The sequence below is a fragment of the Streptomyces sp. APSN-46.1 genome (assembly GCF_022815725.1).
In the GTDB taxonomy this organism is placed as follows: Bacteria; Actinomycetota; Actinomycetes; order Streptomycetales; family Streptomycetaceae; genus Streptomyces.
This window is the reverse complement of the sequence record NZ_JALGRF010000001.1, coordinates 1,395,715-1,451,984: the sequence shown is the minus strand read 5'-3', so window position 1 is coordinate 1,451,984 and position 56,270 is coordinate 1,395,715. Positions and strand designations below refer to the sequence as shown.

Below are 56,270 nucleotides of genomic sequence, written 5' to 3'. Positions count from 1 at the left end.
CGGTCCGGGAGCATGTGCTCCCGGGCCGGCCCCTTCGTGTTCGTTCAACACGGCGTGCTGTCGTCGGCTAGGCGGCCTGCGCCGCCGCGAGCGGCCGGTGTGGTGCGATGATCTGGCCGTCCGGCAGCAGCTCACCGGTGTCCTCGAAGAGCAGGACGCCGTTGCACAGCAGACTCCAGCCCTGTTCGGGGTGATTGGCCACGGGCTGCGCGGCCTCCCGGTCGGCGGAGTCTGCTGACGGGCACGCTGGCTGGTGCTGGCACATGGATGCGTTCTTTCGCTGCGGTGTGGTCTGTGTGCTGCGGCTCGAAGCCTTGTTCATGGCCGCCCCCCGTATCACTTCACTGATGTGGTGTGGTCAGGGTCCCAGTGTTGCCCTACGGACTTCCGTCCGCAGGGATTTCCCGGTAGCTGTCCTCATACAGTGATGACGCATCACTCCTGCGGGCGGTTCAGGTCAACTCCCCTGTCATTTCGGGTGGTTAGGTGGTGGCCCGAGTGGGCTAGGCCGAATGGGCCGTTCGGTTCAGTACGGCTCAAAGGAGTGGTCAGGCGGCCGGGGCGGCCAGTGACGGCGGCGCCGGAGGGGTGAGCCGGTGGGTCAGCACCGGCAGGAGTTCGGACACCGGGTGCGGTCGGTAGGCGGCGATGCCGGGCGGGGCCGGGGCCAGCGGAACGAGCAGATCCGCGGCGGCGGGCAGGCCGGCGGAGGGGTCGGCCCCCACCGCGCCGTGCAGCCACAGGGTCAGCATGTAGAGCTCCGGTACGGACAGCAGTCTCGGCTGGTAGTCCTTGCCGAGCGATTCTGCCTGACGCAGCGCGCGTTCCGTCGCGGCGACGTAGGGTCCCTCGAAGAAGTGGGAGAAGGTCCAGCCGTCCGGAGTCAGCCGGGTGTCGGCGGCGGCGATGAAACGGTCGCCGCTGCGGATCAGGAACCGCCAGCCGGTGAGCCGGGTGCGGGGCGGCCGGCCGCCGGCGGCCAGGTGGGAGGCGTGCAGCCGGTCGAGGACGTGCACCGGAAGCGGGAGTTCGGCGGTCAGGGGCCCCTGGAGTGCGCGCAGGGCCGGGGTGTGCGCCTCGTGGACGGCTGCGGGGGAACCGAGTGCCGCGAGGACGCTGCGCAGGGCGGGCGCGGGAGCCGGAGGGACGTGCAGCGGCATGGTGGGTCGCCTCTCACTTGGGAGACCGGTGGTACGGGGGAATGTACGGACGGCGCTGTCGCATTCTGGGGTCAGAGGGGGGCTGAGGGGCAATGGCCGCGCGCCAACTCTCTGCCTCGTTTGCGGAGTTTATACGACATGTGTTCACACAGTGTTTCGGCTAGCCGTCCCGCCTATTGCCGACAAGACGCTTACCGGTCCCGCTGTCATGGCTTTCATGCCGGTTGCGCGCAAACAGCCCGCGCTGACCTCGGAGGTTACCGGACAGGGGCTCGGCTGGAAAGCGCCGGTTATCCGGAATCGGCAATGTCGACGCGGAATGTGCACGGGGAGAGTTGCCGGGTGAATGTGCCGAAGCGCCCGTCGGCCAAACCGGCGCGCGCTCCCCGCCATGCACGCCCCCTCGGAGTTATCGATCACGGCGCCGGGGCATCATCGACCGTAACGCGCACCTGGGTGCCCATGGCCAGGGCCAGTCGAGGAGGGACGCTTCGATGGGGGAGAAGATCGTGGCAGGCGGATTCGACCTGTCCGATCGGCAGCGGTATCGGAGGAAGCTTCACGAGTGCCTTGAGGGACTGGAGCGGCTTCTGGCGGAGAAGAGGTTCGATCGCCCGAAGAACATGATGGGGCTGGAGATCGAGTTGAATCTCGCGGGTGCCGACGGGTTGCCGCGCATGGTGAATGCCCAGGTTCTGGAGCGGATTGCGAGCCCTGATTTCCAGACTGAACTCGGAATGTTCAACCTGGAGGTAAACGTCCTTCCGCACCGGCTCGGCGGCCGGGTATTCGACCAGCTCGCCGAGGAGCTGAGCGCGGGTTTGGCATATGCCCATCGACAGGCTTCGGAGATCGACGCCGGCGTGGTGATGATCGGAATTCTGCCGACGATCTCGCGCGCCGACCTCGTCACCGCCAACCTCTCGGCGGTGGACCGCTACTCGCTGCTGAACGAGCAGATCCTGACGATGCGGGGGGAGGACTTCACCCTCGACATCGACGGCGTCGAGCGGCTCACGTGGAGCACCGGGTCGATCGTGCCGGAGGCCGCCTGCACCTCCGTACAGCTGCATCTGCAGGTGACCCCGGCGCGGTTCTCGGACGTGTGGAACGCGGCGCAGGCCGTGACCGCCGTACAGATAGCCGTCGGGGCCAACTCGCCGTTCCTGTTCGGGCGCGAGCTGTGGCGGGAGTCGAGGCCGCCGCTGTTCACGCAGGCCACCGACACCCGGCCGCCCGAACTCCAGGCGCAGGGGGTGCGGCCGCGGACCTGGTTCGGGGAGCGCTGGGTGGAATCGGCGTACGAGCTCTTCGCGGAGAACGTCCGCTACTACCCGGCCCTGCTGCCCATTTGCGACGAGGAGGAGCCGCTGCGGGTGCTCGCCGAGGGCGGGGTGCCGGGCCTACAGGAGCTGACGCTGCACAACGGCACGATCTACCGGTGGAACCGGCCCGTATACGGAGTCGCCGACGGGGTCCCGCATCTGCGGGTGGAGAACCGGGTCCTGCCAGCCGGGCCCACCGTGGCCGACGTGGTGGCCAACGCCGCCTTCTACTACGGGCTGGTACGGACCCTCGCCGACGAGCAGCGCCCGGTGTGGAACCGGCTGCCGTTCGCCGAGGCGGAGGCCAACTTCGACGCGGCCTGCCGGTACGGGATCGACGCGCGGCTGCGCTGGCCGCGCCGCAGCCGGGGCGGTGGCGGGGGGCTGGCGAGCGTGCCCGCGGTACGGCTCGTCCTGGACGAGCTGCTGCCGATGGCGGCGGCCGGCCTGGACGCGTGGGGCATCGAGCCCGCCGACCGGGACCACTACCTCGGCATCATCGAGGAGCGGTGCCGGCGCCGGGTGAACGGGTCGACCTGGCAGGTGGACACCTACCACCGGGCGCTGGCCGCCGGGCTGGAGCGGGACGCGGCGCTCGCCGCGACGACCAGGCGGTACAGCGAGCTGATGCACAAGGGCGACCCCGTGCACACCTGGCCCGTCGGCCTCGCGGAGGATGAGGTGAGCGCCTCGGTGCCGATCGGGCGCTGAGCCTGAGCCTGAGCCTGAGCCTGGTCCGTACGGTCCGTACGGTCCGTCCGGTGATTCCGCCGCGGTGATCCCTCCGGCCCGCCGAAGAGGCAGTATGGGGTGGTCGCGAACGCGATGACGCGGCGGGATCAGGACGGGAGTCGGGTGTGCGGACGGAGTCGGAGCCGGTGCTCAAGGAGCTGCGCGGGATCGACCGCGGGATCCTGCGGACCGAGACGCTGCTCGTGCTGGCGCTGTCGCTGGGCGCGAGCGGGTTCTCGGCGCTGATCAGCTTCATCGGCTCGCTCACCAAGCCGGGCGGCCTCAAGGACCAGGCCGCCACGCTCAACGGCTCGTACGCCCCCGGCCGGCCCTGGCTGGACCTGGCCTGGCAGCTGTTCGGCATCGCGACCGCCCTGGTGCCGGTCCTGCTGGTCGCCCATCTGCTGACCCGGGAGGGCGCTCCGGGGCTGCGGGTGCTGGGCTTCGACCGGAGCCGGCCGTTGTGGGACCTGGGCCGGGGCGCGCTGGTCGCCGCCGGGATCGGGAGCGCGGGTCTGGCCTTCTACCTGGCGGCCCGGGCCACCGGCTTCAATCTGACGGTGGTGCCGGAGGCGCTGCCGGACGTGTGGTGGAAGTTTCCGGTGCTGCTCCTCTCCGCGGTACAGAACTCCGTGGTGGAGGAGGTCATCGTGCTGGCCTATCTGCTGCGCCGGCTCGACCAGCTGGGCTGGTCGCCGATGGCCGCGCTGCTGGCCAGCTCCGTGCTGCGCGGTTCGTACCACCTCTACCAGGGCATCGGGGGCTTCATCGGCAATGTGGTGATGGGCGTGGTCTTCGTCCTCGCCTACCGCCGCTGGGGCCGGGTGGGGCCGCTGGTCGTCGCGCACGCCCTGCTCGACATCGTCGCCTTCGGCGGCTACGCCCTCCTGGCGGGCCGTGTGGGCTGGCTGCCGACTCCCTAGTCCCCTGTTCCAGGGAGTCGGCGGCGTCGCCGGATCAGGGGCGGGTGAGCAGTTCGCCGTCCAGAACGGTGACCGCGTGGCCGGTCAGGAGCGTGCGGTCGCCGCGGAGGCGGACGGTGACGAGGCCCTGGCGGGCCCCGCCCTGAAGGCCGACGAGTTCGGTACGGCCCAGCCGCGCGGCCCAGAAGGGGGCCAGGGCGGTGTGGGCACTGCCGGTGACGGGGTCCTCGTCGATGCCGACGGCCGGGAAGAAGCCGCGGGAGACGAAGTCGTAGCCCCGCGAGGGGTCCTCGGCGGGCGCTGTGACGATCACCCCGCGCCCGGTGTAGCCGCGCAGGGTGGCGAAGTCCGGGGTGAGCTCGCGTACCGTCCGCTCGTCCGCGAGCTCGACGACCAGGTCGCCGATGTGCGCGGACGTGTCGTGGACCGAGGCGATCTCGGCGCCGAGCGCGCGGCGGACCGCCGCGGGCGGCTCGACCGGCGTCAGTGAGGACGTCGGGAAGTCCAGGGTGAGCGCGCCGTCCTCGGCGGCCTCCGCCGTGAGGATTCCGCAGCGCGCCGTGAAGCGGATCAGCCCGGGCGCGTGACCGCTCGCCGCCGGACCGAGCTGATTCAGGCTGAGCTGATTCAGGACGTGCGCGGTGGCGAGGGTGGCGTGGCCGCACATGTCCACCTCGGCGGCCGGGGTGAACCAGCGCAGCGCCCAGTCCGCGGTCCCGCCCGGCGGCAGGGGGTGGGCGAAGGCCGTCTCGGAGAGGTTGACCTCGGCGGCGACCTGCTGGAGCCAGGCGTCCGGGGGGAACCCGCCGTCGAGGAGCAGGACTCCGGCGGGGTTTCCGGCGAACGGGCGGTCGGTGAAGGCGTCGACGATACGGAGGCGCATGGCTGCGACCGTAGGCCGCGTTCTTGATCGTAGACAAACGCCAATCGCGGGTGCCTGGCCTTATCGGTCACCCAGTTTCCGATATATCGTTGACCCATCGCGATCGATCAGCGATAGTTGAGACATCGGAACAGAACACACCGATATCGAGATCGACGACGACGAAATGACGAGAGGAGCGCGGCCATGCGTTCACGCGGACAGCACGGACACGACCACGGACATGAGCACGGACGGGGTCACGGCCACTGCGGACCGGACCGTCGGGAGGAGTTCAAGGGGCGGCGCGCCGCCTTCGGCCCGTTCGGACCGCCGTTCGGCGGCGGCCCCTTCGGAGGGCGCGGCGGACGCGGCGGACCGCGCGGCCGGGCCCGGCGCGGCGATGTGCGCGCCTCGATCCTGGCGCTGCTCACCGACCGGCCGATGCACGGCTACGAGATGATCCAGGAGATCGTTGAGCGCAGTGGCGGGGCCTGGAAGCCCAGCCCGGGCTCGGTGTACCCGACCCTGCAGCTGCTGGAGGACGAGGGGCTCATCACCAGCGAGAGCGAGGGCGGCAAGAAGCTGTTCACGCTCACGGACGCCGGCCGCGCCGAGGCGGAGGCGGGCTCCGCCGCGCCGTGGGACGAGGCGGGGCGCGGCTTCGACCGCGAGGCGATGAGCGAGATCCGGACGGCCGGCATCGGCCTGATGGAGGCCTTCGGCCAGGTCTGGAAGACCGGCTCGCCCGAGCAGCGGGACAAGGCCGTGGCGGTCATCAACGACGCCCGCAAGAAGCTCTACCTGATCCTGGCCGACGAGCACTGACCCGGCCGGTGGTTCGAGCGCGCGCCCCGCGAGGTTTCTCGCGGGGCGCGCTGTCGTCCGTACGGGTGGCTGAGCGGGCGGGGCCAGGGCCGGGCGGGCCCGGGTGAGGTCGGGCAGGGCCGGGTGAGGTCAGGCGACCAGGCCGGCCAGCTTGCGGAGCGACTCGTTCAGCGCTGCCGTGGCCGAGTCCTTGAGCTTGCCCGCCATCAGGGAGACGGCGGCTCCGGTGAACTCCCCGTCGATGCGGACCGTGGTGGCCTCGCCGTCCGGGACCAGGGTGTACCGGGTGAGGATGGCCACGCCCATCGGGCCCTTGCCCGTGATGGCGAAGACGCGCTCGTTCTCCAGCTCCGAGACGGTCCAGGCGACCTCGGCCGGGAAGCCCATCATCTTCATGTTCTCCTCGAAGGTGGCCCCGACCGCGAGGGTCTCGGGTCCGCCCTTGGGGAAGTTGGTGTGGGTCATGCTCCACTGGCCGTACGCCGCCCAGTCCGTCAGCTGGGCCCAGAGCTTCGCGGCGGGCGCCTCGATGCGTGATTCCGCGGTGACTTCGGCCATGCGACCACCCCTTCTCGTCGGGTACGTGCGGCGGAACGTAGCCCCGGCGCGCGGAACATTCAATACTGACGACCTGTCAGAAATCCCCCTGGCCGGTCACGGTGGTATCGAGTGCGTCTCAACAGGTGTCATGACCGTGACGGTGCTGACCGGCCCTGTCATGATGGCCCGATGCAAGCGTCAGGGAAGAACGCCGGCCTGGGCCTCGCCCTCGTCTCGGCGTGTGCGTTCGGTGGTTCGGGAGTCGCGGCGAAGCCGCTGATCGAGGCGGGCCTGGACCCGCTGCACATGGTCTGGCTCAGAGTGGCCGGGGCGGCTCTCGTGCTGTCCCCGCTGGCCTGGCGGCACCGGGATCTGGTGCGCCGCAAGCCGTTCCTGCTGGCCGGCTTCGGACTCGTCGCCGTCGCGGGTGTGCAGGCCTTCTACTTCGCCTCCCTGTCCCGCATCCCCGTCGGGGTGGCCCTGCTGCTGGAGTACCTGGGCCCGGCGCTGCTGCTCGGCTACATCCGGTTCGTACAGCGCAAGCCCGTCACGCGGGCGGCCGCGGCCGGGGCGGCGGTGGCCGTCGTGGGCCTGGCGTGCGTGGTCGAGATCTGGGCCGGGCTGAGCCTGGACCCGCTCGGGGTGCTGCTCGGCCTCGCCGCGGCCTGCTGCCAGGCGTTCTACTTCGTCTTCGCGGACCAGGGCACCGACGGGGACGACGTGCCCGACCCGCTCGGTGTGATCGCGTTCGGCATGATCGTCGGCGCGCTGGTGATGACGGCGATCGCCCGGCCGTGGCAGATCGACTGGCAGGTGCTGGGCGGGCGGGCCGCGATGGGCGACACGATGATGCCCGCGCTGGTGCTGCTGGGCTGGGTGGTGCTGATCGCGACCGTCTTCGCGTACCTGACCGGGGTGGTCTCGGTGCGCAAGCTCTCGCCGCAGGTGGCCGGTGTCGTGGCCTGCCTGGAGGCGGTCATCGCGACCGTGCTGGCGTGGGTACTGCTCGGCGAGCACCTCTCGACGCCGCAGATCGTGGGCGGCGCGCTGGTGCTGGGCGGGGCGTTCATCGCCCAGTCCTCCCGGCAGACCCCACCGACCCCGCCGACCCCGCCGGGAGCGGCGGACCCGGCGGCCGCGCCGGAGCGCGAGAAGGCGCGAGCCGCGTAGGGTGGCGATCATGCATTCGACCGTGCTTCCGCCTCCTGCCGCCTAGCGCGGGCGGCTGCCACTCGTAAGAGACCCGTGCCCGGGGAGTTCCCGGGCGGGTTCGTGCTGCTCGCGAAGCGATGACCTGCATCTTTCATCCTTCACGCATGCGCGGAGACACACGTGTCGAATCCTTCGCCCGCTTCTGGGCGCAGTCTGCTGTACCTCGTCATCGCCGGAGCCGCGTGGGGCACCGCCGGGGCGGCGGCTTCCCTGCTCTTCCTGGCCAGTGACCTCGGGCCGATCTCCCTCTCCTTCTGGCGCTGCGCCGGCGGGCTGGTGGTGCTGCTCGGGGTGCTCGCCGTACGCCGGCCGCGGGGGCCGAGGCGGCCGCGGCCGTCGGCGGCTTCGCTGATCGGGACGGGGCTGATGTTCACGCTGTTCCAGGCGGCGTACTTCGCCGCCGTACGGGAGACCGGCCTCGCGGTCGGAACCGTCGTGACCCTCGGCGCCGGGCCGGTGCTGATCGCGCTCGGGGCGCGGTACTGGATGGGCGAGCGGCTCGGCCGGGGCGGGATCGCCGCCGTCGTCGGCGCGCTCGCCGGGCTGGCCGTGCTGGTGCTGGGCAGCGGGGGCGGTGAGGTGCGGCCGCTGGGCGTCGGCTGGGCGCTGCTGTCGGCCGCCGGGTACGCGGGGATGACCCTGCGGGCCCGCCGGCTCGGGCGGCGCGGGGCGGGCGGGGACCCGCTGATCACCACCACCTGGTCGGTCGCGGTGGGCGCGGTGTGCCTGCTGCCGCTCGCGGCGGTGGAGGGGCTACTCCCGCACACCGCCGAACTCGGGCGGGTGCTCTGGCTGCTGGTCTACGTCGCCACCGTGCCGACGGCCCTGGCGTACGCGCTGTACTTCACGGGCGCCGCCGCGGTGCGGTCCGCGACCGTGTCCGTGATCATGCTGATCGAGCCGGTCAGCGCGGCGGTGATCGCCGTCCTGCTGCTGGGGGAGCGGCTGACCGGGGCCGTGGTGCTGGGCACCGTACTGCTGCTGACCTCGGTGGGCGCGCTGATCGCGGACGAGGCGCGGCGCCCCGTGGACGGGCCGCGGGCGCGGCCCGTCCGGGCGGCTCAGAGCGCCGCGAGGTAGTCCGGGGCGGCGATGCCGGGGGCCAGGTCGGCGGACGGGACGGGGGCCCCGTACGTCGGCCCGACCGGGACCACGCCCGCCCAGTGGGGCAGGTCCAGGTCCTCGGCGTCGTCGTTCGGCCCGCCGGTACGGATCTTCGCGGACACCTCGGCGAGGTCCAGCCGGATCACCGCGGTGGCCGCGAGCTCCTTGGCGTTGGAGGGCCGGGAGTCGGCCGAGCGGCCCCGGACGACCTGGTCGACCAGGGCGTCCAGGGCCGTCCGGCACTCGGCCTCGTCGGTGACCTGGTAGGCGGTGCCGTGTACGACCACCGAGCGGTAGTTGAGCGAGTGGTGGAAGGCGGAGCGGGCCAGCACCAGGCCGTCGACGTGCGTCACCGTCACGCACACGGGCAGGCCCGGGTCGGCCTTCCCGGCGGCGAGGAGGGGGCGGGAGCCGGTGGAGCCGTGGAGGTAGAGCGTCTCTCCGACCCGGCCGAAGAGCGTCGGCAGCACCACCGGCGCGCCGTCGCGGACGAAGCCGAGGTGGCATACGTAGGCCTGGTCGAGTATCGCGTGCACCGTCTCGCGGTCGTAGTGCGCCCGCTGGCGGGCGCGGCTCGGGACGGTGCGGTCGGTCGGCTCGTAGGTGCCGGTGGTTTCTGTCGACTCCGTCGTGGTGGTGGCGGTCATGGTGCGCGCTCCGTTGTATTAGTGCATAATGTGGTTTGTGCTAGGAGAGTATCGAATCACAGGGCGGCGCGCATCGGATATCGCGGCCAGCGTCGAAGCGGGCGTGGGCTCGGGCGCGCTCGCGCCGGGAGCGCTGTTGCCGCCGATGCGGGAACTCGCGGGTGTGCTGGGGGTGAACCCGAACACCGTGGCGGCCGCGTACCGGACGCTGCGCGAGCGCGGGGTCATCGAGACGGACGGGCGCCGCGGCAGCCGGGTACGGGCGCGGCCCGCCACGGCGCCGCGCGACGCGCTGCGGATGGAGGTGCCGGCGGGCGTACGGGACCTCCAGACGGGGAATCCGGACATCGCGCTGCTGCCCTCGCTGGAGGCGCCGCTGGCGGCGGCCGCGCGGCGGTACGCGCGGGCGCCGACGCTGTACGGCCAGGAGCCGGTGGTTCCGGAGCTGGAGCGGCTGGCCCGGGCCGGTTTCGACGCGGACGGGGTGCCGGCCGGGCCGGTGGCGGTCACCTCGGGCGCGCTGGACGGCATCGAGCGGGTGCTGTCCGCGCACCTGCGGCCGGGGGACGCGGTGGCGGTCGAGGACCCGGGCTGGTACAGCGTCCTGGACCTGGTGCCGGCGCTCGGGCTGCGGGTGCTGCCGATGGCGGTGGACGATGACGGGCCGGTCGTCGCGGCGGTGGAGCGGGTGCTGGCCGAGGGGGCGCGGGCGCTGGTCGTGACGACGCGGGCGCAGAACCCCACCGGCGCGGCGGTGAGCGCGGACCGGGCGCGGGAGCTGCGGGCGGTGCTGGCGCGGTATCCGCAGGTGCTGGTCATCGACGACGACCACGGGCACGGCATCGTGGACCTTCCGCCGCACGCGCTCGGCGGGGTCACCAGGAGCTGGGCGTTCGTACGGTCCACCGCCAAGGCGTACGGGCCGGACCTGCGGCTGGCGGTGCTGACGGGTGACGCCGTGACGCTGGACCGGGTGCGGGGGCGGCAGCGGCTGGGCCCGGGGTGGGTGAGCCGGCTGCTGCAGTACGCGGTGGTGGAGCTCTGGAGCTCCGGCGCGGTGGACCACGTGGCGGTGGCCCGCGCCTACGGGGAGCGGCGGGACGCCCTGGTCGCGGCGCTGCGGGAGCGGGGCGTACGGGCGCACGGGCGCAGCGGTATGAACGTGTGGGTGCCGGTCGCCGACGAGACGGCGGTGGTGGCCAGGCTGCTGACCGCGGGCTGGGTGGTGGCGCCGGGGGGCAGGTTCCGGGTGGAGTCGGGGCCGGGGGTGCGGGTCACCGTGTCCGGGCTGCGGGTGGCGGAGGTGGCGGAACTCGCCGACGCGCTGGCCGCGGCGGTACGTCCGGCGACGGGCGGCCGCGGCGCCTGACCCGCGGGCCCGCCCCGCGCCGCGCCCCTGTCCGGGGCGCGGCCCGCGCGCCGCCCGGGGCTCCGCTCAGTGTCGGCGGGTCTGGGTCAGGGCCGCTCCCGCCAGGACGATCGCCGCGCCCACCGGGGTGTTCCAGTGGAGCTGTTCGCCCAGCAGCAGCACGCCCGCCGCGGTGGCGATGACCGGGATGAAGTACGCGACCATCTGCGCCGTGGTCGGTCCGACCTCGGTCACCAGGCCGTACTGCATCTGCAGGGCCATCCCCGTACCCAGGGCGCCCAGGGCGATCACCGACAGGGTCGGCCACAGCGGGAACGACGTGGGCGCTGATGTGAACAGGGCGCTGACCAGCAGCAGTTGCAGCGTGGACACCAGGAGCTGCGCGCCGGTCAGGGCCACCGGCGAGCCCGGGGTCGAGGCCAGCGTGCGGCGGACGTAGATCCAGCCGATCGGGTAGCAGAGCGAGGCCAGCAGGGCGAGCGCGGCGCCCTTGGCGTCGATGCCGGAGAAGCCCTGCCAGGCGCCGAGCACGGTGAGCACGCCGAGGAAGCCCAGGCCCAGGCCCGCGAAGCGGCGGCGCGTCGGGCGGTCCTCGGACAGGGCGACCAGCGACAGCGCCATGCCCCACAGCGGGGAGGTGGCGTTGCAGATGCCGGCGAGGCCGGAGGGGATGCTCAGCTCGGCGTACGCGAAGAGGGAGAACGGCGCGGTGTTGAGCAGGAGCGCCGCCACGGCGAGGTGGCCCCAGGTGCGGCGGCCCCGGGGCAGCCGCTCCCGGCGCACCAGCAGCACGGTGAGCAGGGCGAGCGCGCCGAACAGGACCCGTCCGAGGGCGACCTGGAAGGGCGCGTACGCCTCCGTGCCGACCTTGATCAGGAGGAAGCTGAAGCCCCAGACGACGGAGAGGACCGCGAAGCGCACGCGCCAGTCGAGGCGGGCGCCGCGGGCGGGGGCCGCGACGGGGGAGAGGGCGGGGCGGGACGTGGTGGGTGCGCTCATGAGGAGCACTCTGCTCCGCTCAACCTCGTAGGACAAGCGAGATTTTTTGGCGAAGACGGCGTAGCATCGCTTACATGTTGAACTTGGAGAGGCTGCGCACCCTCGACGCCCTCGCACGCCACGGCTCGGTCAGCGGCGCGGCCGACGGACTCCACGTCACCACCTCCGCCGTGTCCCAGCAGATGGCCAAACTGGAGCGCGAGGTCGGCCAGCCGCTGCTCGCTAAGAACGGGCGCGGGGTCCGGCTCACGGACGCCGGGCGGCTCCTCGCCGATCACGCGGCCCGGATCATCTCCCAGGTGGAGCTGGCCCAGGCCGATGTGGAGGCCCAGCGGGGCTGCGCGGTCGGCGAGCTGCGGATCGGGGCGTTCCCGACCGCCATGCGCGGACTGCTGCCCCAGGCGCTGACCGCGCTGCGCGCCGGGCACCCGGAACTGCGGCCCCTGGTACGCGAGCAGGAGCCTGAGGAGAGCATGGCGGCGGTCGTGCGCGGGGACCTCGACCTCGCCCTCGCCATCGACTGGCACAACAAGCGGATGCCGGTGCCGACCGAGCTCACGCGCACGCATCTGCTCGACGACTCCTGCGAGATCGCGGTACCGGCCGGGCACCGGCTGGCCGGCCGCGACCGGATCTCCCTCGCCGAGTTCGCCGAGGACGACTGGATCTCGTGGAAGGAGGGCCAGTTCTGCCATGAGTGGCTGGTCTACACCCTGCGCGGTACCGGAATCGAGCCGCGCATCGCGCACATCGCCGAGGAGCACCACACCCAACTGGCCTTCGTGGAGGCCGGGCTCGGGGTGTGCGTGACGCCCCGGCTCGGACGCGGCCCGGTGCCCGCCGGGGTCCGGTTGCTGCCGGTGTGCGACGCGGTCCGCCGCCACGTGTACGCCGTCTGGCGCGCGGACGCCGACCGCCGGCCCTCGATCCGGGCCGCCGTCGAAGCCCTCAAGTCGGCCGCCCGCGACGTCTAGGCTGCCGCCATGGAGTCCTACACGATCGGTCAGGCGGCGCGGCTGCTTGGTGTGAGCGTCGACACGGCCCGGCGCTGGGCCGACGCGGAGCGCTTCCCCACCCGCAGGGAAGGCACCCGGCGGATGGTCGACGGGCCCGACCTGGCGGCGTTCTGCGTGCAGGCCGCGCAGGAGGGCGCGGACGGCGAGGAGGCCCCGTACACCTCGGCGCGCAATGCCTTTCCCGGCATCGTCACCGCCGTCAAGCTCGGCACGGTCGCCGCCCAGGTCGAGATCCAGGCCGGCCCGCACCGCATCGTGTCGTTGCTGACGCGCGAGGCGGTGGAGGAGCTCGGGCTCGAAGTGGGTGCGCGGGCCACGGCGCGGGTGAAGTCGACCAGCGTTTTCGTCGACCGGCCCTGAACCGCCGGCAGCGACGTAAGGGTTTCGTCATCGGGCCGGGGGTGTGGCGCGGCGGCCGCAGGCGGTTGGATGGAAGGACGCGCCGGCGCTGCCGGCGGCATCGGGTCGAAGGGGATGGTCGTAGTGGTGCGAGGCAGATGGCGATGGGTGCTCCTCGGGGTGGGCGTGGTCGCGTTCGGGGCCGGGCTGTACTGGTTCCAGCCGTGGAAGCTGTGGGAGAACGCGACCGTACGGGAGGCCCTGCCGGGCCCGTCGGCGACCGGAGCCGCCGCGCCCTCGGCCGTGCCCTCGGCGGCGCAGCCCCGCACCGTGGCCGAGGGGGCGTTGATCAGCCATGAGCACACCACCACCGGCACCGCGAAGGTGATCCGCCTCGGCGACGGCTCGTACACCCTGCGCCTGGAGAACCTCGACACCAGCAACGGCCCCGACCTGCGGGTGTGGCTGACCGACGCCCCGGTCAAGGAGGGGGTGGACGGCTGGCGCGTCTTCGACGACGGCAAGTACGTCAGCCTGGGCAAGCTCAAGGGCAACAAGGGCGACCAGAACTACGAGATCCCGGCCGGGCTGAACCTGTCCGAGTACACCAGCGTCGCCATCTGGTGCGACCGCTTCGACGTGTCCTTCGGGGCGGCTCCGCTCGCGTCGCACGCGTAGGCCCTGTCCGGGCGGTCTTCGTGGATTGGTCCGAGCGCCGGAGTGGCGTTCTTCGCCCGGGCCGTCCGTGCGGTTCAGGGACGGCGCTCCCGGTTGGCGTGGGCGGATCGACGGCGGTGGCAGACTGGCCGGTGATCCGCCGAAGGGAATACCGCGTTGTCCATGTTCAATAACCTCCGCCGGGCCGTGAGCCGCGGCTACCGGCGGGCCGTCGACCTCAGCCACCCGGCCCGCTCCCCGCTCGGCAGCGCGGTGGTCAACTGCGTGGTCTACCAGGGCGGCGTACGGCAGGACGGCTGTGCCGAGGTCGAGGAAGCGCTGCGGCGGGTGCGCAAGACGGGCGACGGGTTCGTCTGGATCGGCCTCCACGAGCCTTCGCAGCAGGAGCTCGCCGGGCTTGCCGCGCTGTTCGGCCTGCACCCCCTCGCCGTCGAGGACGCGGTCAACGCGCACCAGCGTCCCAAGGTGGAGCGCTACGACGACACCCTGTTCGCCGTCTTCAAGACCGTCCGCTACGTCGAACACGAGGAGCTGACGGCGACCAGCGAAGTCGTCGAGACCGGCGAGCTGATGGCCTTCACCGGCGAGGACTTCGTCATCACGATCCGGCACGGCGGCCGGGGCACGCTCGGCCCGGTCCGGGAGGAACTCGAAGCCTCGCCGGAGCAGCTGGCCAAGGGGCCGGCCGCCGTACTGCACGCGATGGCCGACCACGTCGTGGACGACTACGTGGCCGTCACGGACGCCGTGCAGAACGACATAGACGCCGTCGAGACCGCCGTGTTCAGCGAGCACGGGGGACGCGGCGACGCCGGCCGGATCTACCAGCTCAAGCGGGAACTCCTCGAACTCCGCCGGGCGGTGGCCCCGCTGAGCCGTCCGCTCCAGCAGCTCGCCACGCAGCCGATACCGGTCATCCCGCCGGAGATCCGTACGTACTTCCGCGACGTCTCGGACCATCTCACGCGCGCCACCGAGCAGATCAACTCCTACGATGCGCTCCTCGACTCCATCCTGCAGGCGCACCTCGCGCAAGTGACCGTCGCGCAGAACGAGGACATGCGCAAGATCACGGCGTGGGCGGCGATCGTCGCCGTGCCGACCATGGTCTGCGGGGTCTACGGCATGAACTTCGACAACATGCCCGAACTGCACTGGACTTACGGGTACCCGGCCGTCGTCGGCGTCATGGCCGTCGCCTGCTTCATCATCCACCGGGGCTTCCGGCGCAACGGCTGGCTCTAAGACTTGATCCGCAATTCACCAGAGGGTGAGCTGTGGACTGCGGCCGGGGCGGTGTCCGGGCTTTCCGGCGTGGTCACGCGCGGGGCGTGTCTCATCCGGGGTCGCTCGGTTCCGCTGTCCGGCGGTTCGGGGAGCAGAGGTCTCACGGTGTTGCCGTGGGACTGCCACGCGTCCCGGCCGCCGGGGCGGTTTCGGGCTCGGTGTGGTTGACTCCCGCAGCGCTTCTTCCAGCGCATGTGCATAGGTGATCTGTGCGTGCCCGGACGCTGTGGTGTCCAGGTACGCGGACTTCGGGTCGTCCACATCTTCGAAGCGGACGAACGCGGCCAGCGCGGCGGACACGAGGTCCCGCTTGCCGACGAGCCCGCAGGCGAGGCACTTGTGCTCCCGGTCCCGCAGCGTCTTGCGTACCCGCTCGCCGCACAGGCAGTGCTGGGACAGGGCCGTTGACCAGGTGGAGGCCCGTACGAGCTTGCCCCCGGCGGCTTCGCACTCCACCTTGAGGGCGGAGATCAGCATCCCCGGTGTGGTCTGGGAGAGCCGCTTGCCCCACAGCCGGTACCAGGTACGGATGTCGCAGTCCTCGACTACGAGCACGGGGCCGTGGGCGGCGATAATCTCACGGGCGACCAAGCGGGCGCGGCGCCTGCGGTGCTCGGCGATGCCGGCGGCGTGTTCGCCCTGGCGGGCCCGCTGCTCGCGGTACCGGTTCGACAGGGTGTCGCGCCGGTATTCCTGCTTCGGTACCCCATCCGACCGGGCGTCGCGGGCACCACCGGGCACCGTCACCGCCTTGGGCTTGAGCCCGTTCTCGGCACGCCTGGAGGCGCGTGCGCTCTGCTTCTTCGACAGCCCGTACTGATGGGCGTTCGTCGCCCGCCGTGAGCGCTCCAGCGCCCGCGCCCGGCCCCGCCGCTTCTTCGCCTGCTTCTCCAACAACCGCTGCTCGGCGTCGGTGAGCCTGATCTCGGTGGACACGGGCGCGCCGGTGGTGAGGCCGGCGGGGAAGGAGACGATCGACAGGTTGGAGACGTTGCCGTCCACCCCGCCGATCCGGTCGAGCTGGGCGGCGCGGTCGCGCATGGCCCGGACGGCGGGGGCAGTGTAGCCGGGGCCGAGGACCATCATGTGCGCCTCGTACACCCAGCCGCCCGGCGCGGACGCCTTCCGGCGCCGTACCAGGTCCACCTTGTGCCAGGCCAGCGGGTTGGACAGGAAGTGCCGCACCCGCGCCCACTGGCCGGGCCGCTGCGGAATGCGAACGGGGAGAACGAGGTCACCCCGGTTGCCGTCGGGTCCTCCGGCGAACACCACGGCGAGCGGGCCGGTGTGGTCCCACCACGTGGCCTTGCGCATGCCGGGCTTGCCCGCAGTGGTGAGCTTGCCCGTGGGCACCCGGCCGGCCGGCACGGTCGGCTTCGGCATCCGGTGCGGCTGCGTCAACGCCTGCTGACCGCCGTCGGTGTAGGCCATGGCATGGCCGGTCAGGGTGCCGACCAGGCGGAAGGTCTCCCACTTGTTCTCGGTCGTGTGGGAGCGGGCGCGGCCCGGAATCCGGATGAAGTCGTGCCAGCGGCCGGTCTTCGGCCGTCCGAACCGGGTGCCGGTGGCGTCGGGGAACAGGTGCCGCTGCACGCCGTTCCACACCTCGTCAGCCATGTGCATGGCCAGGGCCTTGGAGGCGTGATGCTTCAAGTGCCCAGAGCCTTCAAGGTGCTTGTACGCGCACCGCTCCAACCCTTCGCGGGACAGGCCGAGGCGCTGCCGCACTGCCTTTCCGCTGTCGCGGTCGCGCTCACACTTCGCGGCCCAGTAGGCATCGACCTTGGCGCGGGCATCGCGCTGCACGGCGCGCTTGATCGACCACATCGCGCCGTACAGCTTCTCCAGCCGGGCGAGGTCGGCGGGATCGGTGACGGCCAACGGCAGCACCATGATCGAAACGATCCCGTCGTCGGGCTTGGTCCACTTCGGGGCCTTGTTCTTCCCCCGGAACTTCCGCGCCTGGTCAGCCCGCACTCTTCGTCACCCCCTGTCGCGATTACCTCACTTACGGTACATCATTTCGTGAGGTCAGCTTCCGAAGACTCGATAGGTCGGTCCTCAGTGGAGGGAGCGAAGCCGCCCCAAGCCCGGGGATTAATTCGCCTATCCCGTGTCGAAGGTCAACGTCACCAGCCTGCGGCAAAGTTCCTTGCCGTACTGGACCGGACTGCCGGTCAAAGCGCTCCTCACCCTGGTCGCCCGCGTCGCCGCCCTTTCTGCCCCGCCGCGGGCGGCCGTGGGCGCTCTGCTGGACACCGGGTACCCCCGGCCGCCCTCGCCTCACACCGTCGATCGCCGAGCTCCACAACCTCGAGATCGGCACCGTCTGAATTACGGATCAAGTCTTAGTGACTCGTTCCGGCGGGGAGAGGGGTGTTCCGCGCTCCGGATATCTGGTAGGAAAGTTTCCTAACGGAATCGGACCTCAACCCCCGTATGGAGGCCCTGTGTTCACCTCCCAGCGCAAGACCATGGCGATCGGCGCCTTACTCGGAACGGTGCTCCTCGCCGCCCCGGTCGCGGCGCACGCGACGGCGGCCCCCGCCACCGCCCCCACCGCGGCGGCAGCGGCGGTCGCCGCCGTCGGGCTCGACGACCCGGCGAAGAAGGACATCGCCATGCGGATCGTCTCCAGCGCCGAGAACTCCTCGCTCGACTGGAAGGCGCAGTACAAGTACATCGAGGACATAGGCGACGGCCGCGGCTACACGGCCGGCATCATCGGCTTCTGTTCCGGCACCGGCGACATGCTCGACCTCGTCGAGTACTACACGCAGGTCAAGCCGGGCAACGTCCTCGCCAAGTACCTTCCAGCCCTCCGCGAGGTGGACGGCAGCGACTCGCACGCCGGGCTCGACCCGAACTTCACCAAGGACTGGGCGAAGGCCGCCCAGGACAGCGAGTTCAAGAAGGCCCAGGACCACGAGCGCGACCGGGTCTACTTCAACCCCGCCGTCAAGCAGGGCAAGGCCGACGGGGTCGGCGTGCTCGGCCAGTTCATCTACTACGACGCCATCGTCATGCACGGTGACGGCACCGACTCCACCAGCTTCCGCAACATCCGCAAGCGCGCCCTGTCCAAGGCCAAGCCCCCGGCCCGGGGCGGCAGCGAGACGGCCTGGCTGAACGCCTTCCTCGACGCCCGGGTCTGGGCGATGAGGCAGGAGGAGGCGCACAGCGACACCAGCCGCGTCGACACCGCCCAGCGCGTCTTCCTGAAGAAGGGGAACCTGAACCTCAACACCCCGCTCGACTGGAAGGTCTACGGGGACTCCTTCCACATCGGCTGACGCCCCACCGCGGCCCGGGCCGGCCCCCTCCTCCCCGACCCGGGCCGCGGTGTCGCGGTGCGGTAACGATGTGGGTAACGATCGAGACGGCTCCCGGGGTGTCAAGTAGGTGTGGGGCGCGGATGTTTCGGACTTCCGGGGACACGACGCCACTCCCGTGCTCCGTGGACGCATATTCGATGCCGGAAATCTTGTCGTGCGGCCGATTTGCCTGCCTGGGATCTGGCTTGACCGCGACGTAAGGGGGGCATAAGTTCTGCCCCGGCTTGCTCCAGCAGGACGGGCCCGAACTACCGTCCTCTGGGGGGACTCGTGAACCACTACACCGACGTTCTGAAGAAGTACGCCACCTTCTCCGGCCGCGCCCGCCGCCAGGAGTACTGGATGTACACCCTCTTCAACGTGGGCATCATCATCGTCCTCGCGATCCTCGACGCCGTGCTGAGCACCGGCCCGCTGCTCGTCGGCATCTACGTCCTCGCCGTCTTCCTGCCGAGCCTGGCGGTCACCGTCCGCCGTCTGCACGACCTCGGCAAGTCCGGCTGGTGGTACTTCATCTCCCTCGTCCCGTTCATCGGCGGCATCTGGCTGCTCGTCCTGACGGCCACCGCGGGTCAGCAGCAGCCGAACGAGTACGGCCCGGACCCCAAGGCCATCCACGCCTGACCTGGCGTGCATGCCTGAACTGCCTGAGCGCCGCCCCGGCTGGGAACAGCCGTGGGCGGCGCTTTCGCCGTTCCGGGGCCCGCGTGACGCGGGTCTCGCCGAGACTCGGGCAGGGGGCTGTCCAGACCTGCCCGATCACGAGATATCTTGATGTCGAGCAATGTTGCAGACGAGAGACGCAGACTGTGGAGCGGAGCATCCGGTGACTGACTCGACCATCATCTACACGCACACTGACGAGGCCCCGGCCCTCGCGACGTATTCGTTCCTGCCTGTGATCCAGGCGTACGCGTCGACGGCCGGTGTGAATGTCGAGACCCGTGACATCTCCCTGGCCGGTCGGATCATCGCCAGCTTCCCGGAGTACCTGGAGGAGAGCCAGCGGATCGCCGACGCCCTCCACGAGCTCGGTGAGCTGGCGAAGACGCCCGAGGCCAACATCATCAAGCTGCCCAACGTCTCGGCTTCGATCCCGCAGCTGAAGGCCGCGATCGCCGAGCTCCAGGGCCAGGGCTACGCCCTCCCGGACTACCCGGACGACCCGAAGTCCGACGAGGAGCGCGAGATCCGCGCCCGCTACGACAAGATCAAGGGCAGCGCCGTCAACCCGGTCCTGCGCGAGGGCAACTCCGACCGCCGCGCCCCCGCCTCGGTCAAGAACTACGCCAAGGCCCACCCGCACCGCATGGGCGCCTGGGTTCCCGAGTCGAAGACGAACGTCGCCACCATGGGCGCCGACGACTTCCGCTCCACCGAGAAGTCCGCCGTGATCTCCGAGGCCAGCACGCTGCGCATCGAGCACGTCGCCGCCGACGGCGCCACCACCGTGCTGCGCGAGTCCGTACCGGTCCTCGCCGGTGAGGTCGTGGACGCGGCCGTGCTGCGCGCCGCCGCCCTGAACACCTTCCTCGCCGAGCAGATCGCCCGCGCCAAGGCCGAGGGCGTGCTCTTCTCCGTGCACCTCAAGGCCACGATGATGAAGGTCTCCGACCCGATCATCTTCGGCCACGTGGTCCGCGCCTTCTTCCCGAAGACCTTCGCGCGCTACGGCGAGACCCTCGCCGCCGCCGGCCTGTCCCCGAACAACGGCCTCGGCGGCATCCTGAACGGCCTCGCCGCGCTGCCCCAGGGCGCCGAGATCAAGGCCTCCCTCGACGCCGAGATCGCCGAGGGCCCGGCCCTCGCGATGGTCGACTCCGACAAGGGCATCACCAACCTGCACGTGCCGTCCGACGTCATCGTCGACGCGTCGATGCCGGCCATGATCCGCACCTCCGGCCACATGTGGGGCCCGGACGGCCAGGAGGCCGACACCCTCGCCGTCCTGCCGGACAGCAGCTACGCCGGTGTCTACCAGGTCGTCATCGACGACTGCCGCGCCCACGGCGCGTTCGACCCGTCCACCATGGGCTCGGTGTCGAACGTCGGCCTCATGGCGCAGGCGGCCGAGGAGTACGGCAGCCACGACAAGACCTTCGAGATCGCCGCCGCGGGCACCGTCCGCCTCGTCGACACCAAGGGCAACGTGGTCCTGGAGCAGGAGGTCGCCGCCGGTGACATCTTCCGCGCCTGCCAGGCCAAGGACCTGCCGATCCGCGACTGGGTCAAGCTCGCCGTCACCCGCGCCCGCGCCACCGGCGTCCCGGCCGTCTTCTGGCTGGACGAGGGCCGCGCGCACGACGCGCAGCTGATCGCCAAGGTCAAGACGTACCTCGCCGACCACGACACCGAGGGTCTGACCATCGAGATCCTCTCCCCGGTCGAGGCCACCGCGTACTCCCTGGAGCGCATCCGCCGCGGCGAGGACACCATCTCGGTGACCGGCAACGTGCTGCGCGACTACCTGACCGACCTCTTCCCGATCCTGGAGCTGGGCACCAGCGCCAAGATGCTGTCGGTCGTCCCGCTGATGAACGGCGGCGGCCTCTTCGAGACGGGCGCCGGCGGCTCCGCCCCGAAGCACGTCCAGCAGCTGGTCAAGGAGAACTACCTGCGCTGGGACAGCCTCGGCGAGTTCTTCGCGCTCGCGGCCAGCTTCGAGCACCTCGCGACCACCACCGGCAACGCTCGCGCCCAGGTGCTGGCCGACACCCTGGACCGCGCGACCGGCACCTTCCTCAACGAGGACAAGTCGCCGACCCGCCGTGTCGGTGGCATCGACAACCGCGGCAGCCACTTCTACCTCGCCATGTACTGGGCGCAGGAGCTGGCCAAGCAGACCGACGACGCCGAGCTGGCGGCCGCCTTCTCGGGCCTCGCCAAGACGCTGGCCGAGCAGGAGCAGACCATCGTCGGCGAGCTCATCGCCGTCCAGGGCTCCCCGGCCGACATCGGCGGCTACTACCTCCCCGACGCCGCCAAGGCCTCGGCGGTCATGCGTCCGTCCGCGACGTTCAACCAGGCGATCGCGACCCTGGGCTGACCCCAGCGGTAGGCAGCGGTACGCGTAGGCAGCAGTACGAGTTCCGCCCCGGCCGGCATCGCGCCCGGCCGGGGCGGACCCGTATCCGGGTCGAAAACAGGCGGCACGGCGTCAGAGCCGGTGGACCCGGCCCTGGCCGACGGCCAGCGGATGGCGCCCGGCGGCCAGGATCCGCACCCCGGGCGCGAACGTGAGCAGAGCCCGCAGCCAGTCGAGTGCCTCGGCGTCCAGATGACCGCTGTCGTCCAGGACGAGCAGCATGTCCCGCTCCGCGAGCCACGACGCGGCACGCGCCGTCCCGCACACCGGGAACGGCATCCCCGGCCCGCGGCCCAGCGCGGCCACGAGCTCGCGCAAGCCGGTGTGGTGCTCCAGGGCGACGACCGCCGTGCCGTCGCAGAAGTTGGACGAGATGCGGTGCGCGATCTCCCGGACCAGCACGCTCCGCGGCGCGCGGAAACCGGCGGTCACGGTCAGCACCCGGCCCCGGCGGACGGCGGTGAGCAGCCGGGACAGCTCGGTGGACGTCGTCGGCAGCGTTCTCGCGCCGCCGGGTGCGCCGCCGGGTTCCCTCATCGGCACGATGCCCCCATTGCATGCGTGACCAAGGCACGGCACAGGGTTGTTTCAAGCCGCGTGTCGCTGATTATGCGTCAGTTCTGGTGTGAGGCCAGGGGAATGTCGGATTCCGTGGAAATGGACCCCCGCCGCGACCCGGTCAGGCCCAGGCGGGCCGGTGCGGTGCCGTGGGAAGGAGGCCGGGCAGCGGCGGCGGTGTCGTCGACCGGCCCGCGTGGTGCCACTTCAGGTCCTCCTCCCGGTACCGCCGCGTCTTCTCGTGCCAGCCGGCGATCGCGGCCATCCACCGCTTCAGTTCCTCGGCGTACCGGTCCAGCGCGGCCCGGGCCGCCGCGTCCAGTCCGTGGTCCGCGTACATCACCGGGAACTCCTTCTCCAGCACGTGCTCGAACTGCTTCATCCGCGAGGTCATCAGGTCGTTCACCACGCCGAGCGCGGTCGGGTAGTCGCAGTCGAAGAAGGTCTCCGTGACCACCACCATGTTGTGCGCCTCGGCCTCGTACTCCACCTCCTTCTGGTACGAGTACACGTCGTTCATCAGCGCCGAGTAGTCGAAGGCGGCCGCCTCCAGGGACTGCACGGCCGCGCTCTCGTAGACCTCCGGCGGGACGACGTCCAGGTGCGTCATCCGGCCCAGGGCGATGGTCATGGGCGAGCCGAAGGTCACCCTCCGCATCTCCAGGTAGTCGACCGGGTCCGGTACCCGGCGGGCGGCCTGGTTCTCCAGCTCCCAGTGCCAGCTGTCCAGCACCCGGTCCATCGCGGTACGGAACATCCGCCGCTGGCCCTCGGACATCGGGGTGACCGTGCGCCGCCACAGGTCGGCCAGGCCGCGTTCCATGGCGTTCGCCGGAGCCGAGGGCGGCGGCGCCAGGTCCAGCGGCATGAAGGAGCGCAGCCGTGCCCTCTGCGCGGCCGCCCCGGCCAGATCGCCGATGGCCCCGAAACGGCGCGGGTACAGGTCGTCGGCGTACGTGCCCCAGCTCAGCCAGGCCGCGCTGATGTCCAGGGCCTGCGCCGAGGACTCGGGGTCGATGCCGGCCGAGCACAGCGCGAAGTCGTATCCGGCGGCCTTCGCCTCCCACCAGTAGCCCTCGTCGAAGAACCCCATCTCGCGGTTCCACGCGAGGAGCCGGGCCCGGGCGCCGGGCAGGTGCGGATTGAGGGGGACCGAGTACGGAAGGTAGAACTCCGGGATCACCGACGGGCCCACCGGGCGCGGGACGTGGCGGTGCCGGCGCGTGCGCTGGCCGCCCCCGGGAAGGCCGAGCAGTGCCTTGACGCAGAGCGCCGCCGTGCCCAGCCCCGAGGGGCCGCCGGGCAGCCACCGCGGCGCCTCGGCGCGCTCCTCGCCGTCGACGCGGCCGTTCATGTAGCGGCTGGAGCGCATGTGCCATTCGTGGCCGCCGGACTGCCAGTCCTGGAGCCCGCGGGTGTACGTGAGCACCGCCAGGACCTCGGCCGGGTCCAGGCCCGCCTCCGCGATCATCGGGGGCAGTTCGGCGAAGAAGGTGTGCTCGAACTGCTGGAGCCGGGAGGTGAGGAGATCGTTCAGCCGGTCCGCGGCCTCCTGGGTGGTGCAGCCGAAGAACGTCTCCAGCACCAGGACCCCGTTGCTGAGTTCGCCCTCCTCGCCCACCTCGCGCTCGTACGAGAACAGGTCGTTGCGCAAGTGCACCGCGTCGGAGAAGCAGTCGCGCAGGACGCGCAGCGGCCGCTCGGCGGAGACGGCGGCGGGCACCTCGGCGCCGGTCGCGTGTTCGATGATCCCGGCCGACCAGGGTGCTCCGCCGACCTTGCGGCGCTGCTCCACGTACTCGACCGGATTGGCGACGCGGCCGATGCTGATGTTGTCGAGCTCCCACAGCGACTCCGTCAGCAGGTTGCGGGTGCTGCGCGAGAAGCGGGTGATCCAGTCCGCCGAATGTCCGGGGACGGTACGGGTCCACAGGTCGGCGAGCCCGGCCTCCACCGGGTTCGCCGGCCGCGGTACCGACGCTTCCGGGTCCTCGGGCATGAAGAGGGCGAGGCGCTCCAGCGCTTCCCGCCCGGCGGCCCGGTCCCCGGAGCGTTTGAAGACCTCCAGGAACCAGTCGTCGAAGAAGAACACCCACACGTACCAGTCCGTGACCAGGGAGAGCATCGGCCCGTCGCACTCGGGGTGGGTGTACGCGCAGAGCAGGGCGTAGTCGTGCGCCTCCAGGTCGGCGAGGTCCCACACCCCCGAACCCTCCAGCATTCCGAGGTCGCGGGCCCACGCGCGGGCGTGGGCCCGGGCCTCCTCCAGGTGTGGATTGAGGCGGGCGGGGTGCGGGACGTAGAACTCGGGCAGCTCGAAGGGCTGTTGGCGGACCGGTTTGTCCTGCTGTTGCCGTTGTTCGGTGCTCATGGTCCGGCCGCCCTCAGTCCTCGAAGCGGGAGATCTCTACGTTCTCCAGCACCCCGACGGCCTCCGGAACCAGGATCGCCGCCGAGTAGTAGGCGGTCACCAGGTAGGAGATGATCGCCTGCTCGCTGATGTTCATGAACCGGACCGACAGGCCCGGCTGGTACTCGTCCGGCAGGCCGGTCGGGTGCAGGCCGATGACCCCCTCGTTGTCCTCGCCGGTCCGCAGGACCAGGATCGAGCTGGTCCGCTCCTTCGTCACCGGGATCTTGTTGCAGGGCAGCAGCGGGATCCCGCGCCACGAGGGCACCTTGTGCCCCTGGAAGTCGACGCTGTCCGGGTACAGGCCGCGCCTGCTGCACTCCCGGCCGAAGGCGGCGATGGTGCGCGGATGGGCCAGGAAGTACTGCGATCCGCGCCGCCGGCTGAGGAGTTCGTCCAGGTCGTCGGGGGTGGGCGGGCCGGTGCGGGGGTAGATCCGCTGCTCGTAGTCGGCGTTGTGCAGCAGCCCGAACTCGGGATTGTTGATCAGCTCGCTCTCCTGGCGCTCCTTCAAGGCCTCGATGGTCAGGCGCAGTTGCTGCTCGGACTGGTTCATCGGGTGGTTGTAGAGGTCGGCGACGCGGGTGTGCACCCGCAGCACGGTCTGGGCGACGCTGAGCTCGTACTCGCGCGGGCTCAGGTCGTAGTCCACGTACGTGCCGGGCAGGAACGGCTCGCCGACGTGGCCGGAGGACAGGTCCACGGCGTCGCTGCCCTTGCGGCCGACGCGTTCGGCCTCCAGGTAGGCCTCGGCGTGCCGGCGCAGGGCGGGTGAGGCGTTCAGGGAGGCGTCCCAGTCGCCGCGGTTGTAGGTCATCGTCACCACGTCGGTCTGGGCCCGGGCGGTGAACTCCCAGCGGGAGTCGGGCAGGGGGTGGTGGCCGAAGTGGTCGCCGTCGCTGAGGACGTCGAGGCTGGCCTCCTCCCCGTAGGCGCTGGTACCGATCCGCTCGATGCGGCCGTGGGCGATGAGGTAGATCTTGTCTACGGGCTCGCCCTGCCGGACGATGACGTCGCCCTTGCGGAACTCCTCCTTGACGAACCGGTCGGCGATCGACGCGACCACCGCGTCGTCGGGGAAGTGCCGCAGCATGCCGAGCTCGCGCAGCATGGCCGGGATGACGCGGAGTTCGGTGCCGGTCTTCACGAAGCTGATGCGCCCGTCGCCGAGGGTGTAGCTCACGGTGCGGTTGACGCGGTACGTGCCGCCGCCGGTCTGCACCCAGGGCAGGATCCGCAGCAGCCAGCGCGAGCTGATGCCCTGCATCTGCGGGGCGGACTTGGTGGTCGTCGCCAGATTCCGGGCGGCCTCGGTGCTGAGGCTCTGCCGGGCGGTGGCGGTCAGGCGCGCGGCGGCGCTCTCTTCGGTGGCGGCCGGGTCGACGGACATGAAGGTCTTCCTCTCGGTCAGTCTTCCTGAGGGGCAGTGCCTCCGCGGCGGGCCCAGAGGGGGTCGCGTACGGGGGTGATCGGAAGGGGAGCTACCGCTCCCGAGTGATCTGCCGTGCTCCCGCACGCCACCGGATACGCGGTGTGACCGTGTGCCCCCGTGTGCACACGTCTTAGTTAGGGGCAGGGCGGCCTCACCCGGTACATCCGTTCCGGCCCCTCCCTGTTGAATGTCCAACCGTGTTGAAACGCTGGACACCTGTACGAGATGGGTGGTTCTCATCGCCAAGCGTGAACCCAACGGACGACTGCGCACTCTCCTCGCCAACGCTCGCTGGAGCGGCCAGGACTTCGCCCGCGCCGTGAACGGCGTGGCCGCCGAAGCCGGCCTCACCCTCCGCTACGACCGGACCTCCGTTTCCCACTGGCTCGCGGGCACCCGTCCGCCGGCCCACGTCGTCGCCCTCGCCGCCGAGGCGCTGAGCCGGCGGACCGGGCGGCGGGTCAGCGCCGCCGAGACCGGACTCTCCCGGCACTCCGGACCCGGGACGCGGGACAGCCCCGGTGGCGAACCGCCGGGCGTGGACGCTTTCGCCGCGGCCTCGCCGGAGGCCGGGGCGCGGCCCGACCTGGGGGCCGGGCTGCTCGGCGAGATACCCGTCTACTCCTCCGCCTGGCGGCCGCCCGGGCCGGGGCCGGAGCCGGGGCCGGAGCCGGGACCGGTATCGGGGCTGGTGCCGGGGCTGGAGACGCCTCCGCCGCCGACGTCCGCCGGCCAGGGGGGCCGGGACCGGATCGGCCCGCACCACGTGGAGGCCGCCGACGCGGTCCTGCCCGTCTTCCGCAACGCCGACATGATGTTCGGCAGCGGACACGCCCGCCCTGCCCTGATCGCCTACCTCACCACCACCGTCGCCCCCTGGCTGCGGGCCGACGCGTCGCCCTCGGTACGCCACCGGCTGCTCGGCAGCACCTCCCGGCTCGCCTACACGGCCGGGTTCCTGTGCTTCGACAGTAACCAGCAGGGGATGGCCCAGGCCTACTACCGGGCGGCGCTGCGGCTCGGCCGGGAGGCGGGGGACCCGCGGTGCCACGCGCCCGCGCTACGGGGGATGAGCGTGCAGGCGCACCACCTGGGCCACCGCAAACAGGCCCTGGAGCTGGCCGAGGCGGCGGCCCGCGAGGCGCCCCGGCTCCCGGACGTGCAGGCGGCGTTCGTCACCGGACAGCTGGCGGTCGCCGAGGCCGCCTGCGGCGACCGGCGCGCGGCACTGGCGCATCTGACCGGCGCGGAACGGATGCTGGAGCGGGCCGGGGGACAGTCCGCGCCCATCGGGGACTACCACCGGGCGGCGCTCGCCCACCAGCAGGCGGAGGCCCTGGCCGCGCTCGGGGACATCAAGGGCGCCGTCGCCGCACTCACCTCCTCGCTGCGGCACCGGCCGCCCGCCGAGCGCAGGGCCCGGGCGATCACGGCGGCCCGGCTCGCGGAACTCCACCTCCAGCGCGGGCACCTGGAGCGGGCCTGCGCGGCATGGCACGAACTGCTTGACACCGTCCCGCAGTTGGAGTCGGCGCGGGTGGCCGATGCGCTGCGGCGGATGCGGGGCCGACTGCGGGCGGTGCGCGCGAGCGGGGTGGTACGACCGCTGCTGGAGCGGGCCGGGGTGTCCTGAGGGTCGTACATGCGTGCAGAGGTTCAACTCCGCGGGATTTTCAACACGGGCGGTGCCGCCGCGGGTACCGGTGCCCGGGCCCGCGCCGCACTGTCGTTGCCATGCAGAAGTACTCGCCCACTTCCGCCCCCGCTCCGCCAGCCCTCGCTCCGCCCTCCGCCCCCGCTCCGGCCCTCGCCCCACTCTCGGCCCCGGCTCCATCCCCGGCTCCCGCTCCGCCCCCGGACCGGCCGTCGGGGCCGTCCCGCGCCGTGCTGCTGGAGCGGCTGCGCGGTGGCCCCGTCGGCTTCGGCACCGCCTCCCTCCGGGTCCCGCCCCCCTCCCGGCCCCACCGCCCGGCCGCCTCCCGGCCCGACGCGAGCGGCGCCGGGGGGAGCGGGGCGGCGGTGCCCGAGCTGTACTGCCCGCCGCCCCTGCGCGAGGACGAGGCCCTCGCCCGCGAGATCGACGACCGGCTCATCGCCTGGGCCGAGCGGACCGGCCTCTACGAGGGCCGGCTCGACGACGTACGCGCGCTCTCCCTCGGCCGGTACTTCATGCTGTCCTTCGCCCACGTCCACGACCCCGACCGGCTGCTCGCCCCCGCCAAGTGCACCCTCGCCCAGTGGGCCTCCGACGACTACTACTGCGACGACGACTCCACCGGCGCCGACCCGCTGCGCATCGCCACCAACCTCTCCCTCGCCCATGCCGCCATCGACCCGGCCTACCTCCCCGCCCGCTACGCACCCGGCCTCGAAGAGACCATGCGCGCCGACCCGGTCCTCGTGGCCTTCCGCTCCAGCGCCGCGCACCTGAAGCAGTACGCCAGCTGGTCCCAGATCACCCGCTACCGCCACGAGATGGCCGCGCTCTTCTCCGGCTACACCGCCGAGGCGGGCTGGCGCGTCACCGGCCGCACGCCCTCGGTCCAGGAGTTCCTGGCCGTCCGCCAGGACAACAGCTTCATCCCCGTGATGGTGATGCTCGACGCGGCCGGGGGCTACGAACTGCCCGTCGAGACCTACGCCGACCCGCGCGTGCGGGGCGCCCTGCTGAAGGCCGCCTCCGCCAGCGTCATCGTCAACGACCTCTACTCCATGCACCGCGAGGACCGGAGCGCGGCCGTCAACTACAACCTGCCCGCCCTCATCGCGGCCGAGGACGGCTGCACCCGCGAGGAGGCGGTCCGCTTCTCCGCCGACATCCACGACGAGCTCGTCCACGCCTTCGAGGACGAGTCAGCCGCGCTCGCCGCGGCCGGCTTCCCGCCGCTGACCCGCTACCTGGCCGACGTATGGGCCTGGCTCGGCGGGAACCTCGCATGGCACCGCACCTCCGCCCGCTACAACGCCGAGCCGGCCACCGGCAGTGGCCCGACGCAGGAAGGGACTCCGGCATGACCACACCCGAATCCACCGCGCCCCCGACCGAAGCGGCCGCCGACGCGCGGCAGCGGGCCCTGAGCACCGCCGCCGCCCGCAACCTCGCCACGACCACCAAGTCCGCGCCCCAGATGCAGGGCATCAGCTCCCGCTGGCTGCTGCGGATGCTGCCCTGGGTGAACGTGACCGCCGGCACCTACCGCGTCAACCGCCGCCTCAGCCACGCCGTCGGCCGCGGCCGGGTCTCCTTCGTCCAGGCCGGCGCCGACGACGTGAAGATCCTCGCGCCCACCCTGGCCGAACTCCCCACCCTCAAGGGCTTCCAGGAGGAGCGGGTCCTCACCGACCTGGCCGCCCGTTTCGTCCCCCGCCAGCTGCGGGCCGGCGACACGCTGGTCGAGGCGGGCACCCCCGTCGAGGAGGTCTTCGTCATCGCCCACGGCCGCTTCGAGAAGCGGGCCCCGGGCAAGTACGGAGCCATGGACCTCCTCGGCGTCGCCGCGGACGGCGACCAGCTCGGCGACGACGCCCTCGGCGCGCCCGGACCGATCTGGGGCTACTCCGTGGTGGCCACCACCGCCGCGACCGTGATGGTGCTGCGCTGGCGCGCCTTCCAGGAGGTACTGGACCGCTCCGCCGGGCTCCGCGCCCACCTGGAGCGGTACGTGGAGAACGGCCGCCTCCCCGTCAACCGGCGCGGCGAGGCCGACATCGAGCTCTCCTCCGGCCACGAGGGCGAGCCCGTCCTGCCCACCACCTTCGTGGACTACGACCTCACCCCGCGCGAGTACGAGCTCTCGCTCGCGCAGACCATCCTCCAGGTCCACACCCGGGTCGCCGACCTCTACAACGACCCCATGAACCAGTTCGAGCAGCAACTGCGCCTGACCGTCGAGGCGATGCGCGAGCGGCAGGAATCGGAGCTGCTGAACAACCGGGAGTTCGGGCTGCTGCACAACGCGGCCTACGAACAGCGCATCAGCACCTGGTCCGGCCCGCCCACCCCCGACGACATGGACGACCTGCTCAGCATGCGGCGCGGCACCAGGTTCTTCCTGGCGCACCCCAGGACCATCGCCGCCTTCTTCCGCGAGTGCAACAAACGCGGACTCGCCCTCGACACCACCCAGGCCGAGGGGCGGACCGTACCGGCCTGGCGGGGCGTCCCCGTCCTGCCCTGCGGCAAGATCCCGATCACCGGCGGCCACACCAGCTCCATCCTCGCGATGCGTACGGGAGAGGACAGCGAAGGGGTCATCGGACTGACCCAGACCGGCATCCCCGAGGAGTACGAACCCGGCCTGAACGTCCGCTACATGGGCATCGACCAAAAGTCGATCATGTCCTACCTGGTGAGCGCCTACTACTCGACGGCGATCCTCGTTCCCGACGCCATCGGAATCCTGGAGAACGTGAACATCGCGGCCGCCCGCTCCTGATCCGCGAGCCGCCCTTCCCCCACCACGAACGGAGTCCGGCATGACCACCTCCCAGGAGACGCGGGCCGCCCGGGAAACGCGCGAAGCCGAAGAGGCGGACGGGGTCCTCGCCAGCCGCTACCAGCGGTCCGTCGCCGACTACTGGAACCAGGAGAAGAACCCGGTCAATCTCCGCCTCGGCGAGATCGACGGCACCTACCACCACCACTACGGCATCGGCGACGCCGACCGGTCCGTCCTCGACGGCCCGGAGGAGGGCCGCCACGACCGCGTCATCCGCGAACTGCACCGCCTCGAATGCGCGCAGGCCGACCTGCTCGCCGAGCACCTCGGCGAACCGGGCCCCGGGGACCGGGTGCTGGACGCCGGCTGCGGCCGCGGCGGCGGCAGCTTCGTCGCCAACCTCCGCTACGGCTGCCGGGTGGACGGCATCTCCATCTCCGAGGCCCAGGTGGCCTTCGCCAACGACCAGGCCAAGCGGCGCGGAGTCGAGGACATGGTCCGCTTCCACTTCAAGAACATGCTGGACACCGGGTTCGAGACCGGATCCATGAGCGCGATCTGGAACAACGAGAGCACGATGTACGTCGAACTCTCGCTGCTGTTCGCCGAGCACTCCCGCCTCCTGCGCCGCGGCGGCCGCTACGTGACGATCACCGGCTGCTACAACGACGCGTACGGGCTCCCCTCCAGGGCCGTCAGCGAGATCAACGCCCACTACATCTGCGACATCCACCCGCGCAGCACGTACTTCAAGGAGCTCGCCGCCCACCGCCTGGTACCCCTGTCGGTGGTCGATCTGACCGCCGCGGCCATCCCGTACTGGGAGCTGCGTGCCCGGTCCTCCGTGGCCACCGGCATCGAGAAGTCCTTCCTCGACGCCTACCGGGGCGGCAGCTTCCAATACCTGCTGATCGCGGCCGACCGGGTGTGAGGCGGAGGCGGACCGGTGCGGTGGGCCACTCTGGGGCGATTGGCCCTCCCGGACCGCGCGGGCACCCCGCACGCTTCCGAGGACCACCGCACCGCATCCCGGAGGAGCATCGTGACCCAGCCGAGCAGCGAGTCCCAGAGCGCGCCGCCCGCCGCGCCGCCCGCCGCGCCGTCCGTCGCCAGAGGCCCGTCCGTGTTTCCGGGCGGTCCGGGGCTCTTCCGCCTGGACCCGGGTACCGCCCACCTCAACCACGGTTCGTTCGGAGCCGTTCCGGTCCCCGTCCAGGAGGTCCAGGCCAGGCTGCTCGACGAGGCGCACGCGGACCCGGACGCCTTCTTCACCGCCGCGGCCGAGCGGATCGCCGCCGCCCGCGGCCGGATCGCCGTGCACCTGGGGGCCGAGCCCGACGGGATCGCGTTCATCTCCAACGCCACGGAAGGCGCCAACCTCGCGCTGGACGCCATCCCGCTGGCCGACGGTGACGAAATCCTGGTCACCGACCACGGCTACGGCACCGTCGTGGCGGCCGCCGCCCGCCGGGCCCCCGTCACCACAGTGTCGCTGGACCCGCGGCTGCCCGACGAGGACGCCGTACGGGAGGCCGTGCTGGCCGGCGTCACAGCTCGTACCAAGGTCGCCGTCCTCGACCACATCAGCTCGCCCACCGCCCGGCTCATCGCCACGCCCGCGCTCCTCGCCGATCTCGCCGCCCGCGGGATCACCACCGTCGTCGACGGCGCCCACGCCCCCGGCATGCTCGCGGACCCGCTCGCGGGCGGCGCCGACTTCTGGTTCGGGAACCTGCACAAATGGGGCTACGCCCCGCTCGGCAGCGCGATCCTCGCCGTCGGCCCGCGCCACCGGGGCCGGGTCCGGGCGCTGGTGCCCTCCTGGGAGGACGCGCACGGCTTCCCCCGCTCCGTCGAGTACCGCGCCACCGCCGATTACACCGGCTGGCTCGCCGCCCCCGAGGGCCTGGACCTGCTGGAGCGTCTCGACGCCGCGAAAGTACGGGCGCACAACACCGCCCTCGCCGCCCACGGAGCGGCCCTGCTCGCCGAGATCCCCGGGCTCACCCCGCTCCCGTACACCGAGGGCCTGGCCATGCGCGCCCTGCGGCTGCCGCCCGGATGCGCCGACACGCGGGAGGGCGCCCGCGCCCTGCGCGAGGAGCTGGCGGCGCGCTCGCGCGTCCGGGTGCTGATCTGGCCCTGGCCTGGCGGCGGCGGCATCCGCGTCTGCGGCCAGATCTACAACCGGCCCGAGGAGTACGAACGCCTCGCCGCCGCCCTCCCCGCCTACGTGGGGTGAGGGCGGCGGCGCCGGGGTGGGGCGGCGGCCCCGGGGTGCGAGGGCGGCCTGCTCAGCCTCGCCTGAGCAGGTACGTGTCCATGATCCAGCCCTTGCGGGCGCGGGCCTCGGTCCGCAGCTCCTCGATCCGGCCGGCGACCTCCGCCAGCTTCCCCGAGACCAGGATCTCGTCCGGGGTGCCCACGTAGGCCCCCCAGTAGATGTACAGGTCCTGGTCGAGGTGGGCGGTGAAGGCGTGCCGCGCGTCCAGCATCACCACCACGTCGTCCACGTCCCGCGGCCAGCCTTCCGCGAGGCGCCGGCCGGTGGTGATCTGGACCGGGCGGCCGACCCGGTTCAGGTGGGTGCGGTGCCGGGCCAGCAGCGAGGAGATGCTGCTGATGCCGGGCACGACCTCGTGCTCGAACGCCACCCGGCCCCGCTCCAGCACCTCGTCGAGGATGGCGAGGGTGGAGTCGTACAGCGAGGGGTCTCCCCACACCAGGAACGCCCCGGTCTCTCCCTCCGCCAGATCCTCGGCGATGAACCGCTCGAAGATCTCGGCGCGCGCGCTGCGCCAGCCGTCCACCGTCGGGGCGTAGTCGGCCGGGGTCCGGTCGCGGTCCGGATCGCGGCCCTCCACGAGCCGGTGGCCGGGGCGGGCGTGCTCGTCGAGCATCGCGCGCCGCAGCCCGGTCAGGTCCGCCTTCTCCTCGCCCTTCTCCAGGATGAGGAATGCGTCCGTGGCACCGATCGCCTTGACCGCCTGGAGGGTCAGGTGGTCCGGGTCGCCCGCGCCTATGCCGATCACTGAGAACTTCTTCACCCGGCTATTCTGCCCGTCATGCGTGTCGCCCTGTTCGTCACCTGCGTCAACGACGCGCTGTACCCGCGGACCGGCATCGCCGTCGTGCGTCTGCTGGAGCGGCTCGGCGTCGAGGTGGACTTCCCGGCGGGCCAGAGCTGCTGCGGCCAGCCGCAGTACAACACGGGCTACCGGCACGAGACCGAACCGCTGCTACGACGTACCGCCGAGGCCTTCGCCGGATACCCGTACGTGGTCACCCCCTCCGGGTCCTGCGCCGCGATGATCCGCGAGCACTACCCCCGGATCGGCCGGAAGGCGGCGGCCGAGGGCCGGGGCGCGGGGCTCGCCGAGGCCGCGGCATCCCTGGCGCCGAGGGTCTACGAGCTGACCGAGTTCCTGGTGGACGTGCTCGGCGTGACCGACGTGGGCGCGTACTTCCCGCACACCGTCACCTATCACCCGTCCTGCCACGGCCTGCGGAGCCTCGGGCTCGGGGACCGGCCGCGCAGGCTGCTCGCCGCCGTCAGGGGACTGAAGCTGGTGGAACTGCCCGACGCCGAGGAGTGCTGCGGCTTCGGCGGAACCTTCGCCGTCAAGAACCCGGACGTGTCGGCCGCCATGGGCACCGACAAGACCGGCAACGCCCGGGCCACGGGCGCGGAGGTGCTGTGCGGCGCCGACAACTCCTGCCTGGCCCACCTCGACGGCCTGCTGCGCCGGGCCGGAGCCCCGCTGCGCGCCCTGCACCTCGCCGAGATCCTGGCCGCCACGGAGGAGGAACCGCTGCGATGACGGGTGTCGATCTCGGCATGCCCGCGTTTCCCGACGCGGCCCGCGAAGCGGTACGGGACGACGTACTGCGCGCCAACCTCCGCCGCGCCACGCACACCATCCGCGACAAACGGGCCCGGGCGGTCGCCGAACTGGCGGACTGGGACCGGCTGCGCGCGGCCGGCAAGGCCGTCAAGGACCACACCCTGCGCCATCTCGACCGCTACCTGATCCAGCTGGAGGAGGCGGTGACGGCGGCGGGCGGCACGGTCCACTGGGCGGCCGACGCGGAGGAGGCCAACCGGATCGTGACCGGCCTGGTCCTGGCGACCGGCGAGCGGGAAGTGGTCAAGGTCAAGTCCATGGCCACCCAGGAGATCGGCCTCAACGAGGCCCTGGAAGCCGCCGGGATCGCCGCGTACGAGACCGACCTCGCCGAGCTCATCGTGCAGCTCGGACACGACCGGCCCTCGCACATCCTGGTCCCGGCCATCCACCGCAACCGCGCCGAGATCCGGGACATCTTCCAGGCGGAGATGGGCGGTTGGGGCCGCCCGGCCCCGGACGGCCTCGGCGACGACCCGCGCGAACTCGCCGAGGCGGCGCGCCTGCACCTGCGCGAGAAGTTCCTGCGGGCCAAGGTCGCCGTCTCCGGCGCCAACTTCATGGTCGCGGAGACGGGCACCATGGTCGTCTTCGAGTCCGAGGGCAACGGCCGGATGTGCCTGACCCTGCCCGAGACCCTGATCTCGGTCGTGGGCATCGAGAAGGTGGTGCCGACCTTCCGCGACCTGGAGATCTTCCTCCAGACCCTGCCGCGCTCCTCGACGGCCGAGCGGATGAACCCGTACACGACGATGTGGACCGGGCTGGGCCCGTCGCGAGGGGCGGACGGCGACGGGCCGTCCGCCTTCCACCTCGTCCTCCTCGACAACGGCCGCACCGACACCCTCGCCGACGAGGTCGGCCGCCAGGCCCTGCGCTGCATCCGCTGCTCCGCCTGCCTCAACGTCTGCCCGGTGTACGAGCGCGCGGGCGGCCACGCCTACGGCTCGGTCTACCCGGGCCCGATCGGCGCCATCCTCAGCCCCCAACTCCGGGGCACCGGCAGCGAGATCGACGCCTCGCTGCCCTACGCCTCCACGCTGTGCGGGGCCTGCTACGAGGTCTGCCCGGTCGCCATCGACATCCCGGAGGTCCTGGTCCACCTGCGCGAACGGGTGGTCCAGGGCGGCCCGGTGACCCGCGAGGGCATCCGCGTACGCATCCGCCCGGCGCGGGGGCACGCCGCCGAACGGGCCGCGATGCGGGCCGCCCGACGGCTGCTCGACCACCCGGGCGCGCTGCGCGCGGGGGAGCGGCTGCTGGCCCGGGCCCGACGGCTGCGGCCGCGCCGGCTGCCGGGGCCCGGGCGGGCGTGGACGGACAGCCGCGAGCTGCCGGAGCTGCCGGCGGAGTCGTTCCGCGACTGGTGGACGCGGGAGCGGGGAGCGGGTGGGGTGGAGGGCCGGAGAGAGGGCCTTGGCGAGGGCCTTGGCGAGGGCCGGGGGGAACGCCGATGAGCAGCAGGGAACGCGTCCTGGGCCGGATCCGCCGGGCGGTCGGGCCCGAGGCCGGACTCGAAGGGGACATCCCGCGGAACTACCTCCAGGTCCACGGCAGCCGCACCCCGGCCGAGACGGCGGACCTCCTCGCCGCCCACCTCAGCGAGTACCGGGCGAAGGTGCACCGGGCCGACGAGGACGGCCTCCCGGAGCTGCTGACGCGGTTGCTCGCCGAGCGGGGCGCACGGTCGCTCCTCGTACCGGACGGGCTGCCCCCGTACTGGCTCCCGGCGGCGGGCCCGGTCCGCGTCCAGGACCGGGCCGCGTCCACCCCGTACGAACTGGACGCGGTGGACAGCGTGGTGACCGGCTGCGCCCTGGCGATCGCGGAGACCGGCACGATCGTCCTCGACGGCGGCCCCGGCCAGGGCCGGCGGCGGATCACGCTGATCCCGGACCACCACATCTGCGTGGTGCGGGTCCCGGACCAGGTGGTGGACTCGGTCCCGCGGGCGCTGCCGCTCCTGGACCCGGCCAGGCCCCTGACGTGGATCTCCGGCCCCTCGGCGACCAGCGACATCGAGCTCGACCGGGTGGAGGGAGTGCACGGCCCCCGCAGCCTGGAGGTGATCCTCCTCGGCGCACAATAAGGGCATGCCATCCCACATCGCCCTCACCGCCCTCGTGGTCCACGACTACGACGAGGCCATCGACTTCTACACCCGGGCCCTCGGCTTCGACCTCGTCGAGGACACCCCGCGGCCGGACGGCTCGCGCTGGGTCGTGGTCCGCCCGCGCGGGGCCTCCGCATCGGCCGCATCGGCCCTCCTGCTGGCCCGCGCCAAGGACGACGCCCAGCGCTCCCGCGTGGGCGACCAGACGGGCGGCCGCGTCGGCTTCTTCCTCCACACGGACGATTTCGTGGGGGACCACGCCCGGATGACCGCCGAGGGCGTCCGCTTCCTGGAGGAGCCGCGCCACGAGACGTACGGCTCGGTCGCCGTCTTCGAGGACCTCTACGGCAACCGCTGGGACCTCATCCAGCCGGCCGTCTAGGGGGTGTCCGGCGGGCCGCCGGTGAGCCGGGGCGCCTCGGCCGCGGCGTCGATGTGCTCCCCGGCCTCCACCCGCCCCGCCAGTTCCCGGGCCCACCGGACCAGCTCCGCCACGTGGATTCCGTACGCGTCCCCCCGCTCGGCCAGGGCGCCGGCCCCGCGCCGCAACAGGCGCGCGCCGCCGACGGCGTTCCCGCGCGCGGCGTGCGTCAGCCCGACGGCCAGCTGCGCGAGCCCCTTCCACAGCGGAGCCTCGGCCTCCGGGCCCGACTTCCAGGCGTCCTCGAACACCTCGTGGGCGTGGAAGGGCAGCCCGCCGTCCAGCAGCCGCTGCGCCTCCCGGACGGTCTCCGGGGGCGTCCGGACCATGCCCTCGGGCTGGCGCTCGACCCCGGCCTCCCCGTACGGCAGCGGCCGCCCCAGCCCGTCCCTGGGCCGCGCGCTCCGCGCCCGCCCGTCAGCATCCCGATCCCGTGCGTTCACCCCCTCATCCTCCCTCCCGCCGATTACCGGTGCATGCACACCCCTCGCCGTGGGGTAATGTTCTGCATGTGCCGCCGGGACGTCGGAAGCACAACGGGACGTGGCGCAGCTTGGTAGCGCACTTGACTGGGGGTCAAGGGGTCGCAGGTTCAAATCCTGTCGTCCCGACTCGAAAGAGTCGCAGATCAGGGGCCGTTTCAGAGCAATCTGAAACGGCCCCTTGATCGTTTTCGGGGACCACCTCGTGGGCCGAGCGCGCGTTGCTGATGAAGCGGGACTTGGCCCCGTAGCGTCGGGACAACGGTCGGACGAGTTCGGGGCCTTCGAGTCGGCAGTGCACCCCGACCACGCCTTCGCCGCGCCGTCTGGTGGTCGTGCCTGGAGGCGGGCGCTGCCGCGCAGAACGATCTCGGCGGGGCGGGCGGTCGGGGCGGTGGTCAGGATCGGCCCGCGGAAGCCGTCCGGACCAGGCCCGACAGGTAGCCGCAGTGGTCCAGGTGGGCATGGGTGACGACCACCGCGTGGAGGTCGGAGGCGTCTAAGCCGGGCTTCTCCCAGTTGCGGCGGCGCAGGTCCGCGAAACCCTGGAAGAGGCCGCAGTCGACAAGGATGCGGGCGCGGTCGCTCTCGACCAGGAGAGACACAGGAAAGGCCGACGTCATGAAGGCACTCGTCTTCCAGGGCCCCGGACAGACCGCATGGCAGGACGTACCGGACCCGGGCATCAAGGACGCCGCCGACGCGATCATCCGCGTCGACGCCGTCACCGTCTGTGGCCGCTTCTGCCGCGAGGGCCATTACGGCCAGTGCCGCGGGGGCGGCGGCTGGGTACTGGGGCGGACGTCGTGATCGAGGCCGTAGGCGTGCCCGAGGCCTTCGAGATGTGCCGCCGGTCGGCTGCCGTCGTCCTCGCTGATCACCCACCGCTTCGAGCTGGGCCAGATGGAGGAGGCGTACGACGTGTTCTCCCGCGCCGGCGACACCGGCGCCCTCAAGGTGGCGCTCGGCGGACCCCGGCACGACGTCATCACCGTCGCGCACACGCAGCCGTAACACCGAGAGGACATGAGGACCCATGAACAGGACCCGCCCCGGACCGGTCGCCTCGCAGGCGCCGGCCGGACGCACCGACCTCGGGCGGCGCATCGCCACCCGCCGCGAGGAACTCGGCCTCAGCCGGAAGGAATTGGGCGAAAGCTGCGGGGCCGACACCACGTATGTCGCCTACCTGGAGGAACACGCGGCGGCACCGGCGATCGGCTCCCTCGTACGGATCGCCGACGCCCTCGGGATGACCGTCGCGGAACTCACCGGCGCCACGACCGACCATCCGCCCGGCAGGGGCACAGCGGCGCTGGACGCCGAGCTGGTCGAGCTGTCCGACGGCGAGTGCCGACGGCTGCTCTCGACGCACGGCGTCGGGAGGATCGCGGTGATCACCCCGCAGGGTCCGGCGATCTTCCCGGTCAACTACGTGGTGGCGGGCCGGGACATCGCCTTCCGGACCTCCGGTGACGCGGTGCTCGCGCGGGCCGCCGGCACGGAAGTGGCCTTCGAGGCCGACCACATCGACGATGTCACCAGGCTGGGCTGGAGCGTCCTGGCCGTGGGCGAGGTGGAAGGCGTCACCGATGCCTGGGAACTCGCCCGGCTCGATGCCGTCGCGTACTCGCTGCCCTGGGCCGGTGGACCGCGCACGCACTGGATGAAGGTCACTCCGACCCGGATCACAGGCCGCCGTGTGGTGCGGCGGTGAATCCGCTGCGCGCCGTGGTCCTGGACACCGACGGGGTGCTGCTCGACTCCGCTGTGCTGCACGCCGCCGCGTGGAAGGCCGCCTTCGACGGCTGCCTCGACGCCTGGGCGGCCGACGCCCGTACGGACAGGCAGCTCCCCTTCGACGCGGAAGGGGAGTACCGGGAGCTGGTGGACGGCAAGCCCCGGCTCGCCGGCGCGCTCGCCTTCCTGACCGCCCGCGGCATCGCGCTGCCGCCGGGCACTCCCGCGGATCCACCGGGCTGTGACACGGTGTGGGCGGTCGCCGCCCGCAAGGAGCAGGCGTTCACGGCAGCGCTCCAGGCGGGAGACGTACAGGCTTTCCCTCAGGCTTTTCCTGAGGTCCGGCGGGTTCTGGAGACACTGCGGGCACGGGGGACGCGGTGTGCCGCCGCGTCGGCGTCCCGGCACGCCCGCCCCTTGCTGGAAGCCACCGGGCTGGCCGGCCTCGTCGACGTACTGGTGGACGGCACGGATGCCGAACGGCTGGCCCTGGCGGGCAAGCCGGACCCCGCCCTGTTCCTCGAAGCGGCACGGCGGCTGCGCGTCGCCCCCGCCGACGCGGCGCTGGTCGAAGACGCCCTGGCCGGGGTGGAGGCAGGCCGGCGCGGCCGTTTCGGCCTGGTGGTCGGCCTCGACCGGACGCGCGACACCGCCGCCACGGCGGCCCTGCGGGCCCACGGCGCGGATGTCGTACTCGCTGACCTCACCGCCCTCGTCGGCGCCGTCACCGGAGCGCGGCCGTGAGCACCTCCCGGTCCTGGTCCTGGACCTGGACCTTCGACCGCTACGACCCGAAGACCGAGCGGGTGGTCGAGGCCCTGTGCACCCTCGGCAACGGCCGCTTCGCCACGCGCGGAGCCGCCCCCGAATCGCCCGCCGACGCGGTCCACTACCCCGGCACCTACGCGGCAGGCTGCTACAACTGGCTCCCCTCACAGGTCGCGGGCAAGCAGGTCGGCAACGAGGACATGGTCAACCTCCCCGACTGGACCCGCCTGCGCTACCGCTGTCTCCCCGATGCCGGACCGGCGGGGGACTGGCTCACCCCCGACGACCCGAGCCTGCGCCACCACCACGTCGCGCTGGACCTGCGCGCGGGCACCCTCACGCGCCGCATGCTCTTCCAGGACGCCGACGGCCGCCGGCTCGGTGTCACCCACACCCGGCTCGTCGACATGGCGGACCCGTACCTCGCCGCCCAGCAGAGCACCTTCCGCGCGTACGGATGGCGCGGAATCATCGAGATCCAGTCCCTCCTCGACGGCGACGTCACCAATGCCGGCGTCGAGCGCTACCGGGCCCTGAACGGGCGCCACCTCACCGGCCACCGCGCCGGCGTCGGAGCGGACGGCGTCGCCTGGCTCTCCTGCGAGACCCTCTCGTCCCGCATCCGTATCGGCATCGCGGTACGCACATCCTCCAGGCCGCTTGCCGCCGTGGCCCTGAGCTGCACCAAAGCGGCGACGGCGCAGACCTTCCGGTTGCCGATCTCCCGTGGTCACCCCGTCGTCGTCCTCAAGTCCGCAGCCCTTTGCACCTCTCTGGACCGCCCCGCCGGCGATCCGCTCGCGTCCGCGGTCGAACACGTCACGCACGCACCGGACTTCGCGACCACGCTCGCCTCCCAGAAGGCCGCCTGGGAACACCTGTGGAGCCAGGGCGAAGTGAAGGTGCCCGGTGAGGCGGGCCGCATCCTGCGCCTGCACGCCTTCCACGTCCTGCAGACCCTCTCCCCGCACACGGCGGAGCTCGACGCCGGCGTACCCGCACGCGGGCTGCACGGAGAGGCGTACAGGGGCCACGTCTTCTGGGACGAGCTGTTCGTCCTGCCCTACCTCACCCTGCACTTCCCCGAGGTGGCACGCTCCGTGCTCATGTACCGCCACCGCCGCCTGCCCGCGGCCCGTGGCGCGGCGCGGCGGGCCGGTCGGCCGGGTGCGATGTTCCCCTGGCAGAGCGCCGGTTCGGGGCGGGAGGAAACGCAGACGCTGCATCTCAACCCGCGATCCGGCCGCTGGCTGCCCGACCACTCGCACCTCCAGCGCCACGTCGGCTCCGCCATCGCCTGGAACGTCTGGCGATACGCCCAGACCACCGGTGACACCGGCTTCCTGTACGGGCCCGGCGCCGAACTGCTCCTGGGCGTCGCCCGCTACTGGGGAGCGGTCGCCGACTACGACACCGACCGGGAGCGCTACCGGATCCGCGGTGTCCTGGGCCCGGACGAGTACCACGACGCCTATCCCGGGGCTGCGACACCGGGCATCGACGACAACACCTACACCAACGTCACCGCCGCATGGGTGCTGGCCCGCGGCCTCGAACTGGCCGCCGAGCTGCCGCCGTCGCGCAGGCGCCAGCTTGAGCAGCAGCTCGGCCTCCAGGCAGAAGTGCTGACGCGCTGGGAGGACGTTTCGCGCCGCCTCTACGTACCCTTCCACCCCTTCCACCCCGTCCACGGCGATGTCATCAGCCAGTTCGAGGGCTACGGCGACCTGGCCGAGCTGGACTGGCACGCGTACCGCAGCCGTTACACGGACATCCGCCGACTCGACCGGATCCTGGAATGGGAAGGCGACACGGTCAACCGCTACCAGGCGTCGAAGCAGGCCGACACCCTCATGCTCGGCTACCTCTTCCGTCCCGCCGAGCTTCACGAGATCTTCTCCCGGCTCGGCTACCGGCTCGACGATGACCTCTGGCGGGCAACCGTCTCGTACTACCTACAGCGCACGAGCCACGGATCGACGCTCAGCAGCCTCGTCCACGGCTGGATCCTCGCCAGCCAGAAGGGCCCCGACGCCTGGCGGTACTGCGAGGAAGCCCTGCTCGGCGACGTGATGGACATCCAGGGCGGCACCACCGGCGAAGGCATCCACCTCGGAGCCATGGCCGGCACCCTCGACCTCATCGAACGGGGCATCGCAGGACTGGAGGCAGGCCCGGACGGCCTGCGCATCGACCCCGCCCCGCTGCGGGAGGTTCCGCGCTGCACCTTCACGGTCGACTGCCTGGGCCACCGGGGCATCCGCATCCGGCTCCTCCCCGGCAGGCTCGGCATCGCCGTGCCGGATTCCCGTACCGCGCAGCCCCTTCCGCTGCACCTGCCCGGCGGCCGGCTCATGACCGTGCCGGCCGGCGAGCAGCGCTGGTTCCGGCTGGACGCCTCGGCCGCGCCGTGACGTGACTTCCCACGCCGCCCCCCTCGACCTCGACCGCGGGGACGCCGACCGCGCAGCCCTCTTCCGCTTCGACCGCCAGGAGGCCCGTCACCATGGGACCTTCCTGCCCGTGCGGTCGGACTCAGTCGTGCGCGACGACGGCGACCGGCGAGATGGCGTGGTGCATCACCGCGTGCGTGATGGGGCCGATGTGGCCGCCGAAGGCGGACCGGCGGATGCGTCGGCCGACGATGACGAGGGCGGCGTCGCTCGCCGCGTGGAGAATCTGGACCGCGGCCTGGCCGATCGGGGCGCGTGGTTCGACGCGCAGGCCGGGGAACTTGTCCCGCCACGGGCTCAGCATCGCGTCCAGGGTGGTGGCGCGGCCGTGGACGATCTCGTCCAGGACATCCGGGTCGAGCGCGGGTGCGTAGCTGAGGATCGTCGGCGGGGTCCATCCGTGGACGACGATGAGCAACGCGTCGCGGTGGGCAGCTTCCTCGAAGGCGAAGGCGAGGAGCTCGTCGCAGGGCTGACGGATGTCCAGCCCGGCCACGACGGGTCCGCTGTCGCGGTCGCCGTCGGGTGGGTGGCCCGTTCCGTCGGCGGACCGCACCAGCACGACGGGGCGTTCGGTCTCGGCGATGGTCGCCGAGGCAACGGATCCGACGATGAAGCCGGCGACGATGCCGAGCCCGCGCGAGCCGATGGCCAGCAGGTCGGAGTCCTCGGCCGCGTGGGCGAGGGCCACGGAGGGCAGTCCGCCCACCCGACGTGTGGAAACATCCAGGTCAGGGTGCTCGCGACGCAGCTCGTCGGCGGTGTCCCGCAGGAGGTTCTCCGCCCAGGCGCGCTGTGTCTCGGTGGTGGTGACGGGCAGGGGTGGATGCTCCAGCCATTCCTCGACGTGGACCAGGTCCAGCCGGGCCCCTCTGAGCTCGGCGTCTCTGGCTGCCCAGCGGGCGGCTGCCGTGCTTTCCGGTGTCCCGTCAAGGCCTACGGTCACCTGGCTGGTCATGCTGATCAACTCCTTGGGTGAGCCGGTCGATCACGTCCGTCGGTCCTCAGTGCGCGATGACGGCTACGGGGGCCGCGGCGTGGTGGAGCACCGCGTGGGCCACCGGCCCCAGGTGCGCGCCCAGGGGTGAGCGGCGCAGGTGCCGGCCGACCACGACGAGGTCCGCACCCGCGGCTGCCTGGACGAGCTGATGACCGGCGGATCCCCTGAACGCGTTGTGGGTGACGCTCACCGCAGGGAACTTGTGACGCCACGGCAGCAGCATGTCGTCCAGCATCTGCGTGACACCGCGGCTGATCTCGCGTTCGCTGTCCGGGTCGAGGAAGGGCACGTACGCGTAAGCGGCGGGAAGCTTCCAGCCGTGGACGGCGCGCAGTGCGCAGCCACGGCGGTCGGCCTCTTCGAAGGCGAAGGACAGGACCCGGTCGGCGGCCTCGTGGATGTCGACGCCCACGACGATCTCGCCGAACGGAGCGGGCCCGGACTCGTCCGGTTCGTCGGTCACCCGCACCAGCGCGACCGGTGTTTCCGTCGCGACGAGCGTCGACAGGCTCACCGAGCCGATGAGGAAGCCGACCAGGCCGCCCAGGCCGCGGGAGCCGAGTACGAGCAGTCCGGCGTCGGCCGCTTCGGCGGCGAGGGCGGCGGCAGGCCTGCCGGAGAGGCACCGGGTGGTGATCTCCACTTGGGGATACCGACGGCGTACGTCCTCCAAGGCGTCGGTGAGTACTTCGTCCGCCCACCGGTCGGCCGTTTCGCGGCCGGGCCGGGGAATGAGAGGGGCATCGGGCCAGTCGACGGCATGGACGAGCCGCAACGGCACCTGCCGCAGGGCCGCTTCCCGGGCGCCCCAGCGGGCGGCCGCCCGGCTCTCGGGGGACCTGTCGACACCCACGGTCACATGGTGCTTCATCACGGTGCCTCCTCGGCGGCGCGGAAGGTTTCTCACTGGGAGCCCGGGGAGCCCGGGGAGCCCGGGGGGCCCGGCGGGGCGGAAAGGGCCGCCTCAGGCCGCCTCAGGCCGCCGCGGGGGCCTGTCCCTCCAGATCGATCCGTACGTCCACAACGCCCTCGACGGCGCGGATGGCGCGGGCCATCAGCGGCACCAGGGCGCGGTCACCGAGCGATCCGCGCAGGGTGACGACGCCGTCCTGCACTGATGCCTCCAGGTGTACCGCGGGAGCGAGCTCGGCGAGAACCGCGCCGCGGATCTCCTCCTCGATCTCCTCGTCGGGGCGCAGGAACACCTTGAGCAGATCGCTGCGGCTCACAACCCCCTCCAGCATCCCGATCTCGTTCACGACGGGCAGGCGCTTCACGTGCTTGCGGGCCATGATCCGGGCCGCCTCGGCGAGCGTGGCGTCGGGGTGCACGGTCACTGCCGGGCTGGACATCAGCTCCTCGGCCAGCACACCCCCCGCCTTGGCGGCCTCCTCCATCTGATCGGGAAGCAGGGGGTCGGCCTGCCGGAACTCCTCCTTCGGCAGCAGATCGGCCTCGGAGACCACCCCGACGACGCGGCCCTCGCCCTCCAGGACGGGGACGGCGCTGACGTTCCACTGGTGCATCAGCTCGACGATCTCCTTGTACGTGGCCTCGCGGCCGATGGCCACGGCCGTGTGGCTCATGACGTCGCTGACGGTGTACCGGGACGCGGGCATGGCACGCTCCTCACTGGTGGTGGTCAGAAGGTGCTTGTGGGTGAGGGTGCGGTCATGAGAAACCTCCTCGTGCGAGCCCACTTCCAGTATCGGATCCGGTTCCCCCGCCGGGGAGGGTCCGGCCGGCCCACGATGCGCGCCGGGAGGCTGGGAGCGGTGGGGGCGGCGCGGCGCGTGCTGCGCTCGGCGGAGAGGGCGGTGCGGGAGCCTGGGCGGGGCGTGACCGGATAGGGGTGTCGGATGGAATGGCTGGTGACGGGCGCGGGCGCGGCCCTGGTGCTGCTGATCCTGCGGGACGTGTTCCACACGCTGTGGCATCCGACGCGCCACGGCGGGTTGAGCCGACTGGTGATGACCGCGCTGTGGCGACTGTCCTCCTTCCTCAACTCCCGGCGCGCGGCAGCCGGCCTGGCCGGCCCCCTCGCCATGGTGTCCGTCGTCGCGCTGTGGGCGCTCACGGTGGCGGTGGGGTGGGCATTGATCTACTGGCCCCACATGCCCGACGCCTTCGTGTACGCGGGCGGGTTGCGGCCCGGCGAGCACGCGGGCTTGCTGGACGCGATGTACGTCTCGCTGGTCACGCTCTCCACGCTCGGCCTCGGCGACATCGCACCCGCCGAAGGGTGGCTGCGCCTCCTCGCACCCTTGGAGGCGCTGGTCGGATTCGCACTCCTGACCGCGACGGTCTCCTGGATCCTCGGCATCTATCCGGCCCTGGCCCGCCGCCGGGCGCTGGCGTTGCGGCTCTCGCACCTCTCCCGCACCCATCCTTCGAGGGCACAGGTCGACTCCCCGGCCGGGGCAGCCATGCTGGACAGCCTGGCTACAGCACTCTCTGTGGCGGCGGTCGACTTCCTCCAGTACGCGGAGTCCTATTACTTCCACGACGGCGACGACCGCACCTCCCTGGCCTGTCAGATCGGCTATGCCCTCAACATCGCCGATGAGGCTTCGAATGCCGGGCACCCGGATGTCCGGCTCGCCTCCGCGGTGTTGCGTACCGCGCTGGAGGATCTCGCCACGATCCTGGATGAGCGCTTCCTGCACACCCAGGGCCCGCCCGGGCAAGCTCTCGACGCCTTCGCCCGCGACCACGGACGGCAGTCGTACACCGGTGGCCACACCGCTCGGTGAGGCCAGGGCGCGTGGACGGTTCGCCGCTTGTCCCTCCGCACGGCTGATCTCCTCGGATTCGCGCTGGCGAGGCAGCCTGCGCGGGTAGGCGTCGGCCCGCCGTCGCCGTGCCGGCGTTGTGCCGGTCAGTCGTGGCCGAGGGCGGTGAGGGCGTTCTCCACGGCCCGGTGGAAGGTCGGGTAGGCGTAGATCATGTGGCGGAGCTGCTCGACCGGTACCTGGGCCTGTACGGCCACCGCGAGGCCGTACAGGACTTCGCCGCCCGCGGGTCCTGCGGACGTGGCGCCGACCAGCACCCCGCGCTCCGCGTCCTCCACGAGTTTGATCAGGCCCTCGTTGCCGGCCTTGTGGATCCATCCGCGTGCCGAGGACGGCAGGCGTGCGATGCCGGTGCGGACGCGCAGTCCCTGCTCGCGGGCCGCCTGTTCGGTCAGGCCGACGGAGGCGACTTCGGGGTCGGTGAAAGTGACCCTGGGCAGGGCGCGGTAGTCCGCGTCGGGGCCCGGTTCACCGAGGACGGCGCGTACGGCGATCTCGGCCTGGTACATGGCCACGTGGGTGAACATCCCGAGCCCGGTGAGGTCGCCGACGCCCCACACACCGGGCGCGGCGCGCAGCTGCCCGTCGACCGGCAGGGTGCGGGCGTCCGGGTCCAGGCCGATGGTTTCCAGGCCGAGGCCGGCGAGGTGGGGGCGGCGTCCGGTGGCCACCAGCAGCTGATGGCCGGTGACCTCCTCCCCGCTGTCCAGGGTGAGCTGGAAGGTGTCCCCGCGGTGGTGGGCGCCGGTGGCCCGGGCTCCGGTTCGTACGGTGATGCCCTCGGCCCTCAGGACGTCGGCGATCAGGGTCCCGGCTTCGGGTTCGTCCGCGGGCAGCAGCCGGTCCATGGCCTCGACGACGGTGACCACCGTGCCGAAGCGGGCGAACGCCTGGGCCAGTTCGAGGCCGATGGGGCCGCCGCCGAGCACGAGGAGCGAGGCCGGGGGTTCCTTGGCGGCGATGGCTTGGCGGTTGGTCCAGTACGGCACGTTGTCCAGGCCCGGCACGGGCGGGATCTGGGGGCGGCTGCCAGTGGCGAGCACCACCGCACGCCGGGCGGCGAACACCTGGCCGTCGGCCTCCACCCGGCCGGGTCCCGCAAGCCGCGCATGCCCGCGGACGAAGCGTCCGCCCTTGCCGGTGAAGCGGTCCACGGCCACCTGGTCGCTCCAGTCGTCCGTGGCCTCTGCACGAATCCGGGCGGCGACGGGCGTGAAATCGGCGGTGGTCTCGGCCTGCCCGGCCATGCCGGGAACGCGCCGGGCCTCGGCGAGCAGGTTGCCGGCGCGGATCATCATCTTGCTCGGGATGCAGGCCCAGTACGGGCACTCCCCGCCGACCAGCTCCGCCTCCACCCCGACGACGTCGAGCCCGGCCTCGGCCAGCCGCTCGGCGACATGCTCACCCCCCACACCCATTCCGATCACCACGACATCGGTGTCCTGCACCATGACCGGCCTCCTTCGATCAGCTGTGCCTGGGAACGGATCACTGTGTACCCGGGATGCGGGGGAACGTCTCCGGCGTTGCGCTGTCTGCGCGGCGCGAGTCTGCGGCCGACGCTTCGGACCGCTGACCGTCCCGCGAGCGAGGTGGTGGTTCGGTGAGCGCGCTTACGGTTCTCGCTCTCCCCCCGGGCCTACGTTCGACCCTGACGTCCGGTGAACAGCAGAGGTCCCAGGAGAGAGGAGCTCTTCGATGACCCAGGCACCAGCGCCGAGGCGCAAGGTGGACCGGGACGAGGTGTTCGTGGAGTTCACCAAGTCGATCTGCCCGATGTGCAAGACGCCCGTCGACGCTCAGGTCAACATCCGTGACAACAAGGTCTACCTGCGCAAACGCTGCCGCGATCACGGCGAGTTCGAGGCACTCGTGTACGGGGACGCCCCTCGACTGCCCGATCTGCTTCGCCGACTCCGGACACCAGAAGGACGGTTACTCGATCACTCACGAGCAGTGCGAGCTGATTCTCGACGCCTTCGTCGCCTCAGAGGGGGACGTGGAGGTGGTGATGTTCTCCGGCGGGGAACCCACCATCCACAAGCACATCGGCGCCACCGCGGGCCTGCGTACGGTGCGTGCCGAACGGCACGACACGGCGATGCTTCGGATGATCGACCAGATCGAGGCACGGCTGAACCTGCTGCGTACGACGTCCCTGGACAAGCTCACCGCCGCCGGTATCGACCTCGACGCCGCCCCCGTGGTCCTGGGCGCGACCCGGACGGCCGTGGCCGATGGCGTGCTCGGATACGCGCTGCTGATCGCCGAATCACACAGCGTCCGCGGGAGGCGCCTCTCCACGTAGCCGCGCCGAGAGCACTACCGCCGATCTCGGCTACCGGCGCGTAGGTAACGGCGGTCACATACCTGCCCATGCCACCGGTCCTAGCGTCAGCCGGGTAAACGGGAATCGAAAGCACGGATGGGACGATCACCATGACCACTGCAGCGCATGTATCCCCCAAGGCTGCGGCCATTCCGCTCCATGCCGCCTGGGGCGCGGCGGCCGGACTGGTCGGCGGCGTCGGAATGGGCATCTGGATGTCGGTGTCCCGGCCGATGATGGACACCGCGATGATCACGATGGTCGCCGGCCTCCTCGGCACGACCAACGCCTTCGCCGGGTGGCTCATCCACCTCTCCATCGCGCTCTTCGCCGGCATCACCTTCGGCGTACTGTTCGGGCAGTTCGCGCAGCGCCTCGCGCCCGCCGTCGTCCTCGGACTGGTCTACGGCGCCGTGTGGTGGACCGTCGGCGCTCTGTGGATCATGCCGGCCAACATGGGCATGCCCGTCTTCGAGTGGAACGACGTGAGCGCCTCCAGCCTCGGCGCCCACCTCGTCTTCGGCCTCCTGGCCGGCATCACCTTCGCGGCCATCGCCCGGATGGCGGGCAAGTCCACCGGCCGGACCGCGGGATGACACCGATACCGTCGGCGTCAACACCTGGTCCCGGCTCACCGCTCCGGGGGACTGAACCTCTCCTCGGTGCCCCGGACGACTACTGTCTGGCCAGCAGCGCGGGCGCGCTGGCCAGCCCGCCGTGGGGCGCCGCGCCCCCGCCCTGGGCACCGGGACGACGCGAGGAACCACACCACATGAACCACACCGGTGACAGCGCCGACGATGAGAAGACGTGGTGCCTCTCCGAGGTCGACATCTTCCGCGACCTGAGCGAAGCCGAGATGGACGCCATCGCCGCCGCGGCCCCGATGAAGACCTACAGCGCCGGCGAGCTGCTGTACTCACCGTCCCAGCCCTCCGAGGTGCTGTTCATCCTCAAGAAGGGCCGCGTCCGGATCTTCCGGGTGTCCGCCGAAGGCCGCGCCCTGACCTGCGCGATCATCAGCCCGGGCACGATCTTCGGCGAGATGGTGCTGCTCGGGCAGCGGATGTACGACAACTTCGCCGAGGCCCTCGACGACGTCACCGTCTGTGTGATGAGCCGCATCGACGTCCACCGCTTCCTGCTGGCCGACGCCCGGATCTCCGCACGCATCACCGAAATCCTCGGCCGGCGCCTGACCGACCTCGAACAGCGCTTGTCCGACAGCGTCTTCAAGAGCGTTCCGCAGCGCATCGCCACCACCCTGCTCACTCTCGCGGCCGAGCCCCGGCCACGGGTGCTCGGGGCTCGCAGCCCGCAGATCGCGCTGACCCATCAGCAGATCGCCGCCCTGGCCGGCACTTCCCGCGAGACGACCACCAAGGTCCTGCGTGACTTCGCCGACCAGCACCTGATCCGCCTTGCCCGGGGCCGCATCACCGTCCTGGACGCCGAACGGCTCGCAGACCACGCGGGCTGACGTCACCGAGCGGACGTCTTCGCGGCGCTGAGGCTTGACGCGGGCGACCCGGAGGGCCTCGGCTTCCTGTTCCGCCTGGTAGCGGCGGGCGTCGGCGGGCCCCCGCTCCGGGCCTGTGGGACTGCCGTCAGAGATCCGTCAAACACCCGACCAGGAGAGGCGCCATGCCCGCCCGTGAACTCGCCGAGCCCTACCCGCATGTGACGACCGATGACAGCGCCGTGGACGCCGTACGCCTGCTCGCCGAGCAGAACCTGCCGGCGCTGTTGGTCCTTGACGCCGAAGGCACCCCGTACGCGGCCGTCCCCGGCTCCCAGCTGGTGCGGCAACTGGTACCCGCATACGTGATGGAGGACCCGCTGCTCGCCCCTGTCATCGACGAACGACACGCCCAAGCGATGGCCGAGGACCTGGTCGGCAAGACGGTCGCCGAGTGGCTGCCCGCCCGTACGTTCAAGCCGCCGTACGTCGGTCCGGACGCGGGGACGATGGAGATCGCGGCCGCCATGGCCCGTACCCATGTCCCGCTGGTCGCGGTGGTCGAACGCGACGGCGCGAACAACCGGCTCGTCGGGGTGGTCTCCGCCGCGGGGCTCATGCGCCACCTGCTGGCGGCCGGCGGGCTGGTATGAGCGGCTGGCAGAGCTGGGCCGCGATCGCCGTCTTCGCCGGTGTCTACCTCCTGATCATCACCGAGTGGGTCCACCGCGTCGCCGCCGCCCTGGGCGGCGCGGGGCTGATGCTGGCCATCGGCGCCACCGACGACTTCGCCGCCTTCCACTCCGATGAGACCGGCATCGACTGGAACGTCATCTTCCTGCTGCTCGGCATGATGGTGATCGTCGGCGTGCTCAAGCGGACCGGGCTCTTCGAGTACCTGGCCATCTGGTCGGTGAAGAAGACCAAGGCTCGCCCGTTCCGGGTGATGGCCATGCTGGTCCTCATCACCGCGGTCGCCTCGGCGCTCCTGGACAACGTCACCACGGTGCTCCTGGTCGCCCCGGTCACGCTGCTGGTGTGCGACCGGCTGAAACTCCCGGCCATGCCGTTCCTGCTCGCCGAGGTGTTCGCCTCCAACGTGGGCGGCACCGCCACCCTGGTCGGAGACCCGCCCAACATCATCATCGCCAGCCGGGCCGGGCTCACCTTCAACGACTTCCTGGTCCACCTCGCCCCGCTCTGCGCGGTCCTGATAATCGTCCTGGTGCTGCTGTGCCGGGTCATGTTCGCCAAGTACTTCGTCTACGACGAGAAGCGTGCCGCCGAGATCATGGAGCTGCGCGAAAGCGGGGCGATCACAAATCCCCGGCTGCTCGCCCAGGGCCTGGGGGTACTCGCCCTGGTCGTCGCCGGTTTCGTCCTGCACCCCGTCCTGCACTACGAGCCCAGCGTCGTCGCCCTCCTCGGCGCCGGCCTGCTCGTCGCCATCTCCAAGGTCGAGACGGGCGAAGTCCTCGGCGAGGTGGAGTGGCCCACTCTCGCCTTCTTCGCGGGCCTGTTCGTCATGGTCGGCGCGCTGATCGGGACCGGCGCCATCGGCGACCTCGCCGGCTCCCTCGCGGACGCGATCGGCGGGAACGAGCTGGGCGGCTCCATGCTGCTCCTGGGCGGCTCCGCCGTGTTGTCCGGGATAGTCGACAACATCCCGTACGTCGCCACCATGGCCCCCGTCACCAGCGAGCTCGTCACCGACATGGGCGGCGACCCCGACCACGTCATGTGGTGGGCCCTGGCCCTCGGCGCGGACCTCGGCGGCAACGCCACCGCCATCGGCGCCTCCGCCAACGTCGTCGTCCTCGGCATCGCCGAACGCAACCGACAGCCCATCACCTTCTGGCAGTTCACCCGATACGGCCTCATCGTCACCGCCGCCACGATCGCCGTCTCGGCCGTCTACATGTGGCTGCGCTACTTCGCCCTCGCCTGAGAGCCCCACGCGGTGGACGGAGCGTCAGTGCCGGCGGGGCCGACCGGGATCAGACGGGGGCCGGGCCGCGGGCAGGGGGTTCGTCGCCGCCCATGTCGAGGCGGAACGGCGGGTAGGCGTCGGTCATGAGGCAGGCGTAGGCCGCCACCCGCAGCACCCAGCGGTTGAGGCCGATGACCAGGTCGAACAGATCCCGCGGGTACTTCTCGGTGAAGGCGAGCGCCACCACCGCGATGAGCACGAGGATGCCGATCAGGCCGCCGCCCCAGTAGCCGCCGCGCGGGGCGCCGGTGAAGAAGCAGATGACGAGGTAGTGGGGGATCGCCAGCAGCCACCACTTCACCAGCACGAGTCCTCTGGAGAGGCGTTCGGGGTAGGCGATGTCGAGCCGCGCCGGGTAGTCCGGTTCCGGGCCGAGGCTGAAGGGCGGGTAGCGGTCGGTGCCCAGCGCTCCGTAGGCGTAGTACGACACGCGCCACGACCAGCGAAGGACGCCGACGCTGAAGTCGAAGAGGGGGCGGGGGTACCGCTCCGTGAAGAGGATGGCGAAGAACGCGATGACACTCACGACGAGGAAGGCGATCCACAGGAAGAACAGCACGATGTAGTGCGGGATGGCCAGGATCCATTTGACGAGCCAGAGCCACCGGGACAGCGGAACGTCCAGGCGGGCCGACACGCTGACCGGATAGGCGGGGACTGGTGCGCTGGTCATACTGGTCAGCTCCTTCGGATTGCGGTGCCTGCCCCTTCCAGGGTGACCACGCAGTCCACGACACGCAGCTCGACCGCGTCGCCGCGGTCCTCGTCCCGGTGCCGTGACGGGGCCCGAGGGGGCCTTCGGCCCGCCGGTCAGTGGATTCGGTGGACCCTCTGGGTGGCCAGTTCGTACCGGGCTCCGACGACGGCCAGGTGCCCGGCGCTGATCCTGCCCGCGAGGTCGGGCTCCGCGGCGAGACGCGATCGCACCAGCCGTACGTTGGCGGTCACCGCCGCGTCGACGCGGGCATCCCCCCGCAGCCTACGGTCGATCGCGGGCCGGATCTGATCGGCCAGGTACCGCACGTGGGCGGGCAGCCGGGCGCCGTCCTCGGCGGCGTGGACGGCGGCCGCCGTACCGTCCGCGTCTCGTCGGGATGCCGTTCGTGCAGCGTCCGCCAGCGCCGATTCCCCGCCGCCAGTTTCCGCAGCGCGGACTCGGGCGTGGTCGGCCGGGTCGTCGTTCTCGTCCCCGCGCCGACGGCGATCGGGGTCGCGGGCGAACCGGCGATCAGCCCGGTTCCCACGGCGATTGCCGCAGTGAGCGTGGCCCGAACGACCCGGCGCCGCTCCGGCACCCCGTACGCCCTCTGATGTTCAGCTCGACGGTCATGTACGGACAATCTAAGACTTGATCCGTAATTCCCGAAGGAGGTACGGACTGCATCCGGTTGGCTGGTCCGGGCGCTCCGACGTGGTCACCTGGCGGTGTCTCATCCGGGGTTGCTCGGGGCCGTTCCGGAGTTCGGTGAGCAGAGGCCCGCAGTTCAGCGGACTGCCGCAGGCGCTGCATACCGGCAAGCCGGTGGTCAGAGCCTCACGCGGTTGACTCACACTGGCCGTCTTCTCGGCCGCTACCGATCGTAGCGGAACGGCCGGACAGCGAATTGCGGAACACCTCTTTTAGGTGAACGGCCCGGGATCGAGATCTACCCTGCGGCTCGGTGTGCAAGGTGACGTTCGCCGAGCTGTACTGCGTCGGCGCGCTCGGGCAGGGCGAATACGCGCAGGAAGAGCTGGGATAGCGGGCCGATGGCGAGCGCGTACGCGATGGTGCCGACGCCGGCGGTGCCGCCGAGCAGGAAACCGGCCGCGAGCACGATGAGTTCGATCCCGGTGCGCACGAGCCGTACCGACCGGCCGGTCCGGCGGTGCAGTCCGGTCATGAGGCCGTCGCGCGGCCCGGGCCCGAAGGCGGCCGCGATGTAGAGGCCCGTGGCGACGCCGTTGAGGAGGATGCCCGCCGTGAGCAGGGCCACCTGCGAGACGGCGCCGTGCATCTGCGGCAGCACGGCGAGCGTGGCGTCCATGGACAGGCCCACCGCGAAGACGTTGGACACGGTGCCCAGCCCGGGCCGCTGCCGCAGCGGCACCCACAGCAGCAGCACCAGCGCCCCGACGGCCACGGACACGGTGCCGATGCTCCACCCGATCCGCTCGGCGAGGCCCTGGTGGAAGACGTCCCACGGATCCAGCCCCAGCCCCGCGCGGACCAGGAACGCCGAGCTCGCCCCGTACAGGGCGAGTCCGACGTAGAGCTGCGACAGGCGACGGGTGACGCGGCGCGCGGGGGTGGCGGGGGTGGAGGACACCGGTGGAGCCTTTCTGGGGGCCAAAGATCGACGGACCTCACCGTGTGGCATCCCCATGAGGCCCGGACAGGGCCAATCGCAGCCAAGTGGCCTTTCCTTCGCTTCCGGGATCCCGGTGTGGTGCGGGCCGCTCCTCCCGCCGTGAGAACGGGCACATTTTTACCCCGTTTAGTCCGAATTGGTGAAACATTGTGTCCGGTCTGGCGGGATTTCGGGTTCGCGGGTGGGTTGCCAGGCGCCACAGCGATGTCAAACGCCACCGGGAGAGACATGCGACGCGCACACGGCCGGACGATCAATCTGCGGATAGCCCTGCCCCTGGCGGCCGGGGCCGCGGTTCTGGGCTTCGGCGGCCTCTACGTCACCGGCCTGGTCGTGACCGGCGACGCCGTGGCCGACGGCACCACCGTGCGCGGCGTCGACATCGGCGGCATGAGCCGTACGCAGGCCAAGGCCGCCCTGGACCGGGAGCTCGGCCCGGCCGCTGCCGCGCCGATCGAGCTCAAGATCGGCGACCGGACCGAGAAGGCGGCCCCCGCCTCCTTCGGTCTGTCCGTGGACACCGCCGCCACGGCCGAGAGCGCCACGAACACCGGGTCCGACCCCTTCACCGTGATCGGACGCCTCTTCGCTCCCGAGCGCGAGCGGGACATCGAGCCCGTGATCCGCGTGGACGGCCCCGCCGGCACCGCCGCCGTGGGCCGGCTCGCCGACGCGGCGGGCCGGGCCGCCCGCAGCGGCGCCATCACCTTCGACCGCGGCACGGCCCGGGTCACCGCTCCCGTCACCGGCGTCACCGTGCGCGCCGACCGGGCGGCGGACACCGTACGTGCCGCCTACCTGCACCCGCAGGCCGGCCCCGTCGCGCTCCCGGTGGAGCAGACGCCCCCGGCCGTGGGCCCGCGGGAGACCGCCCGGGCGCTGAAGGAGTTCGCCGAGCCCGCGATGTCCGGCCCGGTCACCCTCACCGTCGCCGGAAAGCCCCTCACCCTCTCGCCCGCCCTCCTCGGAAAGCATCTGGCGCTGGAGGACGACGGCCACGGCCGCCTCGTGCCGCGGCTCGACTCCCAGGGGCTGCTGGACGAGCCGGTGGTCGCCCGCCTGCTGGCCGCGGCCGCCCCGCGCGACGCGACGTTCCGTGTCGACGCGGCGAACCGGGCGGTCGTCGACGACGGCGGGCGCGACGGGGTGCGGGTCACGGCCAAGGCCCTCGGCGACGCCGTCCTGCCGCTGCTGACGCGCACGGGTGCCGCCCGTACCGCCGAGATCGCCGTACCGGTGGTCCAGCCGCGTCTGACGGCGGAGGAGGCCCAGCGCCTCGGCATCAAGGAGAAGGTCTCGTCCTTCACCGTCGCCTTCCCGGCCGCGCCCTACCGTAGTACCAACATCGGGCGCGCCGTGGAGCTGATCAACGGATCGGTCGTCCTGCCGGGCGAGACGTGGAGCTTCAACAAGACGGTCGGTGAACGGACGAAGGAGAACGGCTTCGTCGACGGCATCATGATCGCCGACGGCCAGTACAAGAAGTCGTCCGGCGGCGGTGTGTCGGCGGTCGCGACGACCATGTTCAACGCCATGTTCTTCGCGGGCGTCAAGCCGGTGGAGTACGGGGCCCATTCGTTCTACATCGAGCGCTACCCGGAGGGCCGCGAGGCCACGGTCGCCTGGGGCACCCTCGACCTGCGCTGGAGGAACGACTCCGGCCACGCGCTCTACGTCCGGGCCGAGTCCACCGACACCTCGGTGACCATCACCCTGCTCGGGACGAAGAAGTACGAGGAGATACGCGCCACCCAGGGCCCGCGTACGCACGTGACCCCGCCGGGGAAGCGCACGGGCGTCGCCCCGGTCTGCGAGGCGCAGACGCCGCTGGAGGGGTTCGACGTCTCCGTCGACCGCGTCTTCGTCCAGGGCGGCCAGGAGGTCAAGCGGGAGACGTTCCGGACCCACTACACCCCGCGCGACGAGGTGACCTGCGAGCCGGCCGCCCCGGAGGGCCCCGGGGCCCCGGCCGCCCCGCCCACGCGGACGCCCGCCGCCGCCTCCGGGGCGCCCCGCGCCTGACTGGGTCCCGCGCCTGACCGGGTCCGCGCCTTGCCCCCGCCGGGCAATTTCAGCCTCGCCGGCGGTTGTGGGGCGGGGTCTTGGGGGGGGCCCCCGGGCACCCCGCGCCGGCGGGCCCCCGGGGCCCCCCGGGCCCCCGCCCGACAACCCGGGGGAGCGGGAGTT

The 56,270-nt window shown here is 71.8% G+C and carries 53 protein-coding genes, 1 tRNA gene and 1 pseudogene; 35 read left to right on the top strand and 20 right to left on the bottom strand.

Translation table 11 applies throughout. The features are described 5' to 3' along the window. Window positions 1–67 precede the first annotated feature (67 nt). Together MTF65_RS06525 and MTF65_RS06520 are read right to left on the bottom strand one after the other, a co-directional pair. The gene (locus MTF65_RS06525) at window positions 68–265 is read right to left on the bottom strand and encodes a DUF5999 family protein (protein WP_279398568.1); all 198 of its coding nucleotides are present in this window, start codon (window positions 263–265) and stop codon (window positions 68–70) included. 283 nt (window positions 266–548) lie between these two features. Next, window positions 549–1,160, bottom strand: coding sequence for a hypothetical protein (locus MTF65_RS06520; RefSeq protein ID WP_243627220.1), 612 nt, complete (start codon window positions 1,158–1,160; stop codon window positions 549–551). 494 nt (window positions 1,161–1,654) lie between these two features. Between MTF65_RS06520 and MTF65_RS06515 the strand changes: the two genes are divergently transcribed. Both MTF65_RS06515 and MTF65_RS06510 read left to right on the top strand, forming a co-directional pair. Then, the gene (locus tag MTF65_RS06515) at window positions 1,655–3,196 is read left to right on the top strand and encodes a glutamate-cysteine ligase family protein (RefSeq protein ID WP_243627219.1); all 1,542 of its coding nucleotides are present in this window, start codon (window positions 1,655–1,657) and stop codon (window positions 3,194–3,196) included. Between the two features lie 146 nt (window positions 3,197–3,342). Next, window positions 3,343–4,140 (top strand): CPBP family intramembrane glutamic endopeptidase, encoded by a 798-nt coding sequence (locus MTF65_RS06510; RefSeq protein WP_243627218.1) that lies wholly within the window; start codon window positions 3,343–3,345, stop codon window positions 4,138–4,140. A gap of 34 nt (window positions 4,141–4,174) precedes the next feature. On the opposite strand, the gene MTF65_RS06505 is transcribed toward MTF65_RS06510, so the two are convergent. Next, window positions 4,175–5,023: a PhzF family phenazine biosynthesis protein gene (locus MTF65_RS06505; RefSeq protein WP_243627217.1), complete on the bottom strand. Its 849-nt coding sequence runs from the start codon at window positions 5,021–5,023 to the stop codon at window positions 4,175–4,177. 186 nt (window positions 5,024–5,209) lie between these two features. On the opposite strand from MTF65_RS06505, the gene MTF65_RS06500 reads away from it, so the two are divergent. Then, window positions 5,210–5,830, top strand: coding sequence for a PadR family transcriptional regulator (locus tag MTF65_RS06500; RefSeq protein WP_243627216.1), 621 nt, complete (start codon window positions 5,210–5,212; stop codon window positions 5,828–5,830). A 129-nt stretch (window positions 5,831–5,959) separates the two neighbouring features. Here the strand turns inward: MTF65_RS06500 and MTF65_RS06495 are convergent, their stop codons facing one another. Further along, on the bottom strand, window positions 5,960–6,388 hold the full coding sequence (locus MTF65_RS06495; RefSeq protein WP_243627215.1) for an SRPBCC family protein: 429 nt from the start codon (window positions 6,386–6,388) through the stop codon (window positions 5,960–5,962). Window positions 6,389–6,559: 171 nt separating this feature from the next. On the opposite strand from MTF65_RS06495, the gene MTF65_RS06490 reads away from it, so the two are divergent. Beyond that, window positions 6,560–7,540, top strand: a complete 981-nt coding sequence (locus MTF65_RS06490) for a DMT family transporter (RefSeq protein ID WP_243627214.1) — start codon at window positions 6,560–6,562, stop codon at window positions 7,538–7,540. Between the two features lie 162 nt (window positions 7,541–7,702). Next, a complete protein-coding gene (locus MTF65_RS06485) occupies window positions 7,703–8,662 on the top strand; it encodes a DMT family transporter (protein WP_243627213.1) in 960 nt (319 codons plus the stop codon). Here MTF65_RS06485 and MTF65_RS06480 read toward each other — a convergent pair. Then, on the bottom strand, window positions 8,644–9,333 hold the full coding sequence (locus MTF65_RS06480; protein WP_243627212.1) for a pyridoxamine 5'-phosphate oxidase family protein: 690 nt from the start codon (window positions 9,331–9,333) through the stop codon (window positions 8,644–8,646). The genes MTF65_RS06485 and MTF65_RS06480 overlap by 19 nt on opposite strands. Before the next feature lie 37 nt (window positions 9,334–9,370). Between MTF65_RS06480 and MTF65_RS06475 the strand changes: the two genes are divergently transcribed. Beyond that, window positions 9,371–10,702 (top strand): aminotransferase class I/II-fold pyridoxal phosphate-dependent enzyme, encoded by a 1,332-nt coding sequence (locus MTF65_RS06475; protein ID WP_243627211.1) that lies wholly within the window; start codon window positions 9,371–9,373, stop codon window positions 10,700–10,702. Window positions 10,703–10,768: 66 nt separating this feature from the next. Here MTF65_RS06475 and MTF65_RS06470 read toward each other — a convergent pair whose 3' ends face one another. After that, entirely contained in the window at window positions 10,769–11,701 is a 933-nt protein-coding gene (locus tag MTF65_RS06470; RefSeq protein ID WP_243627210.1) for a DMT family transporter, read from the bottom strand. 74 nt (window positions 11,702–11,775) lie between these two features. On the opposite strand from MTF65_RS06470, the gene MTF65_RS06465 reads away from it, so the two are divergent. The 4 genes from MTF65_RS06465 to corA all read left to right on the top strand — a co-directional run bounded on the left by MTF65_RS06465 (window position 11,776) and on the right by corA (window position 14,979). After that, entirely contained in the window at window positions 11,776–12,675 is a 900-nt protein-coding gene (locus MTF65_RS06465) for a LysR family transcriptional regulator (RefSeq protein WP_243627209.1), read from the top strand. A 9-nt stretch (window positions 12,676–12,684) separates the two neighbouring features. Continuing rightward, a complete protein-coding gene (locus MTF65_RS06460; RefSeq protein ID WP_243627208.1) occupies window positions 12,685–13,077 on the top strand; it encodes a molybdopterin-binding protein in 393 nt (130 codons plus the stop codon). 114 nt (window positions 13,078–13,191) lie between these two features. Beyond that, window positions 13,192–13,734, top strand: a complete 543-nt coding sequence (locus tag MTF65_RS06455) for a DM13 domain-containing protein (RefSeq protein ID WP_243627351.1) — start codon at window positions 13,192–13,194, stop codon at window positions 13,732–13,734. Window positions 13,735–13,896: 162 nt separating this feature from the next. After that, the gene (gene corA, locus MTF65_RS06450; protein WP_243627207.1) at window positions 13,897–14,979 is read left to right on the top strand and encodes a magnesium/cobalt transporter CorA; all 1,083 of its coding nucleotides are present in this window, start codon (window positions 13,897–13,899) and stop codon (window positions 14,977–14,979) included. Between the two features lie 15 nt (window positions 14,980–14,994). Here the strand turns inward: corA and MTF65_RS06445 are convergent, their stop codons facing one another. Continuing rightward, window positions 14,995–16,998 carry a transposase gene (locus MTF65_RS06445; RefSeq protein ID WP_243627206.1) on the bottom strand — a complete coding sequence of 668 codons (2,004 nt, stop codon included), beginning with the start codon at window positions 16,996–16,998 and terminating at the stop codon, window positions 14,995–14,997. A 497-nt stretch (window positions 16,999–17,495) separates the two neighbouring features. Here MTF65_RS06445 and MTF65_RS06440 point away from each other — a divergent pair, with 497 nt between their 5' ends. From MTF65_RS06440 to MTF65_RS06430, 3 genes are all read left to right on the top strand, one after another. Further along, complete coding sequence (locus tag MTF65_RS06440; protein ID WP_243627350.1) at window positions 17,496–18,314, top strand: chitosanase; 819 nt, start codon at window positions 17,496–17,498, stop codon at window positions 18,312–18,314. Window positions 18,315–18,626: 312 nt separating this feature from the next. After that, the gene (locus tag MTF65_RS06435) at window positions 18,627–18,980 is read left to right on the top strand and encodes a DUF805 domain-containing protein (RefSeq protein WP_243627205.1); all 354 of its coding nucleotides are present in this window, start codon (window positions 18,627–18,629) and stop codon (window positions 18,978–18,980) included. Window positions 18,981–19,182: 202 nt separating this feature from the next. Continuing rightward, on the top strand, window positions 19,183–21,402 hold the full coding sequence (locus MTF65_RS06430) for an NADP-dependent isocitrate dehydrogenase (RefSeq protein WP_243627204.1): 2,220 nt from the start codon (window positions 19,183–19,185) through the stop codon (window positions 21,400–21,402). Window positions 21,403–21,513: 111 nt separating this feature from the next. On the opposite strand, the gene MTF65_RS06425 is transcribed toward MTF65_RS06430, so the two are convergent. The 3 genes from MTF65_RS06425 to MTF65_RS06415 all read right to left on the bottom strand — a co-directional run bounded on the left by MTF65_RS06425 (window position 21,514) and on the right by MTF65_RS06415 (window position 25,799). Further along, window positions 21,514–21,984, bottom strand: coding sequence for a hypothetical protein (locus MTF65_RS06425; protein ID WP_243627203.1), 471 nt, complete (start codon window positions 21,982–21,984; stop codon window positions 21,514–21,516). Between the two features lie 136 nt (window positions 21,985–22,120). Beyond that, entirely contained in the window at window positions 22,121–24,370 is a 2,250-nt protein-coding gene (locus MTF65_RS06420) for a terpene synthase family protein (protein ID WP_243627202.1), read from the bottom strand. A 13-nt stretch (window positions 24,371–24,383) separates the two neighbouring features. Next, complete coding sequence (locus MTF65_RS06415) at window positions 24,384–25,799, bottom strand: family 2B encapsulin nanocompartment shell protein (protein WP_243627201.1); 1,416 nt, start codon at window positions 25,797–25,799, stop codon at window positions 24,384–24,386. 229 nt (window positions 25,800–26,028) lie between these two features. On the opposite strand from MTF65_RS06415, the gene MTF65_RS06410 reads away from it, so the two are divergent. The 5 genes from MTF65_RS06410 (at window position 26,029) to MTF65_RS06390 (ending at window position 32,522) form a co-directional block, all read left to right on the top strand. Continuing rightward, complete coding sequence (locus MTF65_RS06410) at window positions 26,029–27,474, top strand: hypothetical protein (RefSeq protein ID WP_243627200.1); 1,446 nt, start codon at window positions 26,029–26,031, stop codon at window positions 27,472–27,474. 101 nt (window positions 27,475–27,575) lie between these two features. Further along, window positions 27,576–28,856, top strand: a complete 1,281-nt coding sequence (locus MTF65_RS06405; protein WP_243627199.1) for a family 2 encapsulin nanocompartment cargo protein terpene cyclase — start codon at window positions 27,576–27,578, stop codon at window positions 28,854–28,856. Continuing rightward, entirely contained in the window at window positions 28,853–30,277 is a 1,425-nt protein-coding gene (locus MTF65_RS06400) for a family 2B encapsulin nanocompartment shell protein (RefSeq protein WP_243627198.1), read from the top strand. The genes MTF65_RS06405 and MTF65_RS06400 overlap by 4 nt, the downstream gene beginning before the upstream one ends. 40 nt (window positions 30,278–30,317) lie before the next feature. Continuing rightward, entirely contained in the window at window positions 30,318–31,211 is an 894-nt protein-coding gene (locus MTF65_RS06395; protein ID WP_243627197.1) for a geranyl diphosphate 2-C-methyltransferase, read from the top strand. Between the two features lie 111 nt (window positions 31,212–31,322). Further along, window positions 31,323–32,522 carry an aminotransferase class V-fold PLP-dependent enzyme gene (locus MTF65_RS06390; RefSeq protein WP_243627196.1) on the top strand — a complete coding sequence of 400 codons (1,200 nt, stop codon included), beginning with the start codon at window positions 31,323–31,325 and terminating at the stop codon, window positions 32,520–32,522. 52 nt (window positions 32,523–32,574) lie between these two features. Here the strand turns inward: MTF65_RS06390 and cobF are convergent, their stop codons facing one another. Then, the gene (cobF, locus tag MTF65_RS06385) at window positions 32,575–33,327 is read right to left on the bottom strand and encodes a precorrin-6A synthase (deacetylating) (RefSeq protein WP_243627195.1); all 753 of its coding nucleotides are present in this window, start codon (window positions 33,325–33,327) and stop codon (window positions 32,575–32,577) included. Between the two features lie 18 nt (window positions 33,328–33,345). Here cobF and MTF65_RS06380 point away from each other — a divergent pair, with 18 nt between their 5' ends. The 4 genes from MTF65_RS06380 to MTF65_RS06365 are packed head-to-tail and all read left to right on the top strand — an operon-like array spanning window position 33,346 to window position 36,680. Then, window positions 33,346–34,101: a (Fe-S)-binding protein gene (locus MTF65_RS06380; protein WP_243627194.1), complete on the top strand. Its 756-nt coding sequence runs from the start codon at window positions 33,346–33,348 to the stop codon at window positions 34,099–34,101. Then, window positions 34,098–35,642 (top strand): lactate utilization protein B, encoded by a 1,545-nt coding sequence (locus MTF65_RS06375; RefSeq protein WP_243627193.1) that lies wholly within the window; start codon window positions 34,098–34,100, stop codon window positions 35,640–35,642. The genes MTF65_RS06380 and MTF65_RS06375 overlap by 4 nt, the downstream gene beginning before the upstream one ends. Further along, the gene (locus MTF65_RS06370; RefSeq protein WP_243627192.1) at window positions 35,639–36,274 is read left to right on the top strand and encodes an LUD domain-containing protein; all 636 of its coding nucleotides are present in this window, start codon (window positions 35,639–35,641) and stop codon (window positions 36,272–36,274) included. Before MTF65_RS06375 ends, MTF65_RS06370 begins: the two co-directional genes overlap by 4 nt. 4 nt (window positions 36,275–36,278) lie before the next feature. Beyond that, entirely contained in the window at window positions 36,279–36,680 is a 402-nt protein-coding gene (locus tag MTF65_RS06365; RefSeq protein ID WP_243627191.1) for a VOC family protein, read from the top strand. On the opposite strand, the gene MTF65_RS06360 is transcribed toward MTF65_RS06365, so the two are convergent. Further along, window positions 36,677–37,162, bottom strand: a complete 486-nt coding sequence (locus MTF65_RS06360; RefSeq protein ID WP_243627190.1) for a DUF309 domain-containing protein — start codon at window positions 37,160–37,162, stop codon at window positions 36,677–36,679. The two genes, MTF65_RS06365 and MTF65_RS06360, sit on opposite strands and share 4 nt — an antisense overlap. A gap of 94 nt (window positions 37,163–37,256) precedes the next feature. Here MTF65_RS06360 and MTF65_RS06355 point away from each other — a divergent pair. Continuing rightward, window positions 37,257–37,330, top strand: a tRNA-Pro gene (locus tag MTF65_RS06355). Between the two features lie 269 nt (window positions 37,331–37,599). On the opposite strand, the gene MTF65_RS06350 is transcribed toward MTF65_RS06355, so the two are convergent. Beyond that, entirely contained in the window at window positions 37,600–37,806 is a 207-nt protein-coding gene (locus MTF65_RS06350; protein WP_243627189.1) for an MBL fold metallo-hydrolase, read from the bottom strand. Window positions 37,807–37,822: 16 nt separating this feature from the next. Between MTF65_RS06350 and MTF65_RS06345 the strand changes: the two are divergent. The 4 genes and pseudogenes from MTF65_RS06345 to MTF65_RS06330 all read left to right on the top strand — a co-directional run bounded on the left by MTF65_RS06345 (window position 37,823) and on the right by MTF65_RS06330 (window position 42,123). Further along, window positions 37,823–38,215: pseudogene (locus MTF65_RS06345) on the top strand (hypothetical protein). A 22-nt stretch (window positions 38,216–38,237) separates the two neighbouring features. Next, window positions 38,238–38,918, top strand: coding sequence for a pyridoxamine 5'-phosphate oxidase family protein (locus tag MTF65_RS06340; RefSeq protein ID WP_243627188.1), 681 nt, complete (start codon window positions 38,238–38,240; stop codon window positions 38,916–38,918). After that, on the top strand, window positions 38,915–39,685 hold the full coding sequence (locus MTF65_RS06335; RefSeq protein ID WP_243627187.1) for an HAD family phosphatase: 771 nt from the start codon (window positions 38,915–38,917) through the stop codon (window positions 39,683–39,685). The genes MTF65_RS06340 and MTF65_RS06335 overlap by 4 nt, the downstream gene beginning before the upstream one ends. Beyond that, window positions 39,682–42,123, top strand: a complete 2,442-nt coding sequence (locus MTF65_RS06330) for a glycoside hydrolase family 65 protein (RefSeq protein WP_243627186.1) — start codon at window positions 39,682–39,684, stop codon at window positions 42,121–42,123. The genes MTF65_RS06335 and MTF65_RS06330 overlap by 4 nt, the downstream gene beginning before the upstream one ends. A gap of 121 nt (window positions 42,124–42,244) precedes the next feature. Here the strand turns inward: MTF65_RS06330 and MTF65_RS06325 are convergent, their stop codons facing one another. The 3 genes from MTF65_RS06325 to MTF65_RS06315 all read right to left on the bottom strand — a co-directional run bounded on the left by MTF65_RS06325 (window position 42,245) and on the right by MTF65_RS06315 (window position 44,781). Continuing rightward, window positions 42,245–43,120, bottom strand: coding sequence for a universal stress protein (locus MTF65_RS06325; protein WP_243627185.1), 876 nt, complete (start codon window positions 43,118–43,120; stop codon window positions 42,245–42,247). Window positions 43,121–43,166: 46 nt separating this feature from the next. Continuing rightward, window positions 43,167–44,033 (bottom strand): universal stress protein, encoded by an 867-nt coding sequence (locus MTF65_RS06320; protein ID WP_243627184.1) that lies wholly within the window; start codon window positions 44,031–44,033, stop codon window positions 43,167–43,169. Window positions 44,034–44,136: 103 nt separating this feature from the next. Next, window positions 44,137–44,781 (bottom strand): CBS domain-containing protein, encoded by a 645-nt coding sequence (locus MTF65_RS06315; RefSeq protein WP_243627183.1) that lies wholly within the window; start codon window positions 44,779–44,781, stop codon window positions 44,137–44,139. A gap of 240 nt (window positions 44,782–45,021) precedes the next feature. On the opposite strand from MTF65_RS06315, the gene MTF65_RS06310 reads away from it, so the two are divergent. After that, entirely contained in the window at window positions 45,022–45,915 is an 894-nt protein-coding gene (locus MTF65_RS06310) for a potassium channel family protein (protein WP_243627182.1), read from the top strand. Between the two features lie 125 nt (window positions 45,916–46,040). Here MTF65_RS06310 and MTF65_RS06305 read toward each other — a convergent pair whose 3' ends face one another. Then, entirely contained in the window at window positions 46,041–47,405 is a 1,365-nt protein-coding gene (locus MTF65_RS06305; protein ID WP_243627181.1) for an NAD(P)/FAD-dependent oxidoreductase, read from the bottom strand. A 362-nt stretch (window positions 47,406–47,767) separates the two neighbouring features. Between MTF65_RS06305 and MTF65_RS06300 the strand changes: the two genes are divergently transcribed. From MTF65_RS06300 to MTF65_RS06280, 5 genes are all read left to right on the top strand, one after another. Then, on the top strand, window positions 47,768–48,262 hold the full coding sequence (locus MTF65_RS06300) for a radical SAM protein (RefSeq protein WP_243627180.1): 495 nt from the start codon (window positions 47,768–47,770) through the stop codon (window positions 48,260–48,262). A gap of 131 nt (window positions 48,263–48,393) precedes the next feature. Next, entirely contained in the window at window positions 48,394–48,879 is a 486-nt protein-coding gene (locus tag MTF65_RS06295) for a hypothetical protein (RefSeq protein WP_243627179.1), read from the top strand. A 176-nt stretch (window positions 48,880–49,055) separates the two neighbouring features. Further along, window positions 49,056–49,763: a Crp/Fnr family transcriptional regulator gene (locus MTF65_RS06290; RefSeq protein WP_243627178.1), complete on the top strand. Its 708-nt coding sequence runs from the start codon at window positions 49,056–49,058 to the stop codon at window positions 49,761–49,763. Window positions 49,764–49,927: 164 nt separating this feature from the next. Then, on the top strand, window positions 49,928–50,395 hold the full coding sequence (locus MTF65_RS06285) for a CBS domain-containing protein (protein ID WP_243627177.1): 468 nt from the start codon (window positions 49,928–49,930) through the stop codon (window positions 50,393–50,395). Further along, window positions 50,392–51,690 (top strand): SLC13 family permease, encoded by a 1,299-nt coding sequence (locus MTF65_RS06280; RefSeq protein WP_243627176.1) that lies wholly within the window; start codon window positions 50,392–50,394, stop codon window positions 51,688–51,690. The genes MTF65_RS06285 and MTF65_RS06280 overlap by 4 nt, the downstream gene beginning before the upstream one ends. A gap of 49 nt (window positions 51,691–51,739) precedes the next feature. Here MTF65_RS06280 and MTF65_RS06275 read toward each other — a convergent pair whose 3' ends face one another. Further along, a complete protein-coding gene (locus MTF65_RS06275) occupies window positions 51,740–52,405 on the bottom strand; it encodes a DUF4389 domain-containing protein (protein WP_243627175.1) in 666 nt (221 codons plus the stop codon). A gap of 137 nt (window positions 52,406–52,542) precedes the next feature. Continuing rightward, on the bottom strand, window positions 52,543–52,755 hold the full coding sequence (locus MTF65_RS30685) for a hypothetical protein (RefSeq protein WP_374207168.1): 213 nt from the start codon (window positions 52,753–52,755) through the stop codon (window positions 52,543–52,545). Here MTF65_RS30685 and MTF65_RS30680 point away from each other — a divergent pair, their 5' ends adjacent. Next, on the top strand, window positions 52,756–53,043 hold the full coding sequence (locus tag MTF65_RS30680; RefSeq protein ID WP_374207167.1) for a hypothetical protein: 288 nt from the start codon (window positions 52,756–52,758) through the stop codon (window positions 53,041–53,043). 335 nt (window positions 53,044–53,378) lie between these two features. On the opposite strand, the gene MTF65_RS06265 is transcribed toward MTF65_RS30680, so the two are convergent. Beyond that, a complete protein-coding gene (locus MTF65_RS06265; RefSeq protein WP_374207166.1) occupies window positions 53,379–54,041 on the bottom strand; it encodes a YitT family protein in 663 nt (220 codons plus the stop codon). Window positions 54,042–54,311: 270 nt separating this feature from the next. On the opposite strand from MTF65_RS06265, the gene MTF65_RS06260 reads away from it, so the two are divergent. Further along, window positions 54,312–56,105 (top strand): VanW family protein, encoded by a 1,794-nt coding sequence (locus MTF65_RS06260; protein ID WP_243627173.1) that lies wholly within the window; start codon window positions 54,312–54,314, stop codon window positions 56,103–56,105. Window positions 56,106–56,270 lie beyond the last annotated feature (165 nt).

Coding starts and splice junctions, on each gene's coding strand:
- MTF65_RS06490 (WP_243627214.1), top strand. CDS start 6,560: ATGCAAGCGTCAGGGAAGAACGCCGGCCTGGGCCTCGCCCTCGTCTCG.
- MTF65_RS06380 (WP_243627194.1), top strand. CDS start 33,346: ATGCGTGTCGCCCTGTTCGTCACCTGCGTCAACGACGCGCTGTACCCG.
- corA (WP_243627207.1), top strand. CDS start 13,897: ATGTTCAATAACCTCCGCCGGGCCGTGAGCCGCGGCTACCGGCGGGCC.
- MTF65_RS06455 (WP_243627351.1), top strand. CDS start 13,192: ATGGTCGTAGTGGTGCGAGGCAGATGGCGATGGGTGCTCCTCGGGGTG.
- MTF65_RS06365 (WP_243627191.1), top strand. CDS start 36,279: ATGCCATCCCACATCGCCCTCACCGCCCTCGTGGTCCACGACTACGAC.
- MTF65_RS06260 (WP_243627173.1), top strand. CDS start 54,312: ATGCGACGCGCACACGGCCGGACGATCAATCTGCGGATAGCCCTGCCC.
- MTF65_RS06480 (WP_243627212.1), bottom strand. CDS start 9,333: ATGACCGCCACCACCACGACGGAGTCGACAGAAACCACCGGCACCTAC.
- MTF65_RS06315 (WP_243627183.1), bottom strand. CDS start 44,781: ATGCCCGCGTCCCGGTACACCGTCAGCGACGTCATGAGCCACACGGCC.
- MTF65_RS06400 (WP_243627198.1), top strand. CDS start 28,853: ATGACCACACCCGAATCCACCGCGCCCCCGACCGAAGCGGCCGCCGAC.
- MTF65_RS06515 (WP_243627219.1), top strand. CDS start 1,655: ATGGGGGAGAAGATCGTGGCAGGCGGATTCGACCTGTCCGATCGGCAG.
- MTF65_RS06375 (WP_243627193.1), top strand. CDS start 34,098: ATGACGGGTGTCGATCTCGGCATGCCCGCGTTTCCCGACGCGGCCCGC.
- MTF65_RS06325 (WP_243627185.1), bottom strand. CDS start 43,120: ATGACCAGCCAGGTGACCGTAGGCCTTGACGGGACACCGGAAAGCACG.
- MTF65_RS06275 (WP_243627175.1), bottom strand. CDS start 52,405: ATGACCAGCGCACCAGTCCCCGCCTATCCGGTCAGCGTGTCGGCCCGC.
- MTF65_RS06420 (WP_243627202.1), bottom strand. CDS start 24,370: ATGAGCACCGAACAACGGCAACAGCAGGACAAACCGGTCCGCCAACAG.
- MTF65_RS06505 (WP_243627217.1), bottom strand. CDS start 5,023: ATGCGCCTCCGTATCGTCGACGCCTTCACCGACCGCCCGTTCGCCGGA.
- MTF65_RS06340 (WP_243627188.1), top strand. CDS start 38,238: ATGAACAGGACCCGCCCCGGACCGGTCGCCTCGCAGGCGCCGGCCGGA.
- MTF65_RS06290 (WP_243627178.1), top strand. CDS start 49,056: ATGAACCACACCGGTGACAGCGCCGACGATGAGAAGACGTGGTGCCTC.
- MTF65_RS06405 (WP_243627199.1), top strand. CDS start 27,576: ATGCAGAAGTACTCGCCCACTTCCGCCCCCGCTCCGCCAGCCCTCGCT.
- MTF65_RS06280 (WP_243627176.1), top strand. CDS start 50,392: ATGAGCGGCTGGCAGAGCTGGGCCGCGATCGCCGTCTTCGCCGGTGTC.
- MTF65_RS06320 (WP_243627184.1), bottom strand. CDS start 44,033: ATGAAGCACCATGTGACCGTGGGTGTCGACAGGTCCCCCGAGAGCCGG.
- MTF65_RS06520 (WP_243627220.1), bottom strand. CDS start 1,160: ATGCCGCTGCACGTCCCTCCGGCTCCCGCGCCCGCCCTGCGCAGCGTC.
- MTF65_RS06500 (WP_243627216.1), top strand. CDS start 5,210: ATGCGTTCACGCGGACAGCACGGACACGACCACGGACATGAGCACGGA.
- MTF65_RS06395 (WP_243627197.1), top strand. CDS start 30,318: ATGACCACCTCCCAGGAGACGCGGGCCGCCCGGGAAACGCGCGAAGCC.
- MTF65_RS06310 (WP_243627182.1), top strand. CDS start 45,022: ATGGAATGGCTGGTGACGGGCGCGGGCGCGGCCCTGGTGCTGCTGATC.
- MTF65_RS06440 (WP_243627350.1), top strand. CDS start 17,496: ATGGCGATCGGCGCCTTACTCGGAACGGTGCTCCTCGCCGCCCCGGTC.
- MTF65_RS06285 (WP_243627177.1), top strand. CDS start 49,928: ATGCCCGCCCGTGAACTCGCCGAGCCCTACCCGCATGTGACGACCGAT.
- MTF65_RS06305 (WP_243627181.1), bottom strand. CDS start 47,405: ATGGTGCAGGACACCGATGTCGTGGTGATCGGAATGGGTGTGGGGGGT.
- MTF65_RS06525 (WP_279398568.1), bottom strand. CDS start 265: ATGTGCCAGCACCAGCCAGCGTGCCCGTCAGCAGACTCCGCCGACCGG.
- MTF65_RS06495 (WP_243627215.1), bottom strand. CDS start 6,388: ATGGCCGAAGTCACCGCGGAATCACGCATCGAGGCGCCCGCCGCGAAG.
- MTF65_RS06460 (WP_243627208.1), top strand. CDS start 12,685: ATGGAGTCCTACACGATCGGTCAGGCGGCGCGGCTGCTTGGTGTGAGC.
- MTF65_RS06470 (WP_243627210.1), bottom strand. CDS start 11,701: ATGAGCGCACCCACCACGTCCCGCCCCGCCCTCTCCCCCGTCGCGGCC.
- MTF65_RS06295 (WP_243627179.1), top strand. CDS start 48,394: ATGACCACTGCAGCGCATGTATCCCCCAAGGCTGCGGCCATTCCGCTC.
- MTF65_RS06415 (WP_243627201.1), bottom strand. CDS start 25,799: ATGTCCGTCGACCCGGCCGCCACCGAAGAGAGCGCCGCCGCGCGCCTG.
- MTF65_RS06370 (WP_243627192.1), top strand. CDS start 35,639: ATGAGCAGCAGGGAACGCGTCCTGGGCCGGATCCGCCGGGCGGTCGGG.
- MTF65_RS06465 (WP_243627209.1), top strand. CDS start 11,776: ATGTTGAACTTGGAGAGGCTGCGCACCCTCGACGCCCTCGCACGCCAC.
- MTF65_RS06410 (WP_243627200.1), top strand. CDS start 26,029: ATGTCCAACCGTGTTGAAACGCTGGACACCTGTACGAGATGGGTGGTT.